The sequence below is a fragment of the Streptomyces cyaneofuscatus genome (assembly GCF_000718135.1).
Taxonomy (GTDB): Bacteria; Actinomycetota; Actinomycetes; order Streptomycetales; family Streptomycetaceae; genus Streptomyces; species Streptomyces cyaneofuscatus.
In genome coordinates this window covers 286,432-342,472 of the sequence record NZ_JOEM01000008.1, presented here as the reverse complement: position 1 = coordinate 342,472, position 56,041 = coordinate 286,432, and the positions used below count along the sequence as shown (strand labels likewise).

Annotated in this window: 53 protein-coding genes, 2 pseudogenes and 1 riboswitch (2 of these 56 running past the window's edge); of the genes and pseudogenes, 30 read left to right on the top strand and 25 right to left on the bottom strand. The window is 72.0% G+C overall.

Annotation, left to right across the window (positions count from 1 at the left end; genetic code table 11):
• From IF17_RS0116000 to IF17_RS0115965, 8 genes are all read left to right on the top strand, one after another.
• On the top strand, positions 1-1,023 hold the 3' portion of the coding sequence (locus tag IF17_RS0116000; protein ID WP_032771994.1) for a beta-ketoacyl-ACP synthase 3. 12 nt of this gene lie to the left of the window's left edge; only the last 1,023 of its 1,035 coding nucleotides appear in the window; its start codon lies off the left edge, out of view; it ends in the stop codon at positions 1,021-1,023.
• Positions 1,007-2,263 (top strand): beta-ketoacyl-[acyl-carrier-protein] synthase family protein, encoded by a 1,257-nt coding sequence (locus IF17_RS0115995; protein ID WP_030566428.1) that lies wholly within the window; start codon positions 1,007-1,009, stop codon positions 2,261-2,263. Before IF17_RS0116000 ends, IF17_RS0115995 begins: the two co-directional genes overlap by 17 nt.
• A 63-nt stretch (positions 2,264-2,326) precedes the next feature.
• Complete coding sequence (locus IF17_RS0115990; protein WP_030566427.1) at positions 2,327-4,381, top strand: acyl-CoA dehydrogenase family protein; 2,055 nt, start codon at positions 2,327-2,329, stop codon at positions 4,379-4,381.
• An 88-nt stretch (positions 4,382-4,469) separates the two neighbouring features.
• Positions 4,470-4,751 carry an acyl carrier protein gene (locus tag IF17_RS0115985; RefSeq protein WP_237666990.1) on the top strand — a complete coding sequence of 94 codons (282 nt, stop codon included), beginning with the start codon at positions 4,470-4,472 and terminating at the stop codon, positions 4,749-4,751.
• Positions 4,748-5,971, top strand: coding sequence for a beta-ketoacyl-[acyl-carrier-protein] synthase family protein (locus IF17_RS0115980; protein ID WP_030566425.1), 1,224 nt, complete (start codon positions 4,748-4,750; stop codon positions 5,969-5,971). Before IF17_RS0115985 ends, IF17_RS0115980 begins: the two co-directional genes overlap by 4 nt.
• A gap of 115 nt (positions 5,972-6,086) precedes the next feature.
• Positions 6,087-6,273: riboswitch (cobalamin riboswitch) on the top strand.
• Between the two features lie 61 nt (positions 6,274-6,334).
• On the top strand, positions 6,335-7,387 hold the full coding sequence (locus tag IF17_RS0115975; protein ID WP_030566424.1) for an ABC transporter substrate-binding protein: 1,053 nt from the start codon (positions 6,335-6,337) through the stop codon (positions 7,385-7,387).
• A 101-nt stretch (positions 7,388-7,488) separates the two neighbouring features.
• The gene (locus IF17_RS0115970) at positions 7,489-8,487 is read left to right on the top strand and encodes a FecCD family ABC transporter permease (RefSeq protein WP_237667286.1); all 999 of its coding nucleotides are present in this window, start codon (positions 7,489-7,491) and stop codon (positions 8,485-8,487) included.
• Positions 8,484-9,269: an ABC transporter ATP-binding protein gene (locus IF17_RS0115965; protein WP_030566419.1), complete on the top strand. Its 786-nt coding sequence runs from the start codon at positions 8,484-8,486 to the stop codon at positions 9,267-9,269. Before IF17_RS0115970 ends, IF17_RS0115965 begins: the two co-directional genes overlap by 4 nt.
• 114 nt (positions 9,270-9,383) lie before the next feature.
• On the opposite strand, the gene IF17_RS0115960 is transcribed toward IF17_RS0115965, so the two are convergent.
• Positions 9,384-10,412: a PRC and DUF2382 domain-containing protein gene (locus IF17_RS0115960; protein ID WP_030566417.1), complete on the bottom strand. Its 1,029-nt coding sequence runs from the start codon at positions 10,410-10,412 to the stop codon at positions 9,384-9,386.
• A gap of 219 nt (positions 10,413-10,631) precedes the next feature.
• Between IF17_RS0115960 and IF17_RS0115950 the strand changes: the two genes are divergently transcribed.
• Positions 10,632-11,381, top strand: coding sequence for an adenosylcobinamide amidohydrolase (locus IF17_RS0115950; RefSeq protein ID WP_063830227.1), 750 nt, complete (start codon positions 10,632-10,634; stop codon positions 11,379-11,381).
• Here IF17_RS0115950 and IF17_RS0115945 read toward each other — a convergent pair.
• The 8 genes from IF17_RS0115945 to IF17_RS0115910 form a co-directional block, all read right to left on the bottom strand.
• Complete coding sequence (locus tag IF17_RS0115945) at positions 11,374-12,669, bottom strand: sulfite oxidase (RefSeq protein WP_030566411.1); 1,296 nt, start codon at positions 12,667-12,669, stop codon at positions 11,374-11,376. The two genes, IF17_RS0115950 and IF17_RS0115945, sit on opposite strands and share 8 nt — an antisense overlap.
• Complete coding sequence (gene metX, locus IF17_RS0115940; protein WP_051884016.1) at positions 12,666-13,865, bottom strand: homoserine O-acetyltransferase MetX; 1,200 nt, start codon at positions 13,863-13,865, stop codon at positions 12,666-12,668. The genes IF17_RS0115945 and metX overlap by 4 nt, the downstream gene beginning before the upstream one ends.
• Positions 13,862-15,223, bottom strand: coding sequence for a bifunctional o-acetylhomoserine/o-acetylserine sulfhydrylase (locus IF17_RS0115935; protein WP_076966964.1), 1,362 nt, complete (start codon positions 15,221-15,223; stop codon positions 13,862-13,864). The genes metX and IF17_RS0115935 overlap by 4 nt, the downstream gene beginning before the upstream one ends.
• 238 nt (positions 15,224-15,461) lie before the next feature.
• Positions 15,462-15,965 (bottom strand): thioesterase family protein, encoded by a 504-nt coding sequence (locus IF17_RS0115930; protein WP_030566406.1) that lies wholly within the window; start codon positions 15,963-15,965, stop codon positions 15,462-15,464.
• On the bottom strand, positions 15,962-16,960 hold the full coding sequence (locus tag IF17_RS0115925) for a 3-hydroxyacyl-CoA dehydrogenase NAD-binding domain-containing protein (protein ID WP_030566404.1): 999 nt from the start codon (positions 16,958-16,960) through the stop codon (positions 15,962-15,964). Before IF17_RS0115925 ends, IF17_RS0115930 begins: the two co-directional genes overlap by 4 nt.
• A 50-nt stretch (positions 16,961-17,010) precedes the next feature.
• The gene (locus IF17_RS0115920) at positions 17,011-17,904 is read right to left on the bottom strand and encodes a beta-keto acid cleavage family enzyme (protein ID WP_030566402.1); all 894 of its coding nucleotides are present in this window, start codon (positions 17,902-17,904) and stop codon (positions 17,011-17,013) included.
• Between the two features lie 145 nt (positions 17,905-18,049).
• Positions 18,050-18,916 (bottom strand): TetR/AcrR family transcriptional regulator, encoded by an 867-nt coding sequence (locus tag IF17_RS0115915; protein ID WP_030566400.1) that lies wholly within the window; start codon positions 18,914-18,916, stop codon positions 18,050-18,052.
• 105 nt (positions 18,917-19,021) lie between these two features.
• Positions 19,022-19,909, bottom strand: coding sequence for a SigB/SigF/SigG family RNA polymerase sigma factor (locus IF17_RS0115910; protein ID WP_030566398.1), 888 nt, complete (start codon positions 19,907-19,909; stop codon positions 19,022-19,024).
• A 628-nt stretch (positions 19,910-20,537) separates the two neighbouring features.
• Between IF17_RS0115910 and IF17_RS0115905 the strand changes: the two genes are divergently transcribed.
• The 6 genes from IF17_RS0115905 to abc-f all read left to right on the top strand — a co-directional run bounded on the left by IF17_RS0115905 (position 20,538) and on the right by abc-f (position 27,437).
• Positions 20,538-21,290: a GNAT family N-acetyltransferase gene (locus tag IF17_RS0115905; protein WP_030566396.1), complete on the top strand. Its 753-nt coding sequence runs from the start codon at positions 20,538-20,540 to the stop codon at positions 21,288-21,290.
• A gap of 178 nt (positions 21,291-21,468) precedes the next feature.
• On the top strand, positions 21,469-22,677 hold the full coding sequence (locus IF17_RS0115900) for a PP2C family protein-serine/threonine phosphatase (RefSeq protein ID WP_030566394.1): 1,209 nt from the start codon (positions 21,469-21,471) through the stop codon (positions 22,675-22,677).
• A 91-nt stretch (positions 22,678-22,768) separates the two neighbouring features.
• A complete protein-coding gene (locus tag IF17_RS0115895) occupies positions 22,769-23,491 on the top strand; it encodes a TetR family transcriptional regulator (RefSeq protein ID WP_051884015.1) in 723 nt (240 codons plus the stop codon).
• Positions 23,488-24,270, top strand: a complete 783-nt coding sequence (locus tag IF17_RS0115890) for an SDR family NAD(P)-dependent oxidoreductase (RefSeq protein ID WP_030566389.1) — start codon at positions 23,488-23,490, stop codon at positions 24,268-24,270. Before IF17_RS0115895 ends, IF17_RS0115890 begins: the two co-directional genes overlap by 4 nt.
• Positions 24,271-24,376: 106 nt before the next feature.
• On the top strand, positions 24,377-25,417 hold the full coding sequence (locus IF17_RS0115885) for an NAD(P)-dependent alcohol dehydrogenase (protein WP_030566387.1): 1,041 nt from the start codon (positions 24,377-24,379) through the stop codon (positions 25,415-25,417).
• Between the two features lie 331 nt (positions 25,418-25,748).
• On the top strand, positions 25,749-27,437 hold the full coding sequence (abc-f, locus tag IF17_RS0115880; protein WP_030566385.1) for a ribosomal protection-like ABC-F family protein: 1,689 nt from the start codon (positions 25,749-25,751) through the stop codon (positions 27,435-27,437).
• On the opposite strand, the gene IF17_RS0115875 is transcribed toward abc-f, so the two are convergent.
• The 4 genes from IF17_RS0115875 to dhaK form a co-directional block, all read right to left on the bottom strand.
• Positions 27,398-27,904 (bottom strand): NUDIX hydrolase, encoded by a 507-nt coding sequence (locus IF17_RS0115875; protein WP_030566384.1) that lies wholly within the window; start codon positions 27,902-27,904, stop codon positions 27,398-27,400. The two genes, abc-f and IF17_RS0115875, sit on opposite strands and share 40 nt — an antisense overlap.
• Positions 27,905-28,010: 106 nt before the next feature.
• The gene (locus IF17_RS0115870; protein ID WP_030566382.1) at positions 28,011-28,421 is read right to left on the bottom strand and encodes a PTS-dependent dihydroxyacetone kinase phosphotransferase subunit DhaM; all 411 of its coding nucleotides are present in this window, start codon (positions 28,419-28,421) and stop codon (positions 28,011-28,013) included.
• Positions 28,418-29,032, bottom strand: a complete 615-nt coding sequence (gene dhaL / locus IF17_RS0115865) for a dihydroxyacetone kinase subunit DhaL (RefSeq protein ID WP_030566380.1) — start codon at positions 29,030-29,032, stop codon at positions 28,418-28,420. Before dhaL ends, IF17_RS0115870 begins: the two co-directional genes overlap by 4 nt.
• Before the next feature lie 74 nt (positions 29,033-29,106).
• Positions 29,107-30,099 (bottom strand): dihydroxyacetone kinase subunit DhaK, encoded by a 993-nt coding sequence (gene dhaK, locus IF17_RS0115860; RefSeq protein ID WP_032771990.1) that lies wholly within the window; start codon positions 30,097-30,099, stop codon positions 29,107-29,109.
• Between the two features lie 300 nt (positions 30,100-30,399).
• Here dhaK and IF17_RS0115855 point away from each other — a divergent pair, with 300 nt between their 5' ends.
• The gene (locus IF17_RS0115855) at positions 30,400-30,882 is read left to right on the top strand and encodes an SRPBCC family protein (protein ID WP_030566376.1); all 483 of its coding nucleotides are present in this window, start codon (positions 30,400-30,402) and stop codon (positions 30,880-30,882) included.
• Positions 30,883-30,919: 37 nt separating this feature from the next.
• The gene (locus IF17_RS0115850) at positions 30,920-32,551 is read left to right on the top strand and encodes a phytoene desaturase family protein (RefSeq protein WP_030566374.1); all 1,632 of its coding nucleotides are present in this window, start codon (positions 30,920-30,922) and stop codon (positions 32,549-32,551) included.
• 85 nt (positions 32,552-32,636) lie between these two features.
• On the opposite strand, the gene IF17_RS1000000140395 is transcribed toward IF17_RS0115850, so the two are convergent.
• Complete coding sequence (locus IF17_RS1000000140395) at positions 32,637-32,729, bottom strand: hypothetical protein (protein ID WP_356374404.1); 93 nt, start codon at positions 32,727-32,729, stop codon at positions 32,637-32,639.
• A 78-nt stretch (positions 32,730-32,807) separates the two neighbouring features.
• Here IF17_RS1000000140395 and IF17_RS0115845 point away from each other — a divergent pair, with 78 nt between their 5' ends.
• Positions 32,808-33,035, top strand: a complete 228-nt coding sequence (locus IF17_RS0115845; RefSeq protein WP_030566372.1) for a hypervirulence associated TUDOR domain-containing protein — start codon at positions 32,808-32,810, stop codon at positions 33,033-33,035.
• A 102-nt stretch (positions 33,036-33,137) separates the two neighbouring features.
• Here IF17_RS0115845 and IF17_RS0115840 read toward each other — a convergent pair whose 3' ends face one another.
• Positions 33,138-33,785 (bottom strand): class F sortase, encoded by a 648-nt coding sequence (locus IF17_RS0115840; RefSeq protein WP_030566370.1) that lies wholly within the window; start codon positions 33,783-33,785, stop codon positions 33,138-33,140.
• A gap of 52 nt (positions 33,786-33,837) precedes the next feature.
• Positions 33,838-34,464, bottom strand: coding sequence for a hypothetical protein (locus IF17_RS0115835; protein ID WP_030566369.1), 627 nt, complete (start codon positions 34,462-34,464; stop codon positions 33,838-33,840).
• A gap of 457 nt (positions 34,465-34,921) precedes the next feature.
• Between IF17_RS0115835 and IF17_RS0115830 the strand changes: the two genes are divergently transcribed.
• A complete protein-coding gene (locus IF17_RS0115830) occupies positions 34,922-36,400 on the top strand; it encodes an aminotransferase class I/II-fold pyridoxal phosphate-dependent enzyme (RefSeq protein ID WP_030566368.1) in 1,479 nt (492 codons plus the stop codon).
• Between the two features lie 370 nt (positions 36,401-36,770).
• Here the strand turns inward: IF17_RS0115830 and IF17_RS0115825 are convergent, their stop codons facing one another.
• The 8 genes from IF17_RS0115825 to IF17_RS0115790 all read right to left on the bottom strand — a co-directional run bounded on the left by IF17_RS0115825 (position 36,771) and on the right by IF17_RS0115790 (position 45,518).
• A complete protein-coding gene (locus IF17_RS0115825) occupies positions 36,771-37,238 on the bottom strand; it encodes an MSMEG_6728 family protein (protein WP_030566367.1) in 468 nt (155 codons plus the stop codon).
• A 136-nt stretch (positions 37,239-37,374) separates the two neighbouring features.
• Positions 37,375-37,770 carry a VOC family protein gene (locus IF17_RS0115820; protein WP_030566366.1) on the bottom strand — a complete coding sequence of 132 codons (396 nt, stop codon included), beginning with the start codon at positions 37,768-37,770 and terminating at the stop codon, positions 37,375-37,377.
• A gap of 55 nt (positions 37,771-37,825) precedes the next feature.
• Positions 37,826-38,878: an APC family permease gene (locus IF17_RS0115815; RefSeq protein ID WP_030566365.1), complete on the bottom strand. Its 1,053-nt coding sequence runs from the start codon at positions 38,876-38,878 to the stop codon at positions 37,826-37,828.
• Positions 38,879-39,075: 197 nt separating this feature from the next.
• Positions 39,076-41,355, bottom strand: coding sequence for a catalase (locus tag IF17_RS0115810; protein WP_030566364.1), 2,280 nt, complete (start codon positions 41,353-41,355; stop codon positions 39,076-39,078).
• A gap of 38 nt (positions 41,356-41,393) precedes the next feature.
• On the bottom strand, positions 41,394-42,248 hold the full coding sequence (locus IF17_RS0115805; RefSeq protein WP_030566363.1) for a glycosyltransferase family 2 protein: 855 nt from the start codon (positions 42,246-42,248) through the stop codon (positions 41,394-41,396).
• The gene (locus tag IF17_RS0115800) at positions 42,248-43,270 is read right to left on the bottom strand and encodes a glycosyltransferase (protein WP_030566362.1); all 1,023 of its coding nucleotides are present in this window, start codon (positions 43,268-43,270) and stop codon (positions 42,248-42,250) included. The genes IF17_RS0115805 and IF17_RS0115800 overlap by 1 nt, the downstream gene beginning before the upstream one ends.
• A complete protein-coding gene (locus IF17_RS0115795) occupies positions 43,267-44,352 on the bottom strand; it encodes a glycosyltransferase family 4 protein (RefSeq protein ID WP_032772026.1) in 1,086 nt (361 codons plus the stop codon). The genes IF17_RS0115800 and IF17_RS0115795 overlap by 4 nt, the downstream gene beginning before the upstream one ends.
• The gene (locus IF17_RS0115790) at positions 44,349-45,518 is read right to left on the bottom strand and encodes a glycosyltransferase (RefSeq protein WP_244890496.1); all 1,170 of its coding nucleotides are present in this window, start codon (positions 45,516-45,518) and stop codon (positions 44,349-44,351) included. The genes IF17_RS0115795 and IF17_RS0115790 overlap by 4 nt, the downstream gene beginning before the upstream one ends.
• A gap of 644 nt (positions 45,519-46,162) precedes the next feature.
• Between IF17_RS0115790 and IF17_RS1000000140390 the strand changes: the two are divergent.
• Positions 46,163-46,312, top strand: a pseudogene (locus IF17_RS1000000140390) (sigma factor); the annotation flags it as partial.
• A 51-nt stretch (positions 46,313-46,363) separates the two neighbouring features.
• Here the strand turns inward: IF17_RS1000000140390 and aztA are convergent.
• Entirely contained in the window at positions 46,364-47,110 is a 747-nt protein-coding gene (gene aztA / locus IF17_RS0115785; protein WP_078615910.1) for a zinc ABC transporter ATP-binding protein AztA, read from the bottom strand.
• 15 nt (positions 47,111-47,125) lie between these two features.
• Here aztA and aztB point away from each other — a divergent pair, with 15 nt between their 5' ends.
• The 10 genes and pseudogenes from aztB to IF17_RS0115740 form a co-directional block, all read left to right on the top strand.
• Positions 47,126-47,986 carry a zinc ABC transporter permease AztB gene (gene aztB, locus IF17_RS0115780; RefSeq protein ID WP_030566354.1) on the top strand — a complete coding sequence of 287 codons (861 nt, stop codon included), beginning with the start codon at positions 47,126-47,128 and terminating at the stop codon, positions 47,984-47,986.
• A gap of 21 nt (positions 47,987-48,007) precedes the next feature.
• Entirely contained in the window at positions 48,008-49,243 is a 1,236-nt protein-coding gene (locus tag IF17_RS0115775; protein ID WP_030566352.1) for a hypothetical protein, read from the top strand.
• Positions 49,240-50,217, top strand: coding sequence for a zinc ABC transporter substrate-binding protein AztC (gene aztC, locus IF17_RS0115770; protein ID WP_030566350.1), 978 nt, complete (start codon positions 49,240-49,242; stop codon positions 50,215-50,217). Before IF17_RS0115775 ends, aztC begins: the two co-directional genes overlap by 4 nt.
• Before the next feature lie 107 nt (positions 50,218-50,324).
• Positions 50,325-51,530 (top strand): zinc metallochaperone AztD, encoded by a 1,206-nt coding sequence (gene aztD / locus IF17_RS0115765; protein ID WP_030566348.1) that lies wholly within the window; start codon positions 50,325-50,327, stop codon positions 51,528-51,530.
• A gap of 294 nt (positions 51,531-51,824) precedes the next feature.
• Entirely contained in the window at positions 51,825-52,712 is an 888-nt protein-coding gene (locus IF17_RS0115760) for a SigB/SigF/SigG family RNA polymerase sigma factor (RefSeq protein WP_030566346.1), read from the top strand.
• 231 nt (positions 52,713-52,943) lie between these two features.
• Positions 52,944-53,348, top strand: a pseudogene (locus IF17_RS1000000140240) (YybH family protein); the annotation flags it as partial.
• Between the two features lie 21 nt (positions 53,349-53,369).
• The gene (locus tag IF17_RS1000000140235) at positions 53,370-53,768 is read left to right on the top strand and encodes a YybH family protein (RefSeq protein ID WP_342342166.1); all 399 of its coding nucleotides are present in this window, start codon (positions 53,370-53,372) and stop codon (positions 53,766-53,768) included.
• Between the two features lie 108 nt (positions 53,769-53,876).
• Positions 53,877-54,170 carry a hypothetical protein gene (locus IF17_RS0115750; protein ID WP_030566342.1) on the top strand — a complete coding sequence of 98 codons (294 nt, stop codon included), beginning with the start codon at positions 53,877-53,879 and terminating at the stop codon, positions 54,168-54,170.
• On the top strand, positions 54,160-55,599 hold the full coding sequence (locus IF17_RS0115745; protein WP_030566340.1) for a sensor histidine kinase: 1,440 nt from the start codon (positions 54,160-54,162) through the stop codon (positions 55,597-55,599). The genes IF17_RS0115750 and IF17_RS0115745 overlap by 11 nt, the downstream gene beginning before the upstream one ends.
• A protein-coding gene (locus IF17_RS0115740) for a response regulator transcription factor (RefSeq protein ID WP_018514968.1) crosses the window boundary here: on the top strand, positions 55,596-56,041 show its 5' portion. It continues 214 nt past the right edge of the window; only the first 446 of its 660 coding nucleotides appear in the window; it begins with the start codon at positions 55,596-55,598; the stop codon falls past the right edge of the window. The genes IF17_RS0115745 and IF17_RS0115740 overlap by 4 nt, the downstream gene beginning before the upstream one ends.

Sequence of the window (56,041 nt, the reverse complement as noted above, 5' to 3'; positions counted from 1 at the left end):
GTGGCGGGCTGGGTGCCGGGCGAGCCGGTCCCCAACGACCGGCTGCCCGCCGGCTGGGGCGTCGACGACGCCTGGGTCCGCCGCCGTACGGGGATCGGCAGCCGGCACCGCGCCGCGCCCGGGACCGCCACCGGCGACCTCGCCTACGAGGCGGCCTCCCGGCTGCTCGCGAACTCCCCGGCGGCGGGCCCGGTCGACGCGGTGGTCCTCGCCACCGCCACCCCCGACCACCTCTGCCCCGGCACCGCCCCCGCCCTCGCTTCCCGGCTCGGGCTCGGCACCGTACCGGCGCTGGACATCGCCGCCGTGTGCAGCGGCTTCGTCTACGGGCTCGCCCTGAGCCACGGCCTGGTCGCCTCCGGGCTGTACGAGCGCATCCTGCTGGTCGGCGCCGACGTCTACTCGACCTGGCTCGACCCCGACGACCGCTCGGCCGGAGTCGTCTTCGGCGACGGGGCGGGCGCGGCCCTGGTGGCGGCCGGGCGGACCGGTGACCCCGGTGAGCTGCTCGCCTTCGACCTGGGCAGCGACGGCACCGGCCGCGACCTGATCACCGTCCCCGGCGGCGGCGCCCGGGCCCGCGCGGACGGGAAACCGCCCGCGCTGACGGACGCGTACTTCCGGATGCAGGGCCAGACCGTCTACCAGCACGCCGTCGAGCGGATGACCGGCTCGTGCCGCGTGCTGCTGGAGCGGGTGGGCTGGGACCCGGCCGAGGTCGACCACTTCGTGCCGCACCAGGCCAACGCCCGGATCCTGCGTGCCGTCGCGGACCGGGTCGGCATCGGGACGCAGCGCTGCGTCACGCATCTGGAGCGGGTCGGCAACACCGGCGCCGCCTCCATCCCCCTCGCCCTGGCCGACGCGGCGGGCCGGGGGGTGCTCCGGGGCGGGGACCGGGTGCTGCTCACCGCGTTCGGGGGCGGATTGACCTGGGGTTCGGCGGCACTTCGGTGGCCGGGGACCCCGCAGACCAACTCGACGGATTCTACGGAAGGAACACAGCATGTCGCAGTCCGCTGATCAGGGCACCGGAGCCGCCACCGGCACCGCCATCGCGGTGACGGGGGTCGGCCTGGTGACACCCGCAGGGGCTGACGAGCACAGCTTCTGGGAGGGGCTGTGCTCCGGGCACTCCACCGCCCGCCGATGCGAGGAACTGGCCGGTCTCCCGGTCGACTTCGCCTGCCCGGTCGACGCGATCGACCTGGACGATGCGGTGGGCGGCCGTTCGGTGTGGCGGATGGCCCGGTTCGTGAAACTGGCCGTCGTCGCGGCCCGGCAGGCCGTCGCCGACGCCGGTCTCGACCCGGCGGTGTGGGACGGCGGCCGGGTCGGGGTGGTCCTGGGTGTCGGCGTGGGCGGTGTCTCCGTCCTGGTGGACAACGCCGCCAAGCTGGCCGCCTCGGGGCCGGAGGCGGTCTCGCCGCTGCTCGTCCCGATGATGATCCCCAACGCGGCGGCGGGCGAGGTCGCCATCGCCCTGAAGGCGGGCGGCCCGTCCCTCGCCCCCGCGACCGCCTGTGCCTCCGGGGCCACCGCGATCGCCGTCGCCCGTGATCTGCTGCTCGGCGGGTCCTGCGACGTGGTGGTGGCGGGGGGCGCCGAGTCGGTGCTGACGCCGCTGGTGGTGACCGCGTTCGCGCGGATGGGCGCGCTCTCCACCCGTACCGCCGATCCGGCGGGGGCGTCGCGGCCGTTCGCCGACGACCGGGACGGGTTCGTGATCGGTGAGGGCGCCGCCATGCTCGTCCTGGAGCGCGAGGAGGCGGCCCGCGCCCGGGGCGGCCGGGCCCGCGCCCTGCTCACCGGGGCCGGTTCCAGCACGGACGCCCACCACCCCACCGCCCCGGCCCCCGACGGGCGCGGCGCCCAGCGCGCGGTGCAGGCGGCCCTCGACCAGGCGGGCTGGGCGCCGGGCGATGTCGACCACGTCAACGCCCACGGCACCTCCACCCCCCTCAACGACGCCATGGAGACCACCCTCATCTCCCGGCTCTTCCCGCACCGCCCCCCGGTCACCGCACCCAAGGGCGTCATCGGGCACACCCTCGCGGCGGCGGGTGCGATCGAGGCCGTCGCCACCGTCCTGACGCTGGAACGTTCCCTCATCCCGCCGATCGCCAACCTGGACGCCCTCCCCGACGCGTTCCCGCTCGACTGCGTGGTGAAGGAGCCCCGCCACCAGCGGGTCGAGCGCGCGGTGAGCCACTCCTTCGGCTTCGGCGGGCACAACGTGGCGCTCGCCTTCCAACGCACCTGACCCCGCAGGGCCGTTCGGGAACGGCGAGGGGTGTCCTCGCCGTTCCTTGATCGTTACTCTGTCGTGACCGTATCCACGCATAAACCACAACAGCCCTCCACGAACGATCTGCTCACCCGAGTGCTCTACGGCGACAACTTCCGCCAGGAGCACGGCTTCTGGCGACGGCTGCTCACAACAGAACCGTTTCGGCGCTCCGGTGGCGGCACCCCCGACGAACGGCTCGCCCTCTCCTACCACCGGCTCCGCATCCTCAACGACGCACTGGACAGCGGCGCGAGGCTGGCGGCCGACCCCCGTGCCCTGGCCGCCCTGCACGAATGGCTCGGCCCGGTCGACCCGGCGCTGACCACCGTCGCGGGCATCCACTACAACCTCTTCCTCGGCAGTCTCCTGGACCATGACCCGGGCACACTGCGCGACCTCTCGGACTTCCTGGAGCTGCGGAGTATCGGCACCTTCCTCTGTACGGAGGTGGCGCACGGCAACGACGCGGCGGCCGTTGAGACGACCGCGACGTACGACCGCGAACGCGACGGCTTCGTCCTGCACACCCCGAACTCCGGCGCCCAGAAGTTCATGCCCAACACCAGCCCCGCAGGCGGCCCCAAGACCGGTGTGGTGGCCGCCCGCCTCCTCGCCGACGGGACCGACCACGGGGTCTTCCTCTTCCTCGCCCCGCTCACCGACGCCGTGAGCGCCCTGCCCGGCGTACGGGTGCGGCGGCTGCCCGCCCGCATGGGCTCCCCGGTCGACCACTGCCTCACCTCCTTCGACCGGTACTTCGTCCCGCGCGAGGCACTGCTCGCCGGGGAGCAGGGGCGGATCGGTGCCGACGGGCGGTTCACCAGCGAACTGGCCAACCGCAGAAGGCGGTTCCTCCTCTCCATCGGGCGGGTCACGCCCGGCAAGCTCTCCATGAGCGCCTGCGCGGTGGGCTCCGCCCGGGTCACCCTCGCCATCGCCATCCGGTACGCCGGTCACCGGCTGGTCTCCGGATCGCGCGGCTCGCGCCGGGTCCCCGTCTACGCGCACCGCAGCCACCACGGCCCGCTCGCCGGGGCGATGGCCACCGTCTTCGCGATGAGCCTCCTGCACCGCAGGGCGCTGGACCGCTGGGAGTCCGCCCCCGCTGCCGACCGGGACGAGGCCGAGCGCCTGGTCGCCGTCGCCAAGGGGTGGATCACCTGGCAGGCGCGCGGTGTCATCGTCGAGTGCCGGGAGCGGTGCGGAGCGCAGGGGCTGCTGGAGAACAACGGCATGACCGAGCTGTTCACCGGCATCGAGGGCGCCATCACCGCCGAGGGCGACAACCTCGCCGTCCACGCCAAGGCCGCCGCCGAGATGCTGTTCAGCGTCACCGTCCGGGACGAGGAGGAGACGGAGGGCCCCGGCGACCTGGACGACCCCCGCTTCCTGGGCCGGCTGCTCGCGGCGGTGGAGGACATCTGGTTCGACCGGGCCCGGGAGCGGATCAGCGCCGCCCCGCCCGGCGACCCGCTCGGCCGGTGGAACGCGGCCTCGGGCCCCGCGCTGCGCGGGGTGGAGGCGTACGGCTACCGGCAGGCGAGCGAGGCGTACGAGCAGGCCGCGGCCTTCCTGCCCGCGGGCCCGGCCCGTGAGCGGCTGACCGAGTTGCACCGGCTCTTCGCCCTCCAGTGGATCGCCCGCAACAGCGGTGACCTGCTGGCGGCCGGACGGCTGACCGCCGAACAGGTGTCCTCGCTGCCCGACGCGGTGGAGCGGCTCATCGCGACCGTGGCCCGCCACGCCCCCGACCTGGTGAAGTCGTTCGCGCTGCCGGAGCGCCTGATGGCGGACTGGCCGATCGCCGGACCCGGCTACGCGGACGCCTACGACGATCCCGACGGCTCCTGGCACCAGCGTCGCCGACCGGGGGGAGCGGTGGGGCGCAAGGCGGGCGCGACCGGGCTCCGCACGGCGGATTTCCGGCGGCCCGCGTGCGGCAGCAAGCGGCGGCGTCCGCTGCGCGAGAAGGTGGCGGCGCTCGGCACCCGCGGGGTGCTGCTGGCGTACTGGGGAACCACGTCGGTGCTCTCCCGGTGGTTCGAGAAGCCGCAGGTGAGCGTAGACGAATCGGTTCGCCCCAGGGCGTAACCGGAGGGGCACCCTCCAGTTATTTCGGCGGTGGGCCTGTGCGTATCGCCACCCGCCGTCCATGAGGCCGCCGATGAGAGGAAACACCGTGAAGAGCCAGACCATCCACCCGAAGATCACCGAGGTGCTGACCGAGACGTTCAAGGTGCCCGCAGCCGAAATCCTGCCGGAGTCCACGATGGACAGCCTGGAGATGGACTCCCTGGCGGTCGCCGAGTTCGCCGTCATCATCAAGGAGACCCTGGGGGTCGCCGCCGACTCCGAGAAGCTCTACAAGGACGCCACGCTGACCGACATCTCCGCGTTCATCGACGCGGCCGTCGGCGGCGAGGCGGCAGGCAGTGCGGTGCCGGTGAGCAACACCCGATGAACCGACCCGCCATCGCCGTCACCGGCCTGGGGATGATCACCCCGGCCGGCCACACCACCGACACCACCTGGGACGGGGTCTGCCGCGGGGAGTCCTTCGCGCGCACCGTCCCCGAACTGCACGGCTGCGCCGTCGACTTCGCCTGTACGGTCTCCGGCATCGACCTGGACGAGGCGGTCGGCGGCCGGACCGCCTTCCGCATGGGCCGGTACGTGAAGTTCGCCGTCCTCGCCGCACGGGAGGCGGTGGCCGACGCCGGGCTCGACCCCGCCCACTGGGACGGCGCCCGGGTCGCCGTCGTCGTCGGCACCAGCAGCGGGGGATCCGCCGGACTCACCGAACAGGCCGTCGCCCTGGAGCGGCGCGGCCCCGAGGCCACCTCGCCCTCGGGCATCCTGCTCACCATCCCGAGCATGCCCGCGGCCGAGATCGCCATCCAGATGAAGGCCACGGGCCCCAGCCTCGCCCCCTGCACGGCCTGCTCCTCCGGGGTGACCGCCCTCTCGGTGGCCCGCGACATGCTGGCGCTCGGGCAGTGCGACATCGCCATCGCCGGAGCCACCGAGTCGATCGTCTTCCCGGTCGCCATGACCGGCTTCGCCCGCTCCGGCGCGGCGGCCCTGCGGGACGGGGACCCCGCCCGCCTCTGCCGCCCCTTCGCCGCCGACCGGGCCGGGCTCGTCATGGGCGAGGGCGCCGCGATCATGGTCCTGGAGCGGGCGGAGGACGCCCGGGCCAGGGGAGCCGCCCCCCGGGCGCTGCTGGCCGGTACGGGCGCCACGACCGACGCCCACCACCCGACCTCCCCGCACCCCTCCGGGGCGGTCGCCGAGGCCGCCGTCGACGCGGCGCTGGCCGACGCGGGGTGGCGGGCCGAGGAGGTCGGCCACGTCAACGCGCACGGGACCTCGACCCCCCTGAATGACGCGACCGAAGCCGCCCTCATCGGCCGGGCCTACCCGCACCGGCCGCCCGTCACCGCCCCCAAGGGCGTCCTGGGCCACTGCATGGGGGCGGCCGGAGCCATCGAGGCGGGGCTGACCGTCCTGACGCTCCAGCACGGGATCGTCCCGCCGATCGCCAACCTGGACGCCCCCGACCCCGGGTTCGCCATCGACTGCGTCACCAAGGCCCCGCGCGAGGTGTCCGTACGACGGGCCGTCAGCCACTCCTTCGGGTTCGGCGGACAGAACGCGGTGATCGCGCTCCAGGCTCCGTAGACCGCCCCGCGGGCTCCGTAAAGGGCGGTGGGCCGGTGCGGCGGGACGATCCCGCGCCGCACCGGCCCACCGGGGGAGTGGTCCGCGCACCGGCTCTGAGCTGCGCGAAGACCCGTGATAGCTTGCCGGGGCCAGTCGAACCCCAGCGACGGGGTCAGGGAATCCGGTGCGAGACCGGAACTGACGCGCAGCGGTGAGGGGGACGGGCGGGGCCACGGCCACTGGAGCGCACATGTGCTCCGGGAAGGCGTCCCGCCCGGACGAACCCGAGTCCGAAGACCTGCTGGCACCCGCGCCCCGCACCGGGGCACGGGAACCGTACGACGGGCTCCGCGGCTGGGCCCAGAGACACCGAGGTCCTCCGTGCTGCCCAAGGCCACCCCTGCCCCGATACGCACCGCCGCCCTGTTCGCGGCCGGCGTCGTCCTGCTCACCGCCTGCGGCGGCGGGACGACCAACTCCTCCGCCGACGGCGGCGGCGACAAGGCCGACGGCTTCCCGCTCACCCTGAAGAACTGCGGGCGCACCGTCACCGTGAAGGCGCCGCCCCAGCGGGCCGTCTCGGTCGACCAGGGATCGACGGAGATCCTCCTCTCGCTCGGCCTCGCCGACCGGCTCGCGGCCACCGCGACCTGGAGCGACCCGGTGATGAAGGGCCTGGAGAAGGCCAACGAGGGCGTCGAGCGCATATCGGAGAACCGGCCCTCGTCCGAGAAAGTCCTCGACAAGGAGCCCGACTTCCTCAGCGCCTCCTTCGCCTCCACCCTCGCCAAGGGCGGCGTCGCCCCCCGCGAACAGTTCGAGAAGCTGGGCGTCCCCACCTACATCTCGCCCGCCGACTGCGTCGGCAAGGACAACAGCGGCGGCGGCGACGGAGCCCGTACCGCACCCCTCACCATGGACAGCGTCTACACCGAAGTCCGTGAGCTCTCCCAGGTGTTCGGCGTCCCCGAGCGCGGCGACGCCCTGGTGAAGAAGCTCCAGGCGCGGGTGGCGAAGGCCACCGACGGCATCGACGGATCGAAGGCCTCCCTCCTCTACTGGTTCTCCGACTCCAAGGCCCCCTACCTCGCGGGCTGCTGCGGCGCCCCCGGCGTCATCACCCGGGAGCTCGGCGCGAAGAACGTCTTCGACGACACCCACGACGAATGGCCCCAGATCAGCTGGGAGACCGTCGCCGACCGCAACCCCGACGTCCTGGTCATCGGCGACCTGAGCCGCACGATGCAGACGGCCGAGAGCGCCGAGAAGAAGATCGAGTTCCTGGAGTCCAACCCGGTCACCAGGACCATGGACGCCGTCAAGAACCGGCGGTACGTGCTGCTCAGCGGCCAGGCGATGAACCCCACCATCCGGACGGTCGAGGGCCTGGAGCGCGTCGCCGCCGGGCTGCGCGACTTCGGGCTCGCGGAGTGAGCAGCGGTGACCCGGCGCTGAAGGAGTCCGTGGACTCGAACACCGCGGACCGGAAGGCGTCGGCTGCGGCGGGCCCGGTCTGGAGCGGCGGCCCGCTCGCGGTGCTCCTCTGGACCGGCGGACTCCTGCTCCTGCTGCTCTCCATCGCCGTGGCCGTCACGATCGGGCCCGCCCGGATCTCGGTCCCGGACGTCTGGTCCGCCGTCGCCTCCCACCTCGGCTTCGGCGCCTCGGAGCTGAGCCCGATCCGCGACGGCATCATCTGGAACCTGCGCATGCCCCGCACCCTGCTCGCCGCCGTGTGCGGTGCCGGGCTCGCGGTGTGCGGCACGGTGATGCAGTCGCTGCTACGGAACCCGCTCGCCGACCCCTTCGTGCTCGGCGTCTCCTCCGGGGCCTCCACCGGGGCGGTCGTGGTGGTCGTCCTCGGCGTCGGCGGGGGAGCGGTGTCGCTGTCGGCCGGAGCCTTCGTCGGGGCCATCTGCTCGTTCGCCCTGGTCCTGCTGCTCAGCCACACCCTCGGCTCCACCACCGACCGGGTGGTGCTCTCCGGGGTCGCCGCGATGCAGCTCTTCTCCGCCCTGACCTCGTTCGTCGTGATGACGTCCGCCGACGCCGAGCAGACCCGCGGGGTGCTGTTCTGGCTGCTCGGCTCGCTCAGCGGCGTCGGCTGGAGCGAGGTCGTCCTGTGCACCGCCGTCCTCGCCGTATGCCTCGTCGTCTGCCTGGCCCATGCCCGTACGCTCGACGCCTTCGCCTTCGGGCAGGACGCGGCCGCCGCGCTCGGCGTGAACGTGGCCCGCACCCGGATCGTGCTGCTGTGCACCACGGCCCTGCTGACCGCCGCCCTCGTCAGCTCGGCCGGGGCGATCGGCTTCGTCGGCCTGGTGCTGCCGCACGCCGCCCGCGCGCTCACCGGCTCCGGGCACCGGCGTCTCCTGCCGGTCACCGCGCTCGCCGGAGCGATCTTCCTCGTCTGGGTCGACACGCTCGCCCGCACGGTGCTCGACCCGCAGGAGGTGCCCGTCGGTGTGGTCACCGCACTGATCGGCGTCCCCGCGTTCGTCGCCGTCCTGTACCGCACCCGGAGCACGCCATGAGCCTCACCGAGAACGGCGGCCTGCGCGCCGAGCGGGTCGGCAGGGAGGCCGGGGGCCGCCTCATCCTCGACGGGGTCGACATCACCCCGCCGCCCGGCGCCACCGTCGGGCTGCTCGGTCCCAACGGTTCCGGCAAGTCCACCCTGCTGCGGATCCTCGCGGGCCTTCTCGCCCCCGACACCGGCACCGTCACCCTGGACGGCGACCCCCTCGCCGCCCTCGGCCGCCGCACCGTGGCCCGCCGGATCGCCGTCGTCGACCAGCACGCCGTCACCCAGGTCGACCTCAGCGTCCTGGACGTCGTACGCCTCGGCCGCATCCCGCACCGCCGCGCCTGGTCCGCCCCGGACCGCGCGGACGAGGAGGCGGTCACCGACGCCCTGCGGCGCACCGGCCTCACCGACCGGGCCGCCCAGTCCTGGCACACCCTCTCCGGCGGCGAACGCCAGCGCGTCCAGATCGCCCGGGCCCTCGCCCAGCAGCCCCGCGAACTCCTCCTCGACGAGCCGACGAACCACCTGGACATCCAGCACCAGCTGGAACTGCTCGCCCTGGTCGCCGAACTGCCCCTCACCAGCGTCATCGCCCTGCACGACCTCAACCTCGCGGCGATGTTCTGCGACCGGATCACCGTGATGAAGGCGGGCCGGGTCATCGCGGGCGGCACCCCGGCCGAGGTCATCACCGAGGAGCTCATCGAGGACGTCTACGGGGTCCGGGCGGTGGTCACCCCGGACGGGCCGGACGGACGTCCTTCGGTACGGTTCCTGCCGCGCCGCTGACCGTCGGCGCCCCGGTCCCGTATCGGACAGCCCTCCGGGCGGACCCGTTCGCACGGGCCCGCCCGGAGGCCGAGGACATGGGAGCGGCCTTCCGGCCGCCGGAGGGATGCGCCGTCAGCGGCGGCGCCCCTTGCCGAACTCGCCACCGGTGTCCTTGCCGGTGTCCATGTCCTTGCCGTCGCCGTAGTCGATCTTCTCCTTGCGGACCTCGGCGGAGACTTCCTTCTGCTCGGTGACCCGTTCGGTCTCCAGGCGGACCCGCTCCACCGGGACGGCCTCCTTGCGGACCGTGGCGCGCTCCGCGTGCAGTGTGACCTCCACGTCCTGCTCGCCGAAGTCCGTCGTCCCGGTCACCTTCTCACCGGGCCGCAGCGGCTCGCGGACCACCCGCACCTCCTCGTGGGAGACGGGCACGGACCGGGTGACCTCCTCGGTCACCACGTACTTGTGCAGCCTCGCCCGGCCGCTCTCGTACTCCTCCGTACCGACGTGCAGCTGCTCCTCGGAGCGGATCATCTCCTCCTTGCCGCTCATGTCGGCGGCCCGGGTCCCCGCTCCCGCGCCCGCCAGCGGACGGGACGTGGCGGAGGTGTCGGTGTCGCGGTGCTTGCCGGTGCCGGCCATGCCGGCCGCTCCGGTCGTGCCCGCGGCTCCGGCGCTGGTGGTGGTCCTGCCGGTCGCCTTGGCGTTCGGCGGTGTGCCCGTGCCACGGGCCGTGCCCGCCGCACCGGCTCCGGCCGCGCCCATGGCGCCGGTTCCGGCGACGGTCCGGGCGTCGGCACCGGTGCCGGTGCCCTTGCTGTCACCGAGGTTGCCGGACTTCCTGGTCAGGCCGTAGTGCCGGTAGAGCTCCTCCTCCTCGGCGACGGACAGGTGCGCGTCCGCGTCCACGCGAGGCGCTTCCTTGACCGTGTCCTTGGAGTGCGAGACATGCAGGTCGGAGCCCACTCGACGGGCTCCGGCGAGCGGTACGAAGCTCTCCTTCATGCCGAACATGCCGGTCTTGACCGTGACCCAGTCGGGCTTGCCGGTGTCGTCGTCGACGTACACCCGGCCCACGCTGCCGACCTTCTCGCCTTCGTTGTCGTACACGGTCAGACCGTCGAGCTCTCCGGAATCCGTGAAACCGTCAGCGGCTCCCATAACCGAACCCTCCTCGCTGGGCGCGCCCTGTGGGTGGCTCCACCAGATGTAGGCACGTCCGGCTTCCATCGCGCCCCACGCGGTTGGACGCTGCAACCGCCCGGTCACCCGGCCGGAGGGGCCACGGAGGCCCTGCGCTCCCTGCTGGCCCCGTACGACGCTGCTGGGCGGCCCCCGGATCAGTTAGGCCAATCGGGTGAGGGGGTGCGGGGCCCGCATATGATCGGCGGAGCACGGCAGCCCGGCGAGGACGGGCCACCGCCGGTCCCGCCGAGCCACCAGGGGTGCGCCATCCGTCCCGTACGCGTCCACCTGCCCGCCCAGCGTGGCGAACTCCGCGACCGGCACGAGGACGGCCACCACCTCCACCACCTCGTGTGGCGGCTGGGCCCGGGTGTGCGGGTGTGCAGCAGCGCGGTGCTCGGCGGCGGCATCGGCCCCCGTGCCTGGATCCTCAACGCCCAGGTCCCCGGCGGTTACCCGCGCCTCGACCCGGACCGCCACCTCGCCGAGATCGCCGCCTCCGAGGGGCTCACCGGCCCCGGCGCCGGGCTGATGACCGCCGCCGACGTCGCCGCGTACACGACCGGCCACGACGGCGGCGTCACCGCGACCGTCACCACAGGCCTCGGCGTACGGGGCTGGGCGGCCGTCCCCGAGAGCGCCACCCGCGCCCCGCACCGGCCGGGCACGGTCAACATCGTCCTCACGCTCCCCGCCGCACTCTCCGACGCCGCCCTGGTCAACGCCGTCGCCACCGCCACCGAGGCCAAGGTGCAGGCCCTCCTGGACGCCGGACTCGACTGCTCGGGCACCCCCACGGACGCCGTGTGCGTGGCCGCCCCCGAACCGGGGCCCGACGGCGGCGAACCCTTCGCCGGACCCCGCTCCACCTGGGGCGCGCGGATCGCGCGCGCCGTGCACACGGCCGTACTGGCGGGCGCCCGCCAGTACGGGGACCTCAGCTGACCGTCACCGGGTGCCGCACCACCGCGTCGAACAGATACCCCTGCGTGTTGTGGGCCGTCGCCTTCGGCTGCGTGCGCCCCGACCGGTCCGTGGCCCGGGCCAGCAGCTCCGTCGCGCCCTTGACCGTCGGCACCCAGTCCACCGACCACCGCACCCAGCTTCCGGCCCGGGGCACGTCGTGCAGCCGGGCCCGCCGCCAGCGCTGCCCGCCGTCGGTGCTGACCTCCACCGACCTCACCGGCGCCCCGCCCGACCAGGAGCGGCCGGTCAGCACGGTGCGGCGGTGGGCGGGGAACGAGGCGCCCTGCGCCAGCTCGAAAGCGCTCTTCAAGGTCTGGCGGGTCAGCGGGGCGCTGCCCTCCGGCGGATACCCGGGACCGAACAGCCGGTAGAGGCCCGTGTTCCACGGGGTGAGCAGCGGATCGGCGCTCACCTCGATGTCCCCGACCCACTTGATGTTGGCGATGCCCACCCACGACGGCGCGATGATGCGGACCGGGTATCCATGGTCGGGCGGCAGCGGCTCGCCGTTCATCTCGTACGCGAGCAGGACGTCGTCCAGCGCCTTCGCCACCGGCAGTGGCCGGCGCACCCGCCCCAGGTTCACCCCGTCCGTGACGACCTCCGCGTCCAGGCCGCGCGGCAGCACGTCCACCGCGTGCCGCCCGATCCCGGCCCGCCGCAGCACATCCCCCAGCCGCACCCCGCGCCAGCGGGCCGCCCCGATCGCCCCGAGCGTCCACGCGGTACCGCTGACCGCCTGCCCCTGCTGCGAGGCGAAGAAGCTGCGCCCGTTGCCCGCGCACTCCACGAACCCGGTGCGGGACACCGAGGGCAGCCGCAGGAGATCCGCGTAACTGAAGTCCACAGGCCCGCCCTTGAGCCCGTCGCCCCAGACCGTCAGCTTCCAGGTGTCCCGGTCGATCTGCGGGGTGGCGGTGTGGTTGCGGACGAAGAACCGGTCGGCTGGGGTGAGGAGCCCGGTGCCCTTCAGCGCGGCGAAATTGGTCTCCGCGTTGGTGCCGCGCAGAGTGAAGAGCTCCGGGGGCAGCGGCTTGACCACACCCGGCAGCCCGGCGGCCGCCTGTGCGGCTGCCGGGCTGCCCGGGGCGGCTGCCGCCTGTGCCGGGGCGGCGACCGAGGCCAGCGGTACGGCCGCCGAGGCGGCGGCGACGAGCTTCAGCAGATCGCGGCGGTCGATCCCGGCGGAACGCGCTGTTCCGGCGGACCACTGCCGCAGCCGTATCCGGTCGTAGGCGTCCTCGGACGGTGGGGGAAGCGGGCTCATGGAAGCTCCTCGTGGAGAAGGGGGGACGGGGTGAGTGGGGATGGTGGCGGAAGCAACTCCCGTACGAAGGAGCCCACCTGGCCGGTCTCGATGAGGAAACCGTCATGGCCATAGGGGGAGTTGACGAGCCGCAGGCCGTCGGCCCCCGGCAGCAGGGCCGCCAACTCCTCCTGCTGGGAAGGCGGATAGAGCCGGTCCGATTCGACGCCCACGACCAGCGCGGGCATCGCCGCCCGGCGCAGCGCCCGGGCGGTGCCGCCCCGGCCCCGGCCGATGTCGTGCCCGTTCATCGCCTCGGTGAGCGCCACATAGCTGCCCGCGTCGAAGCGGTGCACCAACTTGGCCGCGTGGTGGTCGAGATAGGACTCCACCTGGTAGCGCCCGCCGCGCCCCGGCTCCTCGCCCGGCTGCGGCGCGCCGCCGAACCGGGAGCCGAGCTCGGGCTCGCTGCGGTACGTGATGTGGGCGATGCGGCGCGCCTGGCCGAGGCCCCGGTGCGGACCGCCGCCGGGGGGCGCGTCGTGGTAGTCGCCGCCTCGCCACCCCGGGTCGGAGCGGATGGCGCCGATCTGCACCGAGCCCCAGGCGATCTGCTCGGCGGAGGCTGCGGCCGGGGCGGCGAGCACCAGCAGCGAACCCGTACGCTCCGGCCTGCTCACCGCCCACTCCAGGGCCCGCATGCCGCCCATCGAGCCGCCGACCACGGCCGCCCACCGGCCGATGTCCAGGGCATCAGCCAGCGCCGCCTCGGCCGCCACCTGGTCCCGTACCGTCAGATACGGGAACCGGGACCCCCAGGGCAGGCCGCCGGGCCCCGGGGAAGAGGGGCCCGTACTGCCCTGGCAGCCGCCCAGCACGTTCGGCGCGACGACGAACCACCGGTCGGTGTCCAGAGCCCGGCCCGGTCCGACCAGCGCGTCCCACCAGCCGGGGGTGGGGTGGCCGGGACCGGCCGGCCCGGCCGCATGGCTGTCGCCCGTCAGGGCGTGCAGGACCAGGACGGCGTTGGAGGAGTCCGCCGCCCGCTGCCCCCAGGTCTCGTACGCCAGGCGGACCCCCGGTAGCCGGACGCCGGACTCCAGGGGCAGCGGGTCCTCGATCGTCACCCAGCGGCGACGACCGGGCGGGTCCCCCTCCCTCCGGCCACCGGAGACCGGAGGGAGGGGAAGTGCGGCGGGCGCGGCGCTACGGTTCAGGACGCCGCCTTCGCGGCCCGGAACCCTGCCTCCAGGTCGGCCTTCAGGTCGTCCACGTTCTCCAGACCGACCGAGAGCCGCACCAGTCCTGGCGTGGCCCCGGTGGCGACGAGCTGCTCCTCGGTGAGCTGGCTGTGCGTGGTGGAGGCCGGGTGGATGATCAGGCTCCGTACGTCACCGATGTTGGCGAGGTGGCTGAACAGCTCGACCGCGTCCACGAACTGCTTGCCCGCCTCGGCCCCGCCCTTCAGCTCGAAGGCCAGCACCGCTCCCGCTCCCCGGGGCAGATAACGCTGCCCCGCCTCGTACCAGCGGCTGGAGGGCAGACCGGCGTAGTGCACGGTCTCCACCTCGTCGCGCTGCTCCAGCCAGCGGGCCAGCTCCAGCGCGTTGGAGGTGTGCCGCTCCAGCCGCAGGCTCAGCGTCTCGACGCCCTGGAGCAGCAGGAACGCCGAGTGCGGCGAGAGCGCGGGTCCCAGGTCGCGGAGCAGCTGGACGCGGAGCTTGATGGCGAAGGCGCCCGGGCCGAGCGCCGGCCAGTACTGGAGGCCGTGGTAGCTCGGGTCGGGGTTGTGGAAGTCGGGGAAGCGCTCGGCGTGCGCGCCGAAGTCGAAGGTGCCGGCGTCCACGACGACCCCGCCGATGGTGGTGCCGTGGCCGCCGAGGAACTTGGTCGCGGAGTGGATGACGATGTCGGCGCCGTGCTCGATGGGCCGCAGCAGGAAGGGCGTCGGCACGGTGTTGTCCACGATCAGCGGGACACCGGCGGCGTGCGCGGTGTCGGCGACCGCCCGGATGTCGAGCACGTCGCCGCGCGGATTGCCGAGCGTCTCGGCGAAGAACGCCTTCGTGTTGGGGCGGACGGCGGCCTGCCAGGCGTCCAGGTCCTCGGGGTCGTCGACGAACGTCACCTCGATGCCGAACCGGGGCAGCGTGTGACGGAAGAGGTTGTAGGTGCCGCCGTAGAGCGAGGGCGAGGAGACGATGTGGTCGCCCGAACCGGCCAGCGTCAGGAGCGCCAGGGTCTCGGCCGCCTGCCCGGAGGCGAGCGCCACGGCGGCGACACCGCCCTCCAGCGCGGCGATGCGCTGCTCCAGGACGTCCTGCGTGGGGTTGTGGATGCGGGTGTAGATGTTGCCCGGCTCGGCGAGGGAGAACACGTCGGCGGCGTGCTGGGTGTCGCGGAAGACGAAGGACGACGTCTGGTAGATAGGCACGGCACGGGCACCCGTCGTCGGGTCCGGGGCGGCGCCCGAGTGGATCTGCTTGGTCTCGAACGACCACGCGGCGCCGGGATCCTGCCGGTTGACGTCCTCGGGAGTGTGGCCTGCGGTGACGGAGTCGAGGGGCTGGCTCATGTGGTTCCTCGCACGTGGTTCGGTCGCCGTACGGCGTACGTCCGCCGGTCGGCGGAAGCCCGGGTGGCGACGGGCTGACTACGGACCGTAGGACGTGCCGGACCGGCCCGGAAGCGTGTCGCCCGCTTGGCCACGAACCTGCAATACGGCGGCAACGCAGAGGCCGGCCCGGGGGTCCGGACCGGCCTCTGCACGGCTCTTCGTACGGCTCTTCGTACAGCTCTTCGTGCGGCGGGGTTCAGCGGGGCGCGGGGACCTCCGCGATGGAGCGACCCGCCCACTCCGGGGCCTCTTCGGTGAGCCCGTCCAGCCGGTCGCGTACGGCGTCGGGGAAGGGCACCGCGCGGCCCGCCCGCTGGTCCACATGGAGGGCCAGCAGCTCACCGGTCGCCACCGGCCCGGTCTCCGGCTCCGGTACGTCGTCGGCCGCGCCGACCGCGTACATCTCGTGGACGAAGCGCAGCTTCTTCGCGTCCGCGCCCAACAGGCGGGTGCGGACGACGAGATGGGTGTCCACGGCCACATCACGGAGGTAGCGGAGGTGCGACTCGACGGTGTAGAGCGAGCAGCCGGTGGATTCCCGGTAGCCGGCGTGCAGACCGGTCTCGATCATCATCGAGTCGGTGGCGTACCCGAAGACGAGGACGTAGAACGCCTCGCTCATATGGCCGTTGTAGTCGATCCACCCGGGCCGTACGGTCCTGCGGAAGAGAGGGAGGTCCGAGGACTCGTTCTCGGTCATCGGGCGGCCTCCCCGGTGGCGGTGGCGCCGGGCAGCCGGCCGGTCGCCCGCAGCACGTCGATGACGCCCCGGTCGCGCTCGGCGACCAGATCCGCGATGGTCCGGCCCGCAGCGGCCTCGTCGCAGCCCGCCACCACCGCCTCGTACAGCGCGCGGTCCAGTTCGGGTGCCTCGAGCCGGGTCCAGGGGGACTTCAGCGACGGGCCGAAGTGGTCGAGCATATGGGCCATGCCGCCCTCGCCGCCCGCCAGCGCGAACGTCAGCATCGGCCCCATGACCGCCCACCGCAGCCCGGGCCCCTCGGTGATCGACGCGTCTATCTCCCGTACGGTCGCCTCACCGTTCGCCACCATGTGCAGGGCCTCGCGCCACAGCGCCTCCTGGAGCCGGTTGGCGATGAAGCCGGGCACCTCGCGGTCCATGGTGATGACGGACTTGCCCGCCACCTCGTAGAAGCGTGAGGCCCACTCCACCGCGGCGGGCGCGGTCAGTTCGCCGCCGACGACCTCCACCAGGGGGATCAGATAAGGCGGGTTGAAGGGGTGCCCGACCACGAGCCGTGCGGCGCCGGGGGTCCCGGTCTGCATGTCGGTCATCGGATAGCCGGAGGTCGAGGAGGCGATCACCGTACCGGCGGGGGCGGTCGCGTCCAGCCGGGCCAGCAGGTCCCGCTTCAGCTCCAGCTTCTCCGGCGCGCTCTCCTGCACGAACTCGGCTCCGGCCACCGCCTCTTCGAGGCTCGCTGTCACGGTCAGCCGGTCCTGCGAGGCGCCTTCGGCGAGCCCGAGCTGTTCGAGCGCGGGCCAGGCCGCCGCGACCAGCCGGCGCAGCCGGGCCTCGGCGTCGGGGGCGGGGTCCCAGGCGGTGACGTCGTAGCCGCGCGCGAGGAAGTGGGCGGCCCATCCGCCACCGATCACTCCGGCCCCGACGCACGCGACACGGCGTACGTCCTCCGGGGCGCAGGGAGCGGGGACAGGGGGAGTGGGGGAAGACATGGGCGGGACTCCAGGAACGTCAGGAAGGTCGAGAAGGGAGCGGCGGGCGGTCATGTGCGCGGGCGGAGGCCGAGCTGCTGCCGCGCCTCGTCGGGCGAGGCGACCCGGGAGCCCAGGGCCTCGGTGATCCGTACGGCGCGCTCCACCAGCTGGCCGTTGGTGGCCTTGACGCCCTTGCCCAGATAGAGGTTGTCCTCCAGGCCGACCCGGACGTGCCCGCCGAGCAGGATCGACTGGGCGACCCAGGGCATCTGCATCCGGCCGAGCGCGAAGCTTGCCCAACGGGCGCCCTCGGGCAGCATGTTGACCATCGACTGGAGCACCCCCGGATCGGCGGGCGCGCCCCACGGAATGCCCATGCAGAGCTGGAAGACCGTGGGGTCGTCGAGCAGCCCCTCGGCGAGGAGCTGCTTGGCGAACCACAGCTGCCCGGTGTCGAAGATCTCCAGCTCGGGCCGGACCCCGAGTTCCTGGATGCGCTTCGCGCCGGTCCGGAGCATGTCGGGGGTCGAGACGTAGAGGTTGCTGCCGTCGCCGAAGTTCAGCGAACCGCAGTCCAGGGTGCAGATGTCGGGCAGCAGGTCCTCCACGTGCGGCAGCCGCTCCAGGCCGCCGACCAGGTCGGTGCCCGGCAGCTGCTTCAGCGGGGCCTCCGGGTCGATGACCAGGTCCCCGCCCATCCCGGCGGTCAGATTGATGACGACATCGGTGCCGGTCTCCCGGATCCGCTCCACGACCTCGCGGTAGAGGCGGGGGTCACGGGAGGGAGCGCCGGTCCCCGGGTCGCGGACGTGGATGTGCACCACGGCGGCACCGGCTCCGGCGGCCTCCACGGCGGACGCGGCGATCTGCTCGGGTGTCACGGGGACGTGGGGACTTCGGCCGACGGTGTCACCGGCTCCGGTGAGGGCGCAGGTGATGATGACGTCCTGGTTCACGGGCATGCGGGGGTGTCTCCTCGGGGTGGGGGAGTGGGGTTTCGGAGGGGGAGCGGGGGTACGCGAAGGGTCTCGCACGGCACTGACGTACGTACGGCGCATGGGTGCGGTGCGGCCCCGGGGCGGCCGGCGAGCCGCTCGGCGTACGGGGTCAGACAGCCGGCGCGGTCAGGCAGGCGTCCACGTGGGCGGTCAGGGCGTCGTGCATGGCCTGGGCGCCGGTGCCCGTGCCGGGGCTGTCGGGCGCGGTGGCCAGGACCTGGGAGGCCAGACCGTCGATCAGGGCGGTGAGGGTGAGGGCCGCGCCGTCCGGGTCGACGGGACGGAACACGCCCTGCTCGACCCCGCGCCGGATCACGTCGGAGACGGTCGCCCGCCACTGCCGGTAGTACTCGCGGTGGAGCTGCCCGACGGTGGTGGAGCGCGCTGCCTCGGCCCAGAGGTCGAGCCAGACGCACCACTGGCGGCGCTGCTGCTCGGTGCGCGGCGTCTGGAGGTCGAGCAGGAGGCGCAGCTCGTCACCCGCGTGGACGGTTCCTTCGGTGGCCGCTGCCCGGCGACGGGTGTCCTCGTCCATGCACCACCGCACCGCCGCTTCGAGCAGCTCGTCGCGGCCGGGGAAGTGGTAGTGGATCGCGGCGGTGCTGGTGCGGCAGGCGGTGGCGATGTCCGCGACCCGGACGGCGTGGAACCCGCGTTCGGCGATCAGCCGGACGGTCTCCCGCACGATCTGCAGGGGTCTGCCGCCCTCGGGTGCCGGAGCGGGCTCCGACGTGGGTGTGGTTGGCGCAGCGGGCGGCACCGCGGGCGTGGACGCGGCGCCCAGCAGCCAGTTGGCGTCCACGCCGCCGATGTCGGCGATCCGGGCCAGTTCCGCGGCGGTGAAACGACGGGAACCGTTCAGGGAACGCGACAGCTTCGACGGGTCGATGACGATCCGCCGGGCGAACTCACGTGCGCTGACTCCCGCCGCGTCGATCACCTGACGGACCCGCGCGGCCACCTCGTACTGCTGCATGGCGGCAACCGTAACGAGGTGGTGAGAAAATCTCAACACGAGACGCAGGGCACGGCTCTGAGCCAAGGAAATTGAGAGCCTGACTTATGGATCAGGCGGATCGCATCACTCCTGCGTGAGCATCCCGCTGCGCAGCTTGCCCAGCATCCGGCTCAGCAGCCGCGAGACATGCATCTGGGAGATCCCCAGCTCGGCACCGATCTGGGCCTGCGTCAGCTCCTGGCCGAACCGCATGTCGATGATCCGGCGCTCCCGCTCGTCCAGTTCGCCCAGCAGGGGAGCGAGGGTGTGCAGGTTCTCCACGGTCTCGATGGCGGGATCCGGCTCGCCCAGTACGTCGGCGAAGGTCCGCCCGCCGGTGTTCTGGGGACCGGATTCCGAGGAGTCGGTCGGCATGTCCAGCGAGCCGGCGGTGTAGCCGTTGGACGCGACGATCCCCTCGGTGATCTCCGCCTCGTCCATCCCGAGGTGCTCGGCCAGTTCCTGCACCGTGGGGTCCCGGTCGAGGTCGGCGGCGAGGGCCTCCTTCGCCTTGGCGAGGTCCACCCGGAGTTCCTGGAGGCGCCGGGGAACGTGGACGGCCCAGCTGGTGTCCCGGAAGAACCGCTTGATCTCACCGACGATGTACGGGACGGCGAACGAGGTGAACTCGACCTCGCGGGACAGGTCGAAGCGGTCGATCGCCTTGATCAGTCCGATCGTGCCGACCTGGATGATGTCCTCCATGTCGCCGCTGCCCCGGTTGCGGAAGCGGTTGGCGGCGAACCGGACCAGCGACAGGTTCATCTCGATCAGCGTGTTGCGCGCGTACTGGTACTCGTGCGTGCCCTCCTCCAGCACCTGGAGGCGGTCGAAGAAGACCTTCGACAGGGCCCGTGCGTCCATGGGGGCGATCTTCCCGGCATCCTCGATCCACGGGAGGTCCCCGGTGGTGCCCTCCGTGGTGCCCGTCCGCTGCTCGGTACCGGTGGTCTGCGCGGTGTGCGCCGTCATCTCGTCACCCTCCCCTGGTCGTAGGCCATGAGGTTTACTCGCCTGCCCGGCCGTCCGGTCCTCATGCGTCCGGGAAGGGATTCGATCTCGCCAGGCGTTGTGAGTTGGCCGAAATCGGCTGGAGAGCGCCGGAAACGGGCCCCGTTCGGCACTGAAACACCGTCATGGGGACGGGCCGGGCCACAGGGGGCGCACAGAACCGCCCCACCGGTACGGGGGAGCCCGGTGGGGCGGTCGCCACCAGAGTGCCACAACCGGCAGGCAGTTGGGACCGGACCGGCGCGGATTGGCCGACGGATGAGTCGAATTCGCCGCTCCTGCGGGCGGGCGCACGCCGGTCGTCGGCGTGCTCCGGAACCTCTCCCTCCGGGGTCGCGGAGCCGGCCGGGCGCCCCGGTTGATTGCGGCATCGTGAACACTTCCCCGGCACGGAATACGCCCTGCGTCCCTCAGCTTTTCGCGGGTGGCGGGCGCGCGGCGCCAGGGCACCGGGGTGCCCGCCTGAAGGAACCGCGCGATGGACCGGATCGAGGGAGAACATGCGCAAGCCGTACGCGTACGAAGAGTGCCGCGGAGGGGTGGCACGGGGTGCAGCCGAAAGGCCCGATCCGATCGCCGAGGTGGGTCCATGAGCACCGTCGACCCCGCGACACGGGAGCAGGCCGCCGCCCCGGCCTCCGCCCCCGCGGCACCCCACCCGCTGGACAACCCCGCGCTCGCCTCGCTCACGGGCCCGCACGCCCACTTCGCCGAGCGCCGCGGCCGGATCCTGCGCTACCCCGTCGACGTCACCCCCTGGACCGCTCACCCCGCCGTCCCGGACGCACGGGACTGGGCCGATCTCGCGGCGCTCGCCGGTCCGGGCGGAACCATCGGCATGAACACGCTGAGGGCGGAGCCGCCGCAGGGCTGGGAGATCCTTCACCGGATCGGCGGAGTCCAGCTCGTCGATGTGTCGGTGGTCCCGGAGCCCGACGCGGAAGCCGTACGGCTCGGCCCGGCCGATGTGCCGGAGATGCTGGACCTGGTGGCGCGCACCCGCCCCGGCCCCTTCCTGCCGCGCACCGTGGAACTCGGCACCTATCTGGGCATCCGCCGGGGCGGCGCCCTGGTCGCCATGGCGGGGGAGCGGCTGCACCCGCCGGGCTGGACCGAGATCAGCGGGGTCTGCACCGACGCGTCCGTACGGGGTCAGGGTCTGGCGAGCCGCCTGGTCCGGGCGGTCGCGTACGGGATCCGTGAACGGGGCGAGACGCCGTTCCTGCACACCTCCGCCGCCAACGCGGTGGCGATCCGGCTCTACGAATCGCTCGGCTTCCAGCTCCGCGCCCACCCCGAGTTCCTCTCCGTCCTGGCCCCGGCGAGTTCTCCGCAGCGGTGATCGGGGCCGACGGGCACCCGTGCAGGGGGCCGAAGGTCCCGGGCCGGACGTCCCGGTCGGGACGTTCGGCCCCGCCTCCGGGCCCTATGCCCCCCTGCGCCGGGGCCCGGATGCCGGTCAACTGGAAGGGATCGTCCGGACCACGGGCGGCACCGGGCGGCGAACAGGAGGAGCGGGCGTGTCCCTGGGGATAGGGCGCAGGGCACCGGGCCGGATGACGGTCCTTCCGGGTACGGACGCGGGCACCACGGCGGCCAGGGGCCGGATCGGGAACTGGGCGCTGGCCGGCCTGGTGCTGCTGCTGAGCGTGCTGGTCGTCCTCCTCGACGTGGTCACGGGAGAGGACCTCCGGGTCATCCCCCTCCTCGTGGTCGTCCCGGCCCTGGCCTCCGTCTTCTGCAGCCTCCGGCAGACCGTCTGGGTGGCGGTCTGGATCACGGCGGTCGTCGTCGGCTCCGGGCTCGGCGGGGACGGCACCTTCTGGGACTTCGTGTTCGGCATCGGCTTCACCGTGCTGGCCTGCGCCCTCGGCGTCGCCGCCTGCGCGGCCCGCATACGCCACGCCACCGAGATGGACCGGCTCCGCTCCGCCGCCGTCGCCCTGCAACGCCAGATCCTGCGCCCCCTGCCCGTCATCACCGACCAGGTCTTCGCGTACGGCATCTACGAGCCGATCGAGGAGGACCGCTTCGTCGGCGGTGACATCTACGAGGTCGTCCAGTCGCCGTACGGGACCCGCGTCATCATCGGGGACGTCCAGGGCAAGGGGATCGCGGCCATAGGAGCCGGGTTCGCCGCGATCGCCGCGTTCCGTGAGGCGGCGGTCCGGGAGCCCACGCTGACCGGGGTGGTGGAGGCCCTGGAGGCCGCCGTCGTCCGGCACAACGCGTTCTCCGCCCAGACCGGCGAGGCCGAACGCTTCGTGACCGCGCTGGTCCTCGGGTTCGACGAGGAGGACCGCGTACAGGCGGTGAACTGCGGCCATCTGCCGCCGCGGCTGCTGCACGAGGGCCGGGCCTCCGCCGTACGGCTGGAGCGGACCTATGTGCCCCTCGGCCTCGCCGGCCTCAGCCGGGAGACCCGTACGGCGGAGTCGTTCGCCCTTCCGCCCGGCGCCACCCTCCTCGTCGTCACCGACGGGGTGACGGAGGCCCGCGACGCGGCCCGCGCCTTCTACCCGCTGGACCGGCGGCTGGCCGACTGGGCCGGACACGGTCCGCGCGAGCTGCTGGACGCGCTCCACGTCGACCTGGAGACCTTCACCGGAGGCATCCGGCGCGACGACGTCGCCGCGCTCGCCCTGGGCAGGGCGCCGGGCGACGGCAGGCCGCTGCCCGCGGCCGCCGCCGATGAGGTCCGACCGGTCGCGGGGGCCGTGAGCGACTGAACGGCCCCGTACGGCGGCCCCGTACGGACGAGGTGAATGTCCCCACGAGACGAATGTCGCGTGGGGACATTTTCAGGTGTACGGTGCACATATGAGTCCGGAAGAGAGCCTGGAAGCGAAGGTCCCGGGGCGTCCGGCCCCGGACCGGAGGGCGCCGGAGCGGCGCAGCCGCAAGGCCCGCCGCACCCGCGAGACCCTGGCGCGGGCCGCGTTCGAGCTGGTGCTGGACCGGGGGCTGCGGTACGTCACGGTCGAGGAGATCGCGGAGGCCGCCGACGTCGACCGCCGCACCTTCAGCCGGTACTTCGCGAGCAAGGAAGCCGCCGCCCTCGACTCCCTGCGGGGCGACGGCGACCGGATCAACCAGGCCCTGCGGTCCCGCCCGGCCGGGGAGCCCCCGCTCCTCGCCTACCGGCGTGCCGTTCTCGCCTGGCTCGCCGACCCGGAAGCGGAGCCCTGGCACCGCCGCCCCCGGATCTTCGACCTCCTGACCGTCGCCGAGGAGGAGCCGACCCTCTACGCGGCCTTCCACCACATCCGGGTGGACGCCCAGGAGGACTCGATCGCCATCCTCGCGGACCGGCTCGGCGTCGAACCGCGCCACGACATCCGTCCGGCCGTCACGGTGGCGGCGGGAGCGGGCGCCCTGCTCGCCGCCCAGGCCGCCTGGGTGCGCGGAGGCCGCCCGGACGCCCTGCCCGCGCTGGTCACCGAGGCGTTCGACGCCCTGGCGGCGGACCTGCTCACGGCACCGAGCGCGCCGCAGCGCAGGGACAGCACCACAGAACACACAGCAGAAGAGGCAACCTCATGAGCACCACCAGCACCAGCCCCACCACCCCCTCGGCCGAGTTCGCCGGCCGTACCGCCCTCGTCACCGGCGGCGCCTCCGGCATCGGCCTCGCCGTGGCCCGGCTGCTCGCCACCGCCGGCGCGGCCGTCGTCGTCGCCGACTACGACGAGGAGAGCGCCCGCAAGGCCGCCGCCCAGCTGGAGAGCACGGGAGCGCGGGCGGCCGCCGTACGCATGGACGTCACCGACCCGGCCTCCGTCGAAGCCGGTGTGCGGTTCACCGTGGAGACCTTCGGCGCCCTCCACCTGGCCGTGAACAACGCGGGCATCGCCGGTCCGGCCGCCCCCACCGGGGCGTACCCCGTCGAGGACTGGGACCGCGTCGTCGCCACCAACCTCAGCGGTGTCTTCTACTCGATGCGCCACGAGCTGCCCGCCATCGTCGCGTCGGGCGGCGGAGCCGTCGTCAACATGTCCTCGATCCTCGGCACCAACGGCTTCGCGGGCTCGCCCGCCTATGTCGCCGCAAAGCACGGCGTCGTCGGCCTCACGAAGACGGCGGCGCTCGAATACGCGGCACAGAACGTGCGGATCAACGCGGTCGGCCCCGGCTTCATCGACACCCCGCTCCTGCGGAACGCCGACCCGCAGGCCCGCGAGCACCTGATCTCCCTGCACCCGGCCGGACGCCTCGGCACGGCGGAGGAGGTCGCCGAACTCACCGTCTTCCTCCTCTCCGACAAGGCCTCCTTCATCCACGGCAGCTACCACCTGGTGGACGGCGGCTACTCCGCCCCGTGACGGCGCCCGGGTGGCGGGCGGGGGAGCCGCGGGCGACAAAGGACCTGCGGGACATCACGGGGGGCCGACAGCAAGAGCACCAGGCAGCGAAGAAGCGAGGAGACCCATGAAAGCCGTCCAGTACCGGGCCGTCGGTGCAGCCCCCGAGGTCGTCACCGTGCCGGACCCCGAGCCCGGCCCCGGCCAGGTCCTGCTGAAGGTCACCGCCGCCGGTGTCTGCCACTCCGACATCGCGGTGATGAGCTGGCCCGCCGACCAGATCCCCTTCCCGCTGCCCCTCACCCTCGGCCACGAGGGCGTCGGCACGGTCGCCGCCCTCGGCGACGGCGTGCACGGCCTCTCGGAGGGCGACTCCGTCGCGGTGTACGGGCCCTGGGGCTGCGGCATCTGCGTGAACTGCGCCGAGGGCAAGGAGAACTACTGCCTGCGCGCCAAGGAGCTCGGCATCATGCCGCCCGGGCTCGGCGCCCCCGGCGCCATGGCCGAGTACATGATCGTCGACGACCCCCGCCACCTCGTGCCGATCGGCGACCTGGACCCGGTGAAGACGGTGTCGCTCACGGACGCCGGACTCACCCCGTACCACGCGATCAAGCGCTCGCTGCCGAAGCTCGTGCCCGGTGCGACGGCCGTCGTCATCGGCACCGGGGGCCTCGGGCACGTCGCGATCCAGCTCCTGCGCGCCATGACGGCCGCCCGGGTCATCGCCCTCGACGTCACCGAGGAGAAGCTCGACCTGGCCAGGGCCGTCGGCGCGCACGAGGCCGTCCTCTCCGACGAGAAGGCGGCGGCCCGCGTCAAGGAGCTGACCGGGGGACTCGGCGCGCACGTCGTGCTGGACTTCGTCGGCGCCCCGCCCACCGTGGAGACCGCCGGGGCCGTCGCCCGGGTCGACGGAGACGTCACCATCGTCGGCATCGGCGGCGGCGCGCTCCCGGTCGGCTTCGGAACGCTGCCGTACGGCACGAGCGTCAGCGCCCCCTACTGGGGCTCGCGCAAGGAACTGGCCGAGGTGCTCGACCTGGCCCACGCGGGCGCCGTCGACGTCCACGTGGAGACGTACTCCATCGACGAGGCCCCGCTCGCCTACGAGCGGTTGCACGACGGCCGGATCAACGGCCGCGCGGTGATCCTGCCGAACGGCTGAGCCCGTTCCCGTACGCCGATTGCGGGGCCGGTAAAAATCCCCGGCCCCGCAATCGGCCGGCCGCTACACTCGATGCCATGCGTTCGTACTACTACTTCCGCTGATTCCCGGCCCGGACAGCCGCCGCGTGACGCCTGACGTCACCGGCTGAGGCATACCGGCCGACCGCCGAGCACCGCCCGTGACCGCACCGGGCGGGTTCGGCCGTATCCGCCCCCGGTGTGCCGCTGTCCCTCCGCCGTCCGGACACCCACGTGTCACGCCCCGCCCCCGCGCGTCTTCGTACGCGCCGCCGCGGGCCGTCACCCCAGGAATCAGGGAACAGGCACCCATGCACCCCCAGCGCGACCGCGCCCAACTGACCATGAAGGACGTCTCCAAGGCGTACGGGGACCGCTCCGTACTCGACCAGGTGACGCTCACCGTCCGCCCCGGCGAGAAGGCCGCCGTCATCGGCGAGAACGGCTCCGGCAAGTCCACCCTGCTCCGGCTGCTCGCCGGGGCCGAGCGCCCGGACAGCGGCGAGATCACCGTCCGCTTCCCCGGCTCCACGGGCTATCTCGCCCAGACCCTCGCCCTCGATCCGGCCGACACCGTGCAGGACGCCGTCGACGCGGCCCTGGCCGAACTCCGCGCCCTGGAGGTGGCCATCCGCGAGGCGGAGGAGTCACTCTCGGCGGGGCGCGAGGCCACGGAGGCGGAACTCGCCGCGTACGGAGACCTCCTCACCGCCTACGAGGAGCGCGACGGCTACCGCGCCGACGCCCGTACCGAGGCCGCTCTCCACGGCCTGGGCCTCGCCCACCTCACCCGCGACCGCGCGCTCTCCACCCTCTCCGGCGGCGAACAGTCCCGCCTCGCCCTCGCCTGCGTCCTGGCGGCCGCCCCCGAGCTGCTGCTCCTGGACGAGCCGACCAACCACCTGGACGTACGGGCGGTGAACTGGCTGGAGGAGCACCTGCGCGCCCACCGGGGCACCGTCGTCGCCATCACCCACGACCGGGCGTTCCTGGAGCGGGTCACCTCGGTGATCCTGGAGGTCGACCGCGACCTGCGCACGGTCACCCGGTACGGCGACGGCTGGGACGGCTACCGCACCGCCAAGGCGGCGGCCCGCCGCCGCTGGGCGCAGGAGCACCAGGAGTACCTGAGCGACCTGGCCCGTACGGCGGAGCTGGTGGACGCCGCAGGACAGCGGCTCGCGGCGACGGGCAAGGACCCGAAGCAGGGGTTCGGCAAGCACCGCCGCTCCCACGAGGCCAAACTCTCCGGCCAGGTCAGGGCGGCGCGCACCCGGCTGGAGGCGCTGCGGCGCACACCCGTACCGGCCCCGCCGAAGCCGCTCGCCTTCACCGGCCGCCCGGCCCTGGCGGGGGAGTCCAGCGCTTTCGACGGCCCCCTGGCCGAGCTGGAGGACGTCTCCGTGGGGGAGCGGCTCCACCTCCCCGCCCTGCGCGTGGAGGCCGGGGCCCGCCTGCTGGTCACCGGGGACAACGGGGCCGGGAAGACCACGCTGTTGCGGGTTCTCGCCGGGGACCTGGCGCCCGACACCGGGACGGTCCTCCGCCGCGCCCGGGTCGGCTACCTCCCGCAGGAGCTGCCGGCCCGGCCGACCCGGCGCACCCTGCTCGCCACCTTCGCGGCGGGGCGCCCGGGCTTCCCCGACGAGTACGCGGACGAGCTCCTCGGCCTCGGCCTGTTCCGCCCCGAGGACCTCGGCGTGCCGGTCGCGTCGCTCTCCATCGGCCAGCAGCGCCGACTGGCCCTGGCGCGGCTGGTGACCCGCCCGGCCGATCTGCTGGTGCTGGACGAGCCGACGAACCACATCGCGCTGAGCCTGGTGGAGGAGGTGGAAGCGGCCCTCGCGCAGTACCCGGGAGCCGTCGTCGTGGTCTCGCACGACCGCAGCTTCCGCGCCCGCTTCACCGGTGACGTCCTGGAGCTGCGGTCCGGCCGCCCGGTCTCCCGCCCGGAACCGGCCTACGCCTCCGGGGAAGCGGCGGCCTCCCCGCGCACCTGAGCGCGCAGCCGCTTCACGAAGACGCGCTGGCCGACGATCAGCAGTTCGGCGGCCTGCTCCGGCGTGCACCAGGCGAACCGGTCCATCTCCGGGAACTCCTGCTGCACGCCGGAGCCGCGCGGCCACTCCATCGTGAACGTCCCCGGCACCACGGAGGCCACCTCCAGCTCGGCCTCCACCGCCCACACGGTCACCGTCTTGCCGCTGCGCTGACGCGACTCGCCGAGCGGCAGCCAGACCCCGTCCGGCACCGGCACCCCCAGCTCCTCCTCGAACTCCCGCCGCGCGGCCGCCTCCGGCTCCTCGTCGGGGCCGTACTCACCCTTCGGCACCGACCAGGCGGCCTCCTCCCGTCCGGCCCAGAACGGTCCGCCCATGTGCCCGATCAGCACCTCGACATCCCGCTCGCCCCCCGTACCCGTGGTCCGGAAGAGAAGAAGCCCCGCACTGCGCTTGCCTGCCGACATGTCGTCAAGTCTGCAAGCACGGTGCGCGGCACGCCAACCGACGGGCGCTGCACAGGCGGAAGGGGACGGAGCCGCATCGCGGACCCCGCCCCCACCCGTCGTACGACTACGTCTTGCGGTAGCCGTACGCCTCCGAGGCCGCCGCCTCCACCGCGCCGATGTCCCCGCCGGACGACGCGGTCACCACGGCGGCGACCGCGCCCTCCACGAACGGGGCGTCGACCAGTCGCGTGTTCTCCGGCAGCTCGTCGCCCTCGGCGAGCATCGCCTTCACCGTGAGGACGGCGCTCCCCAGATCCACGAGAACCGCCACCCCGGCGCCCCGGTCCACCGAGGCGGCGGCCCGGCCGATCAGCTCGGCGCTGGTGCCGAGCCCGCCGTTCGGCAGCCCGCCCGCCGCCGCGACGGGGGCCGTCACGCCGCCGGCGGCGAGGCCCCGGGCCAGCTCGGCCACCGCCTCCGCGACCGGACCGCTGTGCGAGACCAGCACGATGCCCACCTGCGGTGCGCCGCTCATGCCTCCGCACCCCCGTCCCGCGCGGTCTCCGCCAACGCCTCCACCAGCAGGGCCGCCGACGTCGCCCCCGGGTCCTGGTGGCCGATGCTGCGCTCGCCGAGATAGCTGGCCCGCCCCTTGCGCGCCTGCAACGGCACCGTGGCCTCGGCGCCCGCGCGGGCCGCGTCCGCAGCCCCCTGGAACGACGAGGCCAGGGCCTCCGCCGCCGGCAGCAGCGCGTCCAGCATCGTCTTGTCCCCGGCCTGCGCCCCGCCGAGCTGCCCCACCGCTGCGACACCCGCGGCGAACGCCTGGGCGAGCTGGTCCCGCGTCACCTCGGCGTCCTCGCCGAGCGCCTTGCCCGTACGGCGCAGCAGCGTCCCGTACAGCGGCCCGGACGCCCCGCCGACGGTCGAGATCAGCTGCCGCCCCGCCAGGGTCAGCACCGCGCCCGGGGTCGCGGGCGCTTCCTTCTCCAGCACGGCCGCCACCGCCGTGAAACCGCGCTGGAGGTTGCTGCCGTGGTCGGCGTCCCCGATCGCCGAGTCCAGTTCGGTCAGTCGGTCCGCCTCACGGTCCACGGCGGTCGCGGTGGCCGCCATCCAGCGGCGGAAGAAGTCGGCGTCCAGCACATGATCTCCTGTTCCCCGGGCCTGTCCGGCACGGTCGGTACGGGTGACGAGCACGGTCGGGTCCGGCGCGGGGCTCACCTGCCCCAGCGGAGCGCGGGCGTCTCCACGGGCGCGTCCCACAGCCGCAGCAGCTCCTCGTCGACCTGGCACAGCGTCACCGAGCAGCCTGCCATGTCGAGCGAGGTGACGTAGTTCCCCACGAGCGTACGAGCCACCGGCACACCCCGTTCGGAGAGCACCCGCTGGACCTCGGCGTTGAACCCGTACAGCTCCAGCAGGGGCGTCGCCCCCATCCCGTTGACCAGCGCCAGCACGGGGCCGTCCGGCCGGAGGTCCTCCAGCACCGCATCCACCGCGAAGTCGGCGATCTCGCCCGAGGTCATCATCGGCCGCCGCTCCCGCCCCGGCTCACCGTGGATGCCGATGCCCAACTCCAGCTCACCGGAGGGCAGATCGAAGGTGGGGCTGCCCTTCGCCGGGGTGGTGACCGCGCTGAGGGCCACCCCGAAGCTCCGGGTGGCCTCGTTCACCTGCCGGGCCACCGAGGCCACCCGCTCCAGGGGCGCGCCCTCGTCCGCCGCCGCCCCCGCGATCTTCTCGACGAAGAGCGTCGCCCCCGTACCGCGCCGCCCGGCCGTGAAGGTGCTGTCGCTCACCGCCACGTCGTCGTCCACCACGACCTGGGTGACCTGGATGCCCTCGTCCTCGGCGAGCTCGGCGGCCATCTCGAAGTTCAGCACGTCACCGGTGTAGTTCTTGACGACGAAGAGCACCCCCGCCCCGCTGTCCGCCGCCGCTGCCGCCCGCACCATCTGGTCCGGCACGGGCGAGGTGAACACCTCCCCGGGACAGGCGGCCGACAGCATCCCGGGCCCGACGAACCCGGCATGCAACGGCTCGTGCCCCGATCCGCCCCCCGAGACGAGCGCCACCTTCCCGGCCACCGGCGCGTCCCGCCGTACGACGACCCGGTTCTCCACGTCGACGGTCAGTTCCGGGTGGGCGGCGGCCATGCCCCGCAGGGCGTCGGCGACGACGGTCTCGGGGACGTTGATGAGCATTTTCACGTCTGTCTCCTCGTGGGTGTGGCAGAGTCCTTGTCGACCTGCGTTTCCCCTGGTGAAAGCAGGTGGGATGAGTTATTGATCCTGGCGGGTCCTCGGTGCCCGGAAGTGTCCTCCAGCGGTACTGATGCTGACTTGTGAGGCTTCGGGCGGGGCTGTGAGCTGCTGACCGTCTCCCATGATCCTGCAGACGCACGGCGCCTTCGCGAAGGGCGGCTTCCATGTTTCCCGGCAGCAATCGGTGGTACTCGCAAGCGGCAGCACACCTGACCCAGCAGGCTCAACCGACGGACCGAGGAAGACATGGCTGCTCGACACCACCTCATAGACCGTTCGCCCTCCGCCGTGTGGGCGGTGTTGGAAGACGAACGTCTCTACGGTGAATGGGTGGTGGGCACCTCCGGATCCCGTCGGGAGAGCGGTGACTGGCCGGAAACGGGGTCGTCGATCACCTACAGCGTGCGCCTGGGGCCCAAGGAGTTCACCGGCCGCACCGTGGTCCGACGCATCGAACGGCCCCGCGCCCTGGAGCTGGAAGCCGAAGCGGGTGCGCTGGGTTCGGCCCGTATCGCCCTGGATATCCGGCCGTGGGGCGACAAGACCCTCGTGATCGTGGACGAGCACCCGCTGCGAGGCTTGGGCGGCACCTTGCACAACGTACTGCTGGACTCCCTCATCCAGATTCGCCACCGCACCATGCTGGCGCGCCTCGCCCGACTCGTGGAACGCGTCACGCCCGCGAACTCGGGCGCCGGCGCGCGCACCGGCGCCCGAGCCGACCGGTGATGAGAACAACCCGCTTCCCGCACAGAGGATGACACGTATGGTCGACGCAGTGGTGATCGGCAGCGGACCGAACGGGCTGGTGGCGGCGAACCTGCTCGCGGACGCCGGCTGGTCGGTGGAAGTGCTGGAAGCGCAGGACGAACCGGGCGGAGCAGTGCGCAGTGACCGCGCGGTCCACCCGGAGTACGTCAACGACCTGTTCAGCTCCTTCTACCCCCTGGCAGCCGCTTCCCCCGTGCTGGCACGACTGGGTCTGCACCGCGAGGGGCTCCGCTGGAGTCATGCGCCCCAGGTGCTCGCCCACCCCTTGCTCGACGGCAGCTGCGCTGTACTGGACCGCGACCGATCGGCCACCGCCGCCGGCCTCGACCGCTTCGCACCCGGCGACGGCGACGGCTGGCTGGGCCTCTGCCGCATCTGGGACCAGCTGGGCGACGAGATCACCCGCGCGCTGTTCTCTCCCTTCCCGCCCGTCCGCTCCGGGGCGGTGCTGGCAGCGCGCCTGAGGGCGGCGGGTGGGCTGCGGCTGGCCCGTAGTCTGCTCCTTCCGGTTCGCAGGCTGGGCGAGGAGGAGTTCGACGGCCAGGGCGGTCGGCTGTTGCTCGCAGGCAACGCTCTTCACGCGGATCTGTCCCCCGAGGCGGCGGGCAGCGGCGGCTTCGGGTGGCTGATGTCCATGCTGGGGCAGTCGCTCGGCTTCCCCGTTCCGGTCGGCGGCGCCGGGGCGCTCACCACCGCGCTGGTGCGGCGGTTGGAGGGCCGCGGGGGAAGCGTGCGGTGCGGCCACCGGGTGACCGAGATCGTCGTACGGCAGGGGCGCGCCGTAGGCGTCCGTACGGAGTCCGGGGAGGCGATTCCCGCTCGTCGTGCTGTGCTGGCCGATGTGTCCGCTCCGAGTCTCTACGGCTCGCTGGTCGCCTCGGAGCATCTGCCCGGTCGGCTGCTGGACGACATGCGGCGGTTCCAGTGGGACTTCGCCACGTTCAAGGTGGACTGGGCGCTGAACGGGCCCATTCCCTGGAGCAACGCGGCTGCCGCATCGGCGGGCACCGTTCACCTGGCGGAAGGCGTCGACGAACTCACCCGGTTCGCGTCCCAGATCGCCCGCGGCCTCGTCCCCGACCGTCCGTTCCTGCTGATGGGGCAGATGACCACGGCGGACGCGTCCAGGTCCCCCCGGGACACCGAATCGGCGTGGGCCTACACGCATGTGCCCCACACGGTGAAGGCGGACGCAGGTGCGGAAGGGCTGACCGGCGCGTGGAACGGAGGGGAGTCGGAGCGCATGGCCGACCGGGTGGAACAGCAGGTGGAGCGCTACGCGCCCGGCTTCCGCAGCCGCATCCGGGCCCGGCGGATTCTCACCCCGCTTTCCCTGCAGGCCGCGGACGCCAATCTGCACAACGGAGCCATCAACGCGGGCACGGCCTCGATACACCAACAGTTGGTGTTCCGGCCGGTTCCTGGAACCGGCCGCCCCGAAACACCGGTACGAGGGCTGTACCTGGCGTCCGCGTCAGCACACCCGGGCGGGGGAGTGCACGGAGCCCCCGGTGCCAACGCCGCCCGCGCCGCCATCCGCTCCACACGGGTGACGGCGCACGCGCTGACCTCGGCCCAGCGACTGCTGGCCCGCCGAGACCGGGCCGGAAGGCCCCGCGCCACCTGAAACGAGGGTGAGGGGCGACGGGCCCCCACAGGAGCCTTGTCCGCGCCGAACCGGCCCGTTCCGCTTCGGGTCTGTCGGTTCTAGCTCAGCAGGCGCAGTACACCGCTTGCACGTGACCGGAGGGCCACGGGCACATCCACACATCTCGCCACGCCGGCGGGGTGATGACTTTCGGCATGTCCCCAGCGGATGCGCAGCCGGGCTGCTGGGGCGAGCCTGGAGAGGGTGTGAATCGTCCGCAGGGAAGGGAATCTCCATGCCTCGAAAGGGCAGACTCGGCAAGAACGATGAAGTGTCGTGGAAGAGCCATGGCCAGGAAGTGACCGGCAAGGTGAAGAAGAAGATCACCGATCGCACCGAGGCGGCCGGCCGCACCGTCGACGCCTCTCCCGATGAACCGCAATATGAGGTGGAGAGCGACAAGTCCGGCCGCTCCGCCGTGCACAAGCCCAGCGCCCTCCGCAAGAAGGGCCGTCACTCCTGATGGCCCTCGGCAGGACTTCCGGCCCACCCGCTCCCTGACTCCCGGCCATGAAGGGGGCCGGTACCTCGTCCCCGAGGTACCGGCCTGGCCTGAGCGCCCCGTTCAGGCGACCTTCCTCAGCGACGTGAGGTGGGCGAAGACCACGACGTTCGCCGAGTAGCCCGCCTTCTCGTCGAAACGCCCGCCGCAGGTCAGCAGGCGGAGTTCGGGCCGCCCGGTCTCCCCGTACACCTTGTCGTCGGGGAACTTGTCCTTCGTGTACGTCTTGACCGCGTCCACGGTGAACACCGCGGTTTTGCGGTCCGCGCGCACCACGTTGACCTTGTCGCCCCGGCGCAGTGCGTTGAGGTTGAGGAAGATGGCGGGGCCGGTCCGGGTGTCCCGGTGGCCCACGAGCAGGGCTGTCCCGTCCTCACCGGGCGACGGTCCCTTCTCGTACCAGCCCGTCAGCTTGGGCTTGCTCAACGGCGGTGCTTCCAGCCGGCCTTTCGTGTCGAGGCCGAGTCCGGTGACGGGCGCCTCGATGAAGATGGCGGGAATGGCGACCTTGAGCGGGCGGGAGGGAACCAGGGGGGCGTGCGAGGCGGGCACGTGCTTGTCCGGTGTGTGCGGTGCCCGTCGGAACGGCTCGGTCCCGCCGCCCGCGGCGTCGCTGCCGCGGGCGGCGGTGACCGTCCGGGTGTCCTCGGAGGAGTCCGAGGACACCCAGACGATGCCGGCCACCAGAGAGAACGTCACGGACAGCGTCATGGTGAGACGGCACGCGCGTGTCGGTCCTCGTCGTCGCCGTCGGCAGCGGGTGTTACGCCTCGCCACGGGCACGGCGACGGCGCATCATGATCAGGCCCGCGGCTCCTGCGCCCCCGGCGACCAGCGCGGCGGCGGCCGTTCCGGCGTTCGAGTCGCTCTCGGAGCTGATGGGCTCCATGTCCGGGACACCGCCGCCGCCCGCAGGGACCGCGCCGATGGGCCGCTGCGGCTTGTGAGGCTTGCCGCCGCCGTGACCGCGGTCGGGGCACTCGACCTTGAAGCTCTTCTGCTTCGGGCCCACCGGGACGACCCACACCAGCTGGTACGTGCCCTCCGGCAGCAGGTACGTCTCGCTGCGCGCGCTGCCGTTGATGAGCGGAAGGGTGTCCAGCAGGGTGGTCCCCGGCGGCACCGTCGGGGGCTGCTCGGTGATCGTCCAGGGGACCGAGGGGAGCGACTCGAAGTTGCTCGCCGCCAGCACGAACTTGCAGACCTCGACCCCGTCGCGGTCACCGCGCGAGTGCCAGCTGACCGAGCGGATGTCGATGTCACCGCTGTCGCCAGGGAGGGCGTAGGCAGCGGGTGCTCCGGCCAGAGTGGCGCCGGCGACCGCGACCGCGACGGCCACCTTGGCCCCCGTGCGGGCGCTGCGGGAGCGGACGGAACTGGAGATACGCATGGAGGCTCCTTCAAGCCGAGATGATTGTCGTACTGATCACCTGATCGCCTAAGGCATGTCATGAATCGACGTAAAAGTCACATAAGACACGTGAATATGACGGAAGTGCCCTGTTCGGCAGATAGCGCACGAGTGGCATCCGGACTCCCGGACCGCATCGAGGGCGGGAGGCGGCAGCGTTGACGCGGCCGACGACCCCGGAACGGCCCCGCCTTTACGCGGAGAAGGGGGGCCCGGCCTCGGTTCGTCATCGGTCGACCGGCAGTCGAGTGGACGCCAAGGGGTGAACGCCGGGTCGCATGACCGTCACGGCCGACCGAGGGACGGCAGGGCAGCTTCTGGGGCGAGACTCGGCGCGAACGTCAGGAGGCAGCGATGCCGGACGCGGTGGTCATCTGCGGGCCTCAACGGTCTCGTCACGGCGAATCCCGGCTCCTTCAATGGGAAGCTGCCGTCCATGGACCACTCGCAAGTTCCTGTACTTGACGCTCTGAAGGCGTATCACGCACGAAACCTCTTGCCGTTCACACCGCCCGGCCACAAGCAGGGCCGCGGAGCCGACCCCAGAGTTCGGGCGGTCTTGGGAGATGCGGTCTTCGACGCGGACATGCTGGCGGTGTCCGGTCTGGACGACCGCACCTCGTCACAGGGGATCCTGAAGCAGGCGCAGGAGTTGATGGCCGACGCCGTCGGTGCCGAGCACACATTCTTCTCCACCTGCGGCAGCTCACTGTCCGTGAAGGCCGCCATGCTTGCCGCCGCCGGACCGCATGAGAAGATGCTGGTCAGTCGAGACGCGCACAAATCAGTTGTCTCGGGCCTGATTCTCGCGGGCATCCGGCCGGTGTGGGTGGAGCCTCGATGGGATCCTGCCCTGCACCTGGCACACCCGCCGACTCCTGAGGCACTCGCGTCGGCGTTCGCGGAACATCCGGACGCGCAGGGGGCCTTGATCACCAGTCCGACACCCTACGGCACCTGCGCCGACCTGCAGGCTATGGCGACGCTGTGCCATGAGCGAGGTGTGCCGCTGATCGTGGACGAAGCCTGGGGTGCGCATCTGCCCTTTCACCCCGACTTGCCTACCTGGGCCATGGACGCAGGCGCGGACGTGTGCGTGACATCAGTCCATAAAATGGGTTCAGGTCTTGAGCAGGGGTCGGTCTTCCACCTGCAGGGCGACCTGATCTCCGCGAGAACGCTTGCCTCCCGAGCCGACCTGCTGGACACGACCAGCCCCTCGGTCCTCATCTATGCGGCTCTGGACGGGTGGCGCCGTCAGATGGTGGAACACGGCCATGGGCTTCTGGACGACGCTCTTTCCAGGGTCCGCCGTGTGCGTGCGGAGATCGAGAACATGGAGGGCCTGCACGTCAACGACCGCGGAGACTTCTGCGCGCCCGGGCGAGCCTTCGACATGGACCCGCTGCAGGTCTTCATCGATCTGAGCGGACTCAAGCTCAGCGGTTACGACGCGGCCGACTGGCTCCGGCGAAACCATCGGATCAACCTGCACACGTCCGATCACCGGCGTATCAACGCCCAGCTCACGCACGCCGACGATGACACGACCACGGCACGCCTCCTTGACGGTTTGCGTGATCTCGTTGCGCATGCCGACGAGCTTCCTCCCGCTCCGGACATCCGCGTTCCGGACCCGGGCGAACTTCGCCTCCGACAGGCGACGCTGCCACGCGACGCCTTCTTCGGTGACGTCGAGCAGCTGCCGACGGAACAAGCGGTCGGCAGGATCTGCGCCGAAACGCTCACGCCTTACCCGCCCGGCATCCCCGCCGTCCTTCCCGGGGAAGTTCTTGACCGGGCCGTAGTGGAGTACCTCAGGACCGGCGTCGACGCGGGAATGCTTGTGCCCGATGCCGCCGACCCCACCATGGCCACTGTTCGTGTCTCCACGCGCGATGTCGGTGCCGACTGACTGAACCCTCACGTCGGGCACTTGAGGACAATCACCCCCTCTGCCGACGGTGGACTCCGCGAGGAGTACGAAGGGAGTGGCGGCGAGGACACCGACCACGACACTCCCGTCTCCGGCCCCGCCGGGGCGCACCTGCCCGGGACACCGCGCAACGCCAAGGCCCTACACCGCTGCTGAGGGTGGTGGCCGATGACCGACCGGCTCCGGACATGCGCCATCGCGGACTCGCCCGCTGGCATCGGTCTGCCAGCCGTCGGGCTCTCGATCAGGCCCGCCCGTGTCGGCCTGACCGACGGAGTGAGCCGCAACGCGCCCGTGGGTGACTACGCCGTGCCGAAGTTCGCGATGCTCGGAGTTCCGGATTCTTCGGCTATCCGGAGCGGTCCGAGGCCGGCCACACGTACGGCAGGCCGTCGGGGTCGTCCGGGAACAGGGGAGCGTAGATTGCCGGGTCCTTGCTCCGAAGCGCGGACCGATGGCTGCGGTGAAAGGTGGGGTCCCCCAGCCACGGCGGCAGCTCGTGAGCCGCTGCGAGTTCTGCCTGCGAACGCACACCTGGATCCGTCCCTCGGGGCGACAAGCCGGCCACGAGTGAAACGGCGCACGTATCCGCGTGCCCACCAGCCGTCCACACCCGGCAGATCTCGAGCCCGTACCGCACGAGCGCCTCCTGGTACCCCGCCCACATGCGAACGGCCGGGTGGTGCCGCCACCCGTAGTCAGGGACCGTCAGGCCGCGCAGCACCTGGAGTGCCTCGACGCGCTGCTTGCCCAGACGCCGGAAGTCCAGCGAGGCGGCGGATGCGACGAAGTCGGGATAGGGCAGGAACGTCTGCATGTATGTCAATCTCGCACAGCAGCCCCTGCCCAGCACCTGGGCGCCCGTTCTCTGCCGGGAAGGGATGGCCCAGGGCTTATGGGACGGGTGGAGAGGAGCGTTCTTCCTACCGCACCGACGTCACCTTCTGAAGAGTTCAATCGAGGTAGTGGGCGCGCCCCTCGTCATCGAGGCCGACGGAGCCGGAGCCCTTCGGGATGATGCAGAACTCGTTGCCCTCGGGGTCGGCCATCACCAGGAAACCGCCGTCAGCGTACCCCTCCAGGCGTCGTCCTCCGAGTGCCTCGACCCGCTGCTGCTCGGCTCCAGGATCGGCGGAGGTGATATCGAAGTGCATGCGGTTCTTCCCAGGCTCGGGCTCACCGGCCTGTTGAAAGCCCAAGCCCAGCCCCTTCTCCCGCCGCAGCCAGACGTAGGGGCCGGCCCGGTCCACGATCGGTCGGCCCAGCAACTCGGACCAGAACGCGGCGAGCCGCTCGGGGTCGGCAGCGTCGATGATGAGGGCGTTGATCTCCAGGGGTACCTCTGCCATGCCTCGATTCTCCATCCAGGGTCGGGTGCCGGTGGGGCCTGCCCCTACGGGCCGGTCAAGAAGCCCGACGTGCGCGGACCGACGCGATGGTGGCCAGGCCCGCGCCCACGGCGAGCAGGATCAACCCCCGCAGCCAGACGTCCTGTTCGATCTGGGTGGCGAGCAGGACGCAGGATAGCGCCATGCCGTAGGCCAGGCGCGAGGACATGATGCCCGTCAGCAGCGCGCCGTTCGCGACGGCCACCAGGGCGATGGCGCCGAACAGCTCGGTGGGGACGCCTCCGGCCGCCCGGACCACTTCGAGCAGCGGACCGCTCGATTCCGACAGCGTCTCCGTCGGCACAGCCGCGGAAGCGGCTACGCCGACCAGCGCGTACACCGCACCCGCGGTCAGCAGTGCGCCGAAGAGCGCCCGGGGGTAGGAGCGCCGGGGGTCCCGGGTCTCCTCGGCCACGTTGACGGACGTCTCGAACCCGACGAACGAGTAGTAGGCGAGCACCGCGCCACTGAGCACGGCAGCCACAGGCCCCTCACGTGAGGTGCCCAGGTCGGTCAGGCGCTTCAGGTCTCCGTCCCCACGGAACACGATCCAGGCGCCGAGCCCGATCACCAGGAGCAGTCCGCCGACCTCGATGACCGTGGCGACGACGTTGGCCCGGGTCGACTCGCTGATGCCCCGCGCGTTCAGCAGCGCCAAGGCGGTCAGGAAGACGACGGTCACGAGCACCACGGGGAGGGTGATGAACTCGGTCAGGTAGTCCCCGCCGAACCCCCGGGTCAAAGCGGCCACCGACACCACTCCGGCGGCGAGCATGCAGAAGCCGGCGAAGAACCCGAGGAACGGCCCGTAAGCCAGGGTCGCGTAGTGGGAGGCGCCACCGGCGCGCGGATACTTGGTGACCAGCTCGGCGTAGGAGGCGGCCGTCAGCAGGGCCAGGCACAGGGCCACGACCAGCGGAGCCCATACGGCACCGCCGGACTCGGCGGCGACCTCGCCCACCAGGACGTACACGCCCGCTCCGAGGACGTCGCCCAGGATGAAGAAGTAGAGCAACGGAGTGGTGAGGGCCTTCTTGAGCGGGGTCGGCGAGTCCGAGGCCGGAGGCATCGTAGGAAGTGGTTTCACGGGCGCCGGGTACCCAGCCCACCGTCCACCAGTCGGTGAATCCCTCCGATGCCCGTACCGGCCGTCAGTCCTCGTCGGCGCGGCCCCGCTTTCAGGGCCGATCGGCCTATGTACGATGCGGTGCCCCCGATGCCCTGGGCCCCGGGACGATTCGACTCCCGAGGCCGCAGGGACCGGCGTCAGACGGCCGGGGTGAACCGCTCCCAGACTCGGTGATGGGCCAGCAGGTCGGCCAGGCCGTCCAGGGCCGCGGCCGCATCCCCGGCGGTCACCACGCCGGGTACGTCGGAGGCGATGCCGGCGGCCTCCAGAGATTCCGGGCCATCGGCCCATGCGCCGATGGCCTTGCCGTGCCGGAACGCCTCGGCGACCAGCAGCAGGACCCGGGGATCGATGCCGGCGGCCACCGCCGCGCCGTCGTCGACCTTGGCGTCGCGGGCTCCGTAGGCGTCCGCGCCGGGGGCCGGGGCGCCGGCGATGAGGAGGGCGTCGAACTCGACGGAACGTGCGGTGGTGAAGGTGCGCTGGACGGTGACGGGGTCCTCGTCCGGTCCGATGGTGCCGCCGGCCGGGGCGATGACGAGGGGGACCATCCCGGCGTCCAGGACTGCTTGCCGTACGGACCTGACGCCGTCCAGGTCGGCGTGCGCGTCGGCGATGATGCCGATGATGCGGCCGTCCAGGGGCCAGGTCCGGCCGAGCTGGGAGAGCGCGGGGCTGGGGGCGGGGTCGGTGACCCGGGCGTCGGCGGCCGGTGCGGGAAGGCCGAGACCTGCGGCGACCTGAGCGCAGAGCTCGCTGTCGATGTTGGCCAGGACGGTCAGGGCCCGTTCCTTGATGGCCTGTTCGTAGCATTTGCCGAGCTCGAAGGTGTAGGCGGCGATGATGTGCTCGCGCTCGGTGGGCGTCATGCTGAGCCAGAAGAGACGCGGCTGGCTGTAGTGGTCGTCGAAGGAGGCCGGAGCCTTGCGTTCCTTGACGCTCGCGGCGACCTCGGCGGGCACTTCGACGAACGCTCCGGTGTCCTCGCCGGCGAGGAAGGGGCAGCCGCCGTCGAGGGAGTTGGGCCGGTACGGTGCCACCCCGCGGTGGACGGCCGTCTGGTGCATGCCGTCGCGGAGCATGTCGTTGACCGGGGCGTGGGTGCGGTTGATCGGCAACTGGCCGAAGTTGGGGCCGCCGAGCCGGGTGAGCTGGGTGTCGAGGTAGGAGAAGAGGCGGCCCTGGAGCAGCGGGTCGTCGGTGACGTCGATGCCGGGGACGAGGTGGCCGAGGTGGAAGGCGACCTGTTCGGTTTCGGCGAAGTAGTTCGACGGGTTCGCGTCGAGGGTGAGCAGACCGATCGGCTGGACCGGCGCCATCTCCTCGGGCACGATCTTCGTCGGGTCGAGGAGGTCGATTCCCGCGAAGTTCTGTTCCGGGGTGTCGGGGAACGTCTGAATGCCCAGCTCCCACTGCGGGAACGCGCCGGCCTCGATCGCGTCCGCCAGGTCCCGGCGGTGGAAGTCGGGGTCGACTCCGGCAGCGATCTGCGCCTCCTCCCAGACCAGGGAGTGCACGCCGAGTTTAGGCTTCCAGTGGAACTTCACCAGCGTGCTGTCACCCTCGGCGTTGACGAGGCGGAAGGTGTGGACGCCGAAGCCCTCCATCATCCGGTAGGAACGGGGAATGCCCCGGTCGGACATGTTCCACAGCGTGTGGTGCGTGGCTTCGGTGTGAAGGGTGACGAAGTCCCAGAACGTGTCGTGGGCGCTCTGCGCCTGCGGGATCTCCCGATCGGGGTGCGGCTTGCCGGCGTGGATGACGTCGGGGAACTTGATCGCGTCCTGGATGAAGAAGACCGGGATGTTGTTCCCGACCAGGTCGAAGACGCCTTCCTCGGTGTAGAACTTCGTCGCGAAGCCCCGGGTGTCGCGCACGGTGTCCGCCGAGCCGCGTGAACCGAGGACGGTGGAGAAGCGGACGAAGACCGGTGTCTCCACGCCCTTCGCCAGGAAGGCGGCCTTCGACACGGGGGCCGCTGTGCCGTAGGCCTGGAACACTCCGTGGGCGGCCGCGCCCCGGGCGTGGACGACGCGCTCCGGAATCCGCTCGTGGTCGAAGTGCGTGATCTTCTCCCGCAGGTGGTGGTCCTGCAACAGCACGGGCCCCCGCGCCCCGGCCTTCAGCGAGTGGTCGGTGTCGTACAGCCGGGCGCCCTGAGCGGTCGTCAGGTACGCGCCGTCCTGCGCCACCTTCTTCTGCGGGACTCCGGTCTCCTGCCCGGTCGGACTGTACGTGTCCGGGCCCCGCTGGTCCGACTTGGGCGGCAGCGGACCTGTCGGCTCGGTCGGCTCGTCCACCGGCGGCGGCACCGGCCCCGGCGCGCCGGGAATCTCGTTGCCCGGGTCGACGGCCTCCTGGACCTTGTCGACCACCTTCTCGGCCGCGGCCTTCACAGGGTTCTTCTTCTCGCTCATGGAGTTTCCGATCTTTTCGTGGTGTGTTTCGGGAGCCCTCAACGTGGTCGCTGAGGTGTCCGGTCCGGACCGAGGAGCCAGCGTCCGGTGGCGCGGTCCTGGTGGGCGAGTCCGCGTTCGGCGAAGGCGTGGAGCCGGTCGGTCATCGGCCACCAGCCCCATCGGCGGTGGAAGGTCTCGGCGTTGCGCAGGATGTCCCGCAGGTGCGCCACCGGCGGGTCGGAGACCGGGTGGTGCTGGTGGAAGGCCGGGGCGCCGCCGACCCAGGTGAGCGGGACACCTGCCGCGCGGGCCCGTTGGCCGTAGTCGGTGTCCTCGCCGCCGTACCCTTCGTACTCCTCGCAGAACCCGCCGATGGTGCGCCAGGTCTCGGCCGTCACGGCGAAGGACAAGGACCAGAACAGCGCGTAGTCCTCGCCCCGGTGGAGCTCCCCGGCCGCCGGAGCCGGCCGGCCGGGGTGGGGCTCGGCGAGCGTGGGCAGTTCGGCCAGCCGGTAGCCGTACGGGCCCGGCGGCGGCAGGTAGGAGACGGTGCCGCAGAGCAGGGAGCGCCGGTGCTCGGTGTCCAGGGCGACCTGCCGGTAGCGTTCCAGCAGCTGTTCGCCCGGTACGCAGTCGACGTCCAGGAAGACCAGGAGTTCGGCACCGTGCTCCAAGGCGCGGGCGGCGCCGAGGTTCCGGGCGCGGGCCAGCGGCAGGTTCCCGTTCTTCACCGGGCAGTCGACGACCCTCGCGGCAGGCTCCCGCCCGGCGAGTACCGCGCCGAGGTCCGGATCGTCCATCGCGACGACCACGTACTGCTCCGGAGCGTGCGAACCGGCAGCGAGGCCACGGTGTTGCAGCGCCAGGTGCCGGTGCCGTCCGGCGGCCGGAGTGATCACCGCGGTACGCATCACCGAGCCCTCCCCTGGTACGCGGACGCGGCGTCGGCCAAGGCGCGGGCGGCGCGGACGGCGCCGTCACCGGGCGCCCACTGCGACCAGCGTTCACCGCCGTGGACGCGGGCCTGTTCGAGGAGCGCTGCCCAGTCGTGGGCCTGAGGCCACCGGGCGGCGACGACCGCCAGCCGTCCGCGGGTGAGGGCGCGTCCGGTGGCCGCCTGCTCGCCGAACGGGCGCTCCTGCGGCACCACCACCGCCGGGCGGCGTGCCGCGGCGCATTCGGCGAGGGCGTTCTGGCCGGCGTGGGTGACCACGACGTCCGCCGCGCACAGCGCGGGCCAGGGGTCGGCCGACCACCGGCCGTCCGGGCCGCCCAGCGTCGTCCACCGCCAGCCGGGGCTGGCGGCCCGCGCCGCCGCGACCTCGGTGGTGGAGATGTCGCGGCCGCCCGAGCCCATGAGCAGCAGAACCCGCCGGAGGCGCGGGCTGTCCGCCGGCTCGTGCGCGGGTGCGGGGGAGCGGCCGTCGAACCGGGAGAACGCTCCGGTGTGCACCGTCTTCGCCCGCCAGTGCCGCGGCCAACCGGGCTCCGGCAGCGTTGACGGCCACGGCGCCAGAAGGAGTTCGGCCAGGTCGTAGGCCATCCGGTGCGGTGGGTCGGTGCGCTCGCCGCGCATGGCCACGACCGCCGTCGGTGTCCCCAGGAGCCGCGCGAGCAGGGCCACTTCCACGGAGACGTCGGAGACCAGGAGCGCCGGTGACGTCGCCGCGATCCACTCGGCGATCCGTGCCATGCGCCCACGCAGCCCCGTGTGCAGGACCGGTGCCCAGTGCAGCCGCCCGCCCGCCGTCACGTCACCGAAGGCGGTCGGGTCGCCGGCGTCGTCCCTCGGCAGGCGGACCCAGGGGCCGGGCCAGCCGTCGGGCGCGGGCAGGGAGGAGAGTCCGGTCACGGTGAGGGGGCAGTGGGCGGCGATGGAGCGAGCGCGGTGGAGATGGCCGTTGCCCTGATGGTGTACGTAGTAGCCGATCACGCCGACACCGACCGGTAGAAGCGTTCGTAGCGGCGCGTCATGACGTCCATGGAGCAGAAGGCCTCCGCATGCCGGCGGGCGTCGGCCCGGGAGAGGCCGATCGTGGGCTCGACGGCTTTCGCGAGCGCCGCACTGTCGCCGGGCCGTACCAGGCGTCCGCAGGCGGGCGTGATGATCTCCGGCAGCGCGCCCCGGGCGAACCCGCAGACCGGCGTACCGCAGGCCAGGGCCTCCGCCACCACCAGTCCGTACGGTTCGTCCCAGCACGGGGTCACGACTGCGGCCGCCGAGGAGCCGACCAGCTTGCACAGGTCCGGTTGGTGGAGGTGGCCTTCGTAGGTGACGGTGCGGCTGAGCCGGGGGCGGACGTACGCCTCGAAGTACTCGGTGTCTCCCACCGGCCCCGCGATCCGCAGCCCTCGGCCGGACTGCTCCGCGGCTTCTATCGCCAGGTGTGCGCCCTTCTCCGGAACGATCCGGCCCGACCAGACCAGGTCGTCCCCGCCGGGTCCGGGTTGCCAGCGCCGAGTGTCGATGCCGTTGTGGACGACGGTGGCCGTGGGGACGATGTGGCGCCAGGCGGCGGCGGTGTGGGAGCTGACCGCGCTGAAGTGCACCGGGCAGTGCGGTGCGGTCTGGATGGCTGATTCGATCCAGGGCGTGGGCGGGGTGTGCAGCGTGGTGACGACCGGGACGGGGAGCGCCGGGGCCATCGCCACGGGCAGGTAGTTCAGGCTGTTGTTGTGCACGAGGTCGTAGCGCGAAGGCTCCCGCGCCAGATCGAGCATCAGCTGGAGGTAGGCGTGATGCTCCTCCAGCCACGGTGCCGCCACCATGCTCGTGTCCCGGCGGGCGCTCTCACTGATCCGAACCGGTCGCAACGGCATCTCGACCACGCCCAGCTCCGGATCGGACCCCGGCCCCGCGAAGACGGTGACCTCGTGACCGCGGGACCGCAGGGCCGTGGAGAGCGTCCAGGTGTGGGCCTCCAGACCACCGGCGAACGGCTCGGCGATCGGGTGCCTGGCGGACGCGATCAGGGCGATGCGCAAGGGAGCCGTGGGCCGCTGGGCGCCGGTCACAGGAGACCCGCGTAGAGCACTTCGTGGGCCCGGGCGATCCGGAAGCGTTCGGCGCCGCGCTCCACCGGGTCGGCACGCCGGACGGGACGCTCCTCGTAGGCCGTACGCACGGCCTCGCGCAGGGACTCCGCATCCAGGCCCTGCCGGTCGTGTCCGTAGGTGAGGCACGGGCGCTGCTGCGCGTAGAACCCGCAGGAGGGCGCGAGGACGGTGGTGCCGAGGTCGTAGCATGCCTCCAGCCACCCGGAGTGGGTGCCGAAACGGTAGGGCAGTACGGACACGTCCAGGCCGATCAGGTAGTCCCACAACGCGTCGTCGTCGAAGTAGTCGTGCACGCTGAGCTCCAGCCGGCCCTCGCGGCTCATCCCGCGCAGTTCGTCGAGCACGCCGGGCGCGTACCAGTGGCTCGCCGGGTCGTCGACGTCGGGGTGGCAGTCGACGCGGAGCACTGCGCCGGGGAGCTCCGGCAGGACATCGGCGAGTACGCGGACCACCGGAAGGGGGTCCATGTTGGGCCGGATGCTCTTGGCATGGAGCCCGACCGTGAACGCGTCGTGGCCGGGCCGCGGGCGCACCAGTCCGTCAGGTTCGACGACGTGCGGATGCGGCAGGACAGTGGCGGTGCGACCCCACCGCGCGGCGATCTCCTGCGCGGCACCCGGGGTGAGCGTGATGAGCCGGTCCGCTCCGGGGATGAGCACGTCCAGCTGCGCCCGGTGCTCGCCTTCGTCGACGTGGTGCGGGTTGACCAGGTCATGGACGGTGTAGACCAGCGGCTTCCCGTTCCTGCGCAGAGCCGCGAGGAGCTCCTTCAACGCCTCGGGCGTCTGTGCGTCGAAGCCGAAGTGCAGGTGGAACACGTCGAAGGCGTCGGCGTGCTCGTCCACCCAGCCCGGGTCCAGCATGACCGGCGGCCACCACTGCTGGGAACCGCTCGGAGCGCCGCAGGGGCGGGGGTCGTCGAGCCGGGTGACCCGGTCGCCTTCGGGCGGGGACAGGTGGCGTACGTAGACGTGGTTGGCCGGGACCGACGCGATCCGGATGGTGCCGCCGGACCCGGACGTCTGTCCGGCGGCATGGCTGCGCACCGCCTCCGCGTCGCGGTGAGTGCTGGTCGTTCGGAGCGGTGATTCGCTCGGACGGCGGTCGGCCATTGGCTCGGCCACGATGATCTCCTCGTTCGGTCATGCCCGCATCCGCCTGGCCCGTGGACGGCAGGAGCGCCGTGCCCGGCACCGTACGGTGAAGTCCACGTCAGGGCTGATTCGTGCTTGTCCGCCCGTGATCGGCGGGTGGTTGGCTGGATCGGTGGCGTGAAGGAGCCGTTCTGCGTTCCGGCCCGAGCCCTCTGAGTTCCCCGAATCCCCAGATCAAACGCGTGCCGACCGAGGAAGTCGCGGAGGCGCCGAAGTCACGGCCCGGTCAGGACAACGTCGGCACGTCGAGGCCGCTGGAGCCCGGGCGCTCGCCACCGCTCGTCTCCGGCTGCCGAGGCCGGGGCTCACGGGTTTACTGGGAGCGAGGCGTTTGGACCTTGTGCGCACGGGCACGCGGGCTACGTGCTTCGGACAGGAGGCGCGCCCGTGGAAACCCCGGGTGGCCCTGTCCGACCGGCGCCACGTACTCCCACGGTGGTCCACCCCATCGTCGGCGAGGAGAGAAGGCACATGCAGGCTGCATCCCGGCCACGGACGGCGTGCGGTAGACGCACCGGCCGCCCAGCAGGCCTTCGAGACGCTGCGTGACCTGCCTGCCTGCCGGACGCGAGCGGGACAGGCTGCGCGCCGAGGTGATCTGTACGTGGCTGCCGATGGCTCATCGGATCGCCTCCCGGTTCCGTGACCGCGGCGAGACGATGGACGATCTGCGGCAGGTGGCTGCCATCGGCCTCGTCAAGGCGGTGGACCGCTTCGACCCGTTACGCGCCACGGCCTTCGAGACATACGCGGTTCCGACGGTCGTCGGCGAGCTGAAGCGGCACTTCCGCGATCACACCTTCGAAACTGGCTCCTCAGAGCGCCTGCCGGATCCGGGTCGGCGACGACGTCGTCGTGAGGACCTGGTCCGGTCGTCCCTGCCGGGTGAGGCGGCCGTTCTGGAGCAGGAGGCAGGCGTCCGCCGCGCGCGCCGCCGCGAGATCATGCGTGGCTTGGACGATCGTCACCCCGTCGGCGACGAGCGCCGCCAGCAGCGCTCCGATCCGGTCCCTGGCCTCCGGGTCCAGGCCGGTGGTCGGCTCATCGAGGAGGAGGAGGTCCGACTCCTGCGCGAGCCCCTGGGCGATGAGGGCGCGTTGACGCTGCCCGCCTGACAGCTCGCCCAGTTGGCGTGAGGCGAGGTCGCCGATGCCGAGCCGGTCGAGGGCCGCGTCCACGGCCGCGTGGTCCCGTGCGGTGAGCCGGCGCCACGGGCCGCGCTCGCCCCAGCGCCCCATCTCCACGGTCTGCCGAACGGTGAGAGGAAGCGTGTCACCGACCGCCCCGCGCTGCGGCACGAAGGCGGGCTGGCGGTCACCGCTACGGAAGAGGTCCCCGGATGTCGGCTTGATCACACCGGCGAACACGCCGAGCAGGGTCGACTTGCCGCTGCCGTTCGGGCCGACGAGTGCCGTCGTGGCCAACTTAGTTATTTCTCCGCTGACTTGCTGGAGAACGGGGCGCCCCGGATAGCCGGCGCACAGCTCCGAGAAGCGGAGCGCGACGGTCCGATCGAGGGCCGGGGTGGGCGAGAGGCGCGGTTTGTTGAACATGATTTTCATTGTAGTGTCCGGCGCATGGAATGGTTGACGGTCCCGTTCGAGGTGACCTTTGTGCAGCGGGCCCTGTGGGGCGGGATGCTGGTCTCCGTCATCTGTGCGCAGGCGGGCACCTGGGTGGTGCTGAGGGGGATGGCCTTCCTCGGTGACGCCATGTCCCACGGGCTGCTGCCGGGCGTCGCGGTCGCCGCGCTCCTCGGTGGCAACCTGATGGTGGGTGCGGTGGTCAGCGCCGCCGTCATGACGGCCGGTGTCACCGCTCTGGGCCGGACACCGAGGCTGTCGCAGGACACCGGCATCGGGCTGCTGTTCGTCGGCATGCTCTCGCTCGGCGTGATCATCGTGTCGCGCTCGCAGTCCTTCGCGGTCGACCTGACCGGCTTTCTCTTCGGAGACGTCCTCGCCGTCAGGCAGCAGGACCTCCTCGTGCTCGCGACGGCGGCGTTGGCGGCGCTGGCGGTGTCGGTCCTGGGCCACCGGGCCTTCCTGGCCCTGGCGTTCGACCCGCGCAAGGCCCACACCCTGGGGCTGCGGCCGCGCCTGGCCCACGCGGTGCTCCTCGGCCTGCTGGGCCTGGCGATCGTCGCCTCGTTCCACATCGTGGGAACGCTGCTCGTCCTCGGGCTGCTCATCGCGCCACCGGCGGCCGCTCTGCCCTGGGTTCGCTCCGTGTACGGAGTCATGGCGCTCGCCGCCCTGCTCGGCACCTTGGCCACCTTCGGCGGACTGCTGCTGTCCTGGCACCTGAGCACCGCGGCCGGCGCGACGGTCGCGGCCCTCGCGGTGAGCCTCTTCTTCCTGTCCCACGTGCTGTCCGGCCTGCGTGACCGGCGTACACGCCGGGCCCACTCCACCGCATCCCAGCTCCAAGTCGACTGAAAGAAGCCAGAGGCGATCATCATGATGATCCGCAGAAACGTCACTCCGTGGGCATCGACCGCACTCGTGCTCACCGCGCTGCTCACCACGAGTTGCGCGGGGGAGAAGCGCAACGCCGCACAGCCCGAAGCGCGTCCGTCATCCGCCACGCCGCACGGGTACGTCGAGGGAGCCCAGGAGGCCGCCGAGCAGCAGTCCCGGCTCCTCCTGAACGACCCCGCCGGCGGCGACACCAGGGTTCTCGACCTCGTCACCGGCAAGGTGCACAGGACGGCCGAGGTGAAGGACGCCGTCCGTCTGGGCACGGACGGCAGGTTCGGTTACCTCCACGCGCCCGGTGGCACCCATGTGCTCGACAGCGGCGCCTGGATGGTGGACCACGGAGACCACGTCCACTACTACAGCGCGCCGACGCGGGACGTCGGTGAGCTCCCTGGGGGCAGCGGGGCGCAGATACGCGGCGATGCCGCGGTGACCGCGGTGACCGACGACGACGGCCGCACCGTCCTCCACGACCGCGCCGAGCTGGAGAAGGGGCGGATCGCCACCTCTCATACGCTCGGCGGCACCTACTCCGGCGCTGTCGTGCCGTACGAGGAGCACCTGCTCGCCTTCGCGCACAAGGGCGACGGCACCGAACTCGTCGTCCTCGACCGCACAGGCCGACGCGTGGCTTCCCCGGACGTGACGTGCGACGCGCCCCGTGGTGACGCCGTCACCCGGCGCGGCGTGATCCTCGGCTGCGCCGACGGCGCCCTGCTCGTGGGCAGGCGGAACGGCGCCTTCACCGCCGAGAAGATCCCGTACGGAACACCCGTCCCGGCGGGGGAACGAGCCACCGCCTTCCGCCATCGGCCCGGCAGCGACACCCTCACCGCCACGGCCGGAGACGACGCGGTCTGGGTCCTCGACGTGACCGAGCGGGCCTGGAAGCGGGTGGCCACCGGGCCCGTCGTCGCGGTCAACACGGCCGGCGAGGGCTCCCCGCTGCTCGTTCTGCAGACGGACGGCTCGGTGCACGGCTATGACATCGCGACCGGAAAGCCGACCGCACGGACCAAGCCGCTGCTGACCGGAGAGAAGCAGGACGGCTCCGACGGCATCGCCCCCGTCATCGAGGTCGACCGCAGCCGCGCCTACGTCAACGACCCCGAGGGTAAAAGGGTGCTCGAGGTCGACTACAACGACGGCCTGCGTATCGCGCGCTCCTTCGACCTGGATGTCAAGCCGGTCCTGATGGCGGAGGCCGGACGATGAGCCGCACCGAGGAACAACGGCGCGCAGGAGCGCCCACCGCTCGCCTACGCCGTCTGATCGCGGGCCTGCTCGGTCTCGTAGCAGCCGCGACCATCACCTCCTGCACCACCGGCGACGAACGGCCCAGCATCGTCGTCACGACCAACATCCTCGGCGACGTCACCCGCGAGATCGTCGGCGGCGAGGCCGACGTCACCGTCCTGATGAAGCCCAACGCCGACCCGCACTCCTTCGGGCTGTCAGCCGTGCAGGCCGCCGAGCTGGAACAGGCCGACCTGGTCGTCCACAACGGCCTGGGCCTGGAGGAGAACGTCCTGCGGCACGTGGATGCCGCCCGCGCGTCCGGTGTCGCCACCTTCGCGGCCGGTGAGGCGGCCGACCCGCTCACCTTCCACACCGCCGACGAGGGTGGCCCCGCGGGCGAGGGAGGACAGCCCGACCCGCACTTCTGGACCGACCCCGACCGGATGCGCAAGGTCACCGGGCTGGTGGCCGACCAGGTCATCGAGCACGTCGACGGCGTGGACCCCGGCACGATACGCGCCAACGCCGACCGCTACGCGAAGCACCTCACCGATCTCACCGCCTGGATGGAGAAGTCCTTCGCCCGAGTCCCCGCAAACCATCGGGCTCTGGTCACCAACCACCACGTCTTCGGCTACCTCGCCGACCGCTTCGGCCTCGCGGTGATCGGCGCGGTCATCCCCAGCGGCACCACGCTGGCCTCACCCAGCTCCTCGGACCTGCGCTCCCTCACCGAGGCGATGGAGAGAGCGGGCGTACGCACCGTCTTCGCCGACTCCTCCCAGCCCAAACGGCTCGCCGAGGTCCTGCGGACGGAGATGGGCGGCGGGGTCCGTGTCGTCGAACTCCACTCGGAGTCCCTGACCGCCGAAGGCGCGGGCGCCGACACCTATCTGCGGATGATGCGCGCCAACACCACCGCCATGGTCACCGGCCTCACCGGCACCTGATCCTCCGAACCTCCGGAACACCCGCCCATCGGGCGCCGACTCCTCGTACCCCCATGCCGCCACCGCGCGGCGCAGAAAGGAACATCGTGACGAACATGATGAAAATGATGAGCAAGTCGATACGCGGCAGAGCCCTCACAGGCACAGCCATGGCTCTGGCCATCTCCACGGTCCTGACCGCCTGCGGAGGAGCAGAGAGCTCCTCCTCCACCGACACCACGTCCGGCAAAACCGCCAGCGCCACGCCCGCGGTGGCGATCCAGGAGCCGCTGGTCGCCACCTTCGACGGCGGCCTGTACATCCTGGACGGCGAGAGCCTCAAGCTCGCCACGACCATCGACCTGCCTGGCTTCAACCGGGTCAACCCCGCAGGTGACAAGGACCATGTCGTGGTCTCCACCGACAGCGGATTCCGCGTCCTGGACGCCACCGACCAGGCCCTCACCGGCATCGAGTACAAGGGGGCCAAGCCCGGCCACGTCGTCCGCCACGCTGCGAAGACCGTGCTCTTCACGGACGGCACCGGAGAGGTCGACGTCTTCGACCCCACCGCACTCAGCGGCGGCAAGAAGCCGGCAGGGCGCACCTACACCTCCGCCGAGCCGCACCACGGCGTCGCCATCGAACTGGCCGACGGAAAGCTCGTGAGCACCCTGGGCACCGAGGAGAAGCGCACCGGTGCGCTCGTGCTGGACCGGAACAGCAAGGAGATCGCGCGCAACGAGGACTGCCCCGGCGTCCACGGCGAGGCCGCCGCGAAGAACGAAGCCGTCGCCCTCGGCTGCGAGGACGGCGTCCTGATCTACCAGGACGGCGAGTTCACCAAGATCGGCTCTCCTGACGACTACGGCCGCATCGGCAACCAGGCCGGCAGCGACGCCTCACCCGTTCTGCTGGGCGACTACAAGACCGACCCCGAGGCCGAGCTGGAACGCCCCACGCGTGTCTCCCTCATCGACACCGAGAAGAAGAAGCTGCGCCTGGTCGACGTGGGCACCAGCTACTCCTTCCGCTCGCTGGCCCGCGGCCCGCACGGCGAGGCCCTCGTCCTCGGCACCGACGGCGCCATCCATGTGATCGACCCGGCCACCGGCAGGATCGAGAAGAAGATCCCCGCGGTGAGCGAGTGGCAGGAGCCGCTCGACTGGCAGCAGGCCAGGCCCACGCTGTTCGTACGCGGACACATCGCGTACGTCTCCGAGCCCGGCAAGAAGGCGCTGCACGCCATCGACATCGAAGCGGGGAAGAAGCTCACCTCGGTCACCCTGCCGAAGAGCACCAACGAGCTGTCGGGCGTCGTCGCCGGACACTGACCGCGTAGGTGCCCTTGCCGCCACGGCTCCTCGCCTCGGCGGCAAGGGCACACGTCCAACGCGTCGAACGGCCTGCCCACCGGTTCGTCACCGCCTTCGGGCGGTCGTGCCGGCCTCCGACGCGCGGACCGGACAGGCGACCGTGTTTGAGAACGCCGAACGGGGACATACGTCGGCTCGACGTGCTTGGGCAGACAGGCACACACTCGCGGGAGCGGCATCCGGCCGCCGTGAGGTGTTCCTTGTCGGTGCCCTCCCGTATTGTCCATGAACAGCAGTCTTCGGGAGACGCGCATGCCCACCACATCCCCACGCCTTCGGCCCTCCGCCGCCTTGGACCACGGTGCAACCGCCACTGCTGCCACTCCTGCGGCGCTGCCGCGGATCGAGGATCCCGGGAAGATCGCTCCGAAGGACGCACGGGCGCTCGGGTCGTTGTTCTTCGAGCAGTTGCAGGTACTGGAAGAAGGGACGCAGGAGTACCAGTACGCGCGGAACACGCTGATCGAGATGAACCTGTCGCTGGTGCATTTCGCGGCGAAGCGCTTCCGTAACCGTGGCAGCGGCGAGATGGAGGACATCGTCCAGGTCGGTACGATCGGGCTGATCAAGGCGATCGACCGCTTCGAGCTGTCGCGCGAGGTCGAGTTCACCTCCTTCGCGATCCCTTACATCGTCGGCGAGATCAAGCGGTTCTTCCGCGACTCGACGTGGGCCGTCCACGTCCCGCGCCGCCTGCAGGAACTGCGCGTGGCCCTGGCCAAGGCCAAGGAGAGTCTCACCTCCGTCCTGGGCCGTGACCCCGGCGTCGCCGAACTCGCCGAGCACCTGAACATGAGCGAGGAGGAGGTCATCGAGGGACTCATAGCCGCCAACGGCTACACCGCGGGCTCCCTCGATCTGCCCATCGGCGCCGAGCAGAACAGCGCCGAGACGGTCACCTACGGAGACATCAAGGGTGACGTCGACCCGGCCATGGAACTGGTCGAAGACCTGCATGCGCTGGCTCCGCTGCTGGACCGGTTGGACGACCGGGAACGGGAGCTCGTCGCGATGCGCTTCGGCCAGGAGATGACGCAGGCGCAGATCGGCGAACACCTCGGCATCTCGCAGATGCATGTCTCCCGGCTGCTGACCCGGCTGCTCACCAAGCTCCGCAAGGAGATGCTCACCCAGAACTGACCGGCACGCGACATCGAGGAGCGGGGCGCGGCGCCAGGCGGTGATGACGACAGGGCACTCGTCACCGAAGGGCCATCGGTGAGAGTTCTGCGTGAGTCCTCGCGCCGCGACCCGCCGCCGCGTGTCGAGCGATCGCCATCAGCTTCGACGTCTCCTGTGGAAGAGGCTTCAACACCGAGGCCGGACCTTCCCTGCGCACACGCAGACGGAGACCGAGAGGACTGAAGAACCATGCGGGACGACGCCGAGCAGATCCGGGCGCTCATCGAGGGCTGGGCCGAGGCAGTGCATGAGGGCCGTATCGACACGGTCGTCGCGGATCATGCCGAGGACGTCGTGATGTTCGACGTCCCGCCGCCCTACCGAGGTGTACGCGGGGCCGACGCCTACCGGAAGGTCTGGCCGGCGTTCTTCGCGTGGCAGGCTCAGGGGGCGGCCTTCGACATCGAAGAGCTGGAGGTCACCGCGGGTGAGGACGTCGCCTTCGCCCACGCGCTCGTGCGATGCGGCACCGAGGACGAACTCACCGCTCATCCCGGCCTGCGGCTGCGGCTCACCCTCGGGCTGCGCAAGGAGGCGGGCCGCTGGGTGATCGCGCACGAACACCACTCCTTCCCCGACCTCAGCAGTCCCGGCGCCGAGGCCGAGATCCGTGCCGTGCACGACCACTGGTTCGACAGGACCGCGGTGAAGGATCTGGAAGGTGTGATGCGGCACATCGCGGACGACATCGTCTCCTACGAGCACGACGCCCCTCTGCAGTACGTCGGGCGCGAGCAGGTGCGAGAGGTGTGCCGACAGGGTCTGGAATGGGCGCCGGGGACCGTGACCTGGGACGTTCCCGATATGCGCGTACTGATCCGCGACGACATCGCCGTCGTCTGGGGCCTGAACCGCATGACCGCCGGGGAGGCCGACGGTACGACCGCTGAGTCCTGGTCACGGGGCACCCGGGTGCTCCAGCGGCGGAACGGCGAGTGGGCCATGATCCACCAGCACGTCTTCTACCCCTACGACCCGCGGACCGGCGAGGCGAAGACCGGCCTGCGTCCCTGACGGCGAGTCTCCACCGGCAGCCCCGGATGGACGGGAAGTGCATCCAAGATGAAGGATTGTTCATTTTCGCTTCATCTTCTTACCGTCCGGGACAGTCAGGGTGAACGCATGGCTTTCTCACCTCGTCTGGCGGCCCTGGCAGCCGTCGTCGCCGTGCCCCTCGGCATAGCGGCCACCAGCTACGCCATGACCGACACCCCGGAAGCGCCGAAGGTGCCTCCCACCGTCCGGCTGGAGGAGAGTCCGCGCGGCACACCGCCGCCGAGCGGTGTCACCTCGCCGACCGACGCCCCGACGCCGAGCGGCTCCTCCACTCCGACCCGTACACCGGACAGCTCCGTCGTCCCCGGCCCCTCGGCGGCCGACGACGATGACGACGACGACTTCGGTGATGACGGTTAGCTTCCCCAGAATCTCCGCCCGGGTACGGATCCTGCTGTGGTTGCTGGTCGTGATGGCCGTCGCGCTGGGCGCGGTCGCCGTCACCGTACGCTCGCTCCTCCAGCGGGACGTGGACCACCGCATCAGCCAGCTGCTCACCCAGGAGACCGGCGAGTTCGCGAACTTCGTGCCGCAGGGGGTGGACCCGGACACCGGCGGCCGGTTCGACACCGCGGACAAGCTGCTCCGCGTCTATCTGCAACGGCAGTACGCGGACCCCGACGAGGAGTTGCTGGGGCTGACCGGCCGGCCCGGCGACCGCCCCGGCGTCATCCGGCAGCGCCGCGAACTGCCGCAGGACATCGCCCTGTGGCAGGACAACGCCTCACTCACCCGGATCCACGCCTCCCCAGACTCCTTCGGGACCCTTGACCGCCCGCAGGGAGAGCTGCGCTGGGCCAAGGTCGCCATCGAGCCGTCCACGGGCGAGCGGCCCGGCGCGTTCGTCGTCGCCTTCCACCCGGAGCGCGAACGGGCCGTCGCCGACAAGACGTTCTGGACGCTGCTCGCCCTGTCCGGGGTGGCGCTGCTGATGACGACCGGGATCGGCTGGGCCGTCGCCGGACGCATCCTCGCGCCCGTCCGGATCGTCCGGACGACGGCGGCGGAACTGACCGAGCAGGACCTCACCCGGCGGATCCCGGTGGAGGGCCGGGACGACATCGCGGCCCTCGCCGAGACGTTCAACGCGATGCTCGACCGCCTGGAGCGGGCGTTCGCCGCGCAGCGGGTCTTCGTCGACGACGCCGGGCACGAGCTGCGCACCCCCATCACCATCGTCCGGGGCCACCTGGAGCTGATGGGCGACGACCCGGCGGACCGGGAGGAGACGGTGCGGCTGGTCACGGACGAGCTGGACCGGATGAGCCGCATCGTCGAGGACCTGCTCCTGCTCGCGGGGGCCGAGCGCCCCGACTTCGTGCGCCCCGAACCCGTCCAGCTCGCGGAGCTGACCGCCGACGTGTTCGTCAAGGTGCGGACCCTCGGAGACCGGGAGTGGCAGCTCGACGGCGTCGCTGACCTCGAAGTGCGCCTGGACCCGCAGCGGATGACGCAGGCGATGGTGCAGCTCGCGCAGAACGCCGTCCAGCACACCGTGCCCGGCCAGCGCATCCGTATCGGCTCGCGGGCCGAGGCGGGCCGGGACGGGACGGACCGCGTCGAGCTGTACGTCGCCGACCACGGGCCCGGGATCCCGCCGGAGGACGCCGAGGTGATCTTCGAGCGGTTCCGCCGGGGGACATCCCGGCGCGGCACCCGCACCAGCGGCGCGGGGCTGGGCCTCGCCATCGTCAAGGCCATCGCGGAGGGCCACCACGGCCGCGTCGAACTACGCCCGACCGAGGGCGGCGGAGCCACCTTCGTACTCACGCTGGAGACCGATTCATGAACCGCATACTGATCGCCGAGGACGAGGAGCGCATCGCCTCGTTCGTCCAGAAGGGCCTGCGGGCCAACGGCTTCACCACGGTCGTCGCCGAGGACGGGGACCTGGCGCTGGGCCACGCCCTGACCGGCGGGTTCGACCTGATGGTGCTCGACATCGGCCTGCCCGGACGGGACGGTTTCACCGTGCTGCGGGAGCTGCGCGAGGCCCGCGTCACGCTGCCGGTCATCGTGCTGACCGCCCGCGACTCCGTACGGGACACCGTGGCCGGGCTGGAAGGCGGGGCCGACGACTGGATGACCAAGCCGTTCCGCTTCGAGGAGCTGCTCGCCCGGGTACGGCTGCGGCAGCGCACCGCCGCCCGTGCGCCCGAGGTCACCATGTTGCGCAGCGGCAGCCTCGCCCTGGACCTGCGGACGCGGCGGGCCCGCGCGGGCGAACGGAC

Coding starts and splice junctions, on each gene's coding strand:
- IF17_RS0115995 (WP_030566428.1), top strand. CDS start 1,007: ATGTCGCAGTCCGCTGATCAGGGCACCGGAGCCGCCACCGGCACCGCC.
- IF17_RS0115980 (WP_030566425.1), top strand. CDS start 4,748: ATGAACCGACCCGCCATCGCCGTCACCGGCCTGGGGATGATCACCCCG.
- IF17_RS0115965 (WP_030566419.1), top strand. CDS start 8,484: ATGAGCCTCACCGAGAACGGCGGCCTGCGCGCCGAGCGGGTCGGCAGG.
- IF17_RS0115960 (WP_030566417.1), bottom strand. CDS start 10,412: ATGGGAGCCGCTGACGGTTTCACGGATTCCGGAGAGCTCGACGGTCTG.
- IF17_RS0115950 (WP_063830227.1), top strand. CDS start 10,632: ATGATCGGCGGAGCACGGCAGCCCGGCGAGGACGGGCCACCGCCGGTC.
- IF17_RS0115945 (WP_030566411.1), bottom strand. CDS start 12,669: ATGAGCCCGCTTCCCCCACCGTCCGAGGACGCCTACGACCGGATACGG.
- IF17_RS0115935 (WP_076966964.1), bottom strand. CDS start 15,223: ATGAGCCAGCCCCTCGACTCCGTCACCGCAGGCCACACTCCCGAGGAC.
- IF17_RS0115930 (WP_030566406.1), bottom strand. CDS start 15,965: ATGACCGAGAACGAGTCCTCGGACCTCCCTCTCTTCCGCAGGACCGTA.
- IF17_RS0115925 (WP_030566404.1), bottom strand. CDS start 16,960: ATGTCTTCCCCCACTCCCCCTGTCCCCGCTCCCTGCGCCCCGGAGGAC.
- IF17_RS0115920 (WP_030566402.1), bottom strand. CDS start 17,904: ATGCCCGTGAACCAGGACGTCATCATCACCTGCGCCCTCACCGGAGCC.
- IF17_RS0115915 (WP_030566400.1), bottom strand. CDS start 18,916: ATGCAGCAGTACGAGGTGGCCGCGCGGGTCCGTCAGGTGATCGACGCG.
- IF17_RS0115910 (WP_030566398.1), bottom strand. CDS start 19,909: ATGACGGCGCACACCGCGCAGACCACCGGTACCGAGCAGCGGACGGGC.
- IF17_RS0115905 (WP_030566396.1), top strand. CDS start 20,538: ATGAGCACCGTCGACCCCGCGACACGGGAGCAGGCCGCCGCCCCGGCC.
- IF17_RS0115895 (WP_051884015.1), top strand. CDS start 22,769: ATGAGTCCGGAAGAGAGCCTGGAAGCGAAGGTCCCGGGGCGTCCGGCC.
- IF17_RS0115890 (WP_030566389.1), top strand. CDS start 23,488: ATGAGCACCACCAGCACCAGCCCCACCACCCCCTCGGCCGAGTTCGCC.
- IF17_RS0115885 (WP_030566387.1), top strand. CDS start 24,377: ATGAAAGCCGTCCAGTACCGGGCCGTCGGTGCAGCCCCCGAGGTCGTC.
- abc-f (WP_030566385.1), top strand. CDS start 25,749: ATGCACCCCCAGCGCGACCGCGCCCAACTGACCATGAAGGACGTCTCC.
- IF17_RS0115875 (WP_030566384.1), bottom strand. CDS start 27,904: ATGTCGGCAGGCAAGCGCAGTGCGGGGCTTCTTCTCTTCCGGACCACG.
- IF17_RS0115870 (WP_030566382.1), bottom strand. CDS start 28,421: ATGAGCGGCGCACCGCAGGTGGGCATCGTGCTGGTCTCGCACAGCGGT.
- IF17_RS0115855 (WP_030566376.1), top strand. CDS start 30,400: ATGGCTGCTCGACACCACCTCATAGACCGTTCGCCCTCCGCCGTGTGG.
- IF17_RS0115850 (WP_030566374.1), top strand. CDS start 30,920: ATGGTCGACGCAGTGGTGATCGGCAGCGGACCGAACGGGCTGGTGGCG.
- IF17_RS1000000140395 (WP_356374404.1), bottom strand. CDS start 32,729: ATGCCGAAAGTCATCACCCCGCCGGCGTGGCGAGATGTGTGGATGTGC.
- IF17_RS0115845 (WP_030566372.1), top strand. CDS start 32,808: ATGCCTCGAAAGGGCAGACTCGGCAAGAACGATGAAGTGTCGTGGAAG.
- IF17_RS0115840 (WP_030566370.1), bottom strand. CDS start 33,785: ATGACGCTGTCCGTGACGTTCTCTCTGGTGGCCGGCATCGTCTGGGTG.
- IF17_RS0115835 (WP_030566369.1), bottom strand. CDS start 34,464: ATGCGTATCTCCAGTTCCGTCCGCTCCCGCAGCGCCCGCACGGGGGCC.
- IF17_RS0115830 (WP_030566368.1), top strand. CDS start 34,922: ATGGACCACTCGCAAGTTCCTGTACTTGACGCTCTGAAGGCGTATCAC.
- IF17_RS0115825 (WP_030566367.1), bottom strand. CDS start 37,238: ATGCAGACGTTCCTGCCCTATCCCGACTTCGTCGCATCCGCCGCCTCG.
- IF17_RS0115820 (WP_030566366.1), bottom strand. CDS start 37,770: ATGGCAGAGGTACCCCTGGAGATCAACGCCCTCATCATCGACGCTGCC.
- IF17_RS0115815 (WP_030566365.1), bottom strand. CDS start 38,878: ATGCCTCCGGCCTCGGACTCGCCGACCCCGCTCAAGAAGGCCCTCACC.
- IF17_RS0115810 (WP_030566364.1), bottom strand. CDS start 41,355: ATGAGCGAGAAGAAGAACCCTGTGAAGGCCGCGGCCGAGAAGGTGGTC.
- IF17_RS0115805 (WP_030566363.1), bottom strand. CDS start 42,248: ATGCGTACCGCGGTGATCACTCCGGCCGCCGGACGGCACCGGCACCTG.
- aztA (WP_078615910.1), bottom strand. CDS start 47,110: ATGAAAATCATGTTCAACAAACCGCGCCTCTCGCCCACCCCGGCCCTC.
- aztB (WP_030566354.1), top strand. CDS start 47,126: ATGGAATGGTTGACGGTCCCGTTCGAGGTGACCTTTGTGCAGCGGGCC.
- IF17_RS0115775 (WP_030566352.1), top strand. CDS start 48,008: ATGATGATCCGCAGAAACGTCACTCCGTGGGCATCGACCGCACTCGTG.
- aztC (WP_030566350.1), top strand. CDS start 49,240: ATGAGCCGCACCGAGGAACAACGGCGCGCAGGAGCGCCCACCGCTCGC.
- aztD (WP_030566348.1), top strand. CDS start 50,325: ATGAGCAAGTCGATACGCGGCAGAGCCCTCACAGGCACAGCCATGGCT.
- IF17_RS0115760 (WP_030566346.1), top strand. CDS start 51,825: ATGCCCACCACATCCCCACGCCTTCGGCCCTCCGCCGCCTTGGACCAC.
- IF17_RS0115750 (WP_030566342.1), top strand. CDS start 53,877: ATGGCTTTCTCACCTCGTCTGGCGGCCCTGGCAGCCGTCGTCGCCGTG.
- IF17_RS0115745 (WP_030566340.1), top strand. CDS start 54,160: ATGACGGTTAGCTTCCCCAGAATCTCCGCCCGGGTACGGATCCTGCTG.